Source organism: Actinomycetospora callitridis (assembly GCF_028737265.1).
Taxonomy (GTDB): Bacteria; Actinomycetota; Actinomycetes; order Mycobacteriales; family Pseudonocardiaceae; genus Actinomycetospora; species Actinomycetospora callitridis.
The window spans coordinates 112,497-168,423 of the sequence record NZ_JAQZAK010000010.1 but is presented as its reverse complement, the minus strand read 5'-3'; the positions used below and the strand labels follow the sequence as shown (position 1 = coordinate 168,423).

At 71.7% G+C, this 55,927-nt stretch carries 57 protein-coding genes and 1 riboswitch (2 of these 58 only partly in view); of the genes, 27 read left to right on the top strand and 30 right to left on the bottom strand.

The features are described 5' to 3' along the window. The 6 genes from PH191_RS25135 to PH191_RS25110 all read right to left on the bottom strand — a co-directional run. Positions 1-1,250, bottom strand: partial view of a replication initiator gene (locus tag PH191_RS25135; protein WP_274197358.1) — the 5' portion only. The gene continues 271 nt to the left of window position 1, outside the view; only the first 1,250 of its 1,521 coding nucleotides appear in the window; its start codon is at positions 1,248-1,250; the stop codon falls past the left edge of the window. Next, a complete protein-coding gene (locus PH191_RS25130; RefSeq protein WP_274197357.1) occupies positions 1,247-1,468 on the bottom strand; it encodes a hypothetical protein in 222 nt (73 codons plus the stop codon). The genes PH191_RS25135 and PH191_RS25130 overlap by 4 nt, the downstream gene beginning before the upstream one ends. Before the next feature lie 41 nt (positions 1,469-1,509). After that, a complete protein-coding gene (locus tag PH191_RS25125; protein ID WP_274197356.1) occupies positions 1,510-2,349 on the bottom strand; it encodes an FtsK/SpoIIIE domain-containing protein in 840 nt (279 codons plus the stop codon). Between the two features lie 43 nt (positions 2,350-2,392). Further along, a complete protein-coding gene (locus tag PH191_RS25120) occupies positions 2,393-3,232 on the bottom strand; it encodes a hypothetical protein (protein WP_274197355.1) in 840 nt (279 codons plus the stop codon). 115 nt (positions 3,233-3,347) lie between these two features. Beyond that, entirely contained in the window at positions 3,348-3,524 is a 177-nt protein-coding gene (locus PH191_RS25115) for a hypothetical protein (RefSeq protein ID WP_274197354.1), read from the bottom strand. 68 nt (positions 3,525-3,592) lie between these two features. Beyond that, positions 3,593-3,931 carry a hypothetical protein gene (locus PH191_RS25110; protein WP_274197353.1) on the bottom strand — a complete coding sequence of 113 codons (339 nt, stop codon included), beginning with the start codon at positions 3,929-3,931 and terminating at the stop codon, positions 3,593-3,595. A gap of 153 nt (positions 3,932-4,084) precedes the next feature. Here PH191_RS25110 and PH191_RS25105 point away from each other — a divergent pair, with 153 nt between their 5' ends. Both PH191_RS25105 and PH191_RS25100 read left to right on the top strand, forming a co-directional pair. Beyond that, entirely contained in the window at positions 4,085-4,828 is a 744-nt protein-coding gene (locus tag PH191_RS25105; RefSeq protein WP_274197352.1) for a DUF5919 domain-containing protein, read from the top strand. A 10-nt stretch (positions 4,829-4,838) separates the two neighbouring features. Continuing rightward, positions 4,839-5,306, top strand: a complete 468-nt coding sequence (locus PH191_RS25100; RefSeq protein WP_274197351.1) for an NUDIX hydrolase — start codon at positions 4,839-4,841, stop codon at positions 5,304-5,306. Here the strand turns inward: PH191_RS25100 and PH191_RS25095 are convergent. After that, a complete protein-coding gene (locus PH191_RS25095) occupies positions 5,294-5,851 on the bottom strand; it encodes an HD domain-containing protein (RefSeq protein WP_274197350.1) in 558 nt (185 codons plus the stop codon). The genes PH191_RS25100 and PH191_RS25095 overlap by 13 nt on opposite strands. 1,609 nt (positions 5,852-7,460) lie before the next feature. On the opposite strand from PH191_RS25095, the gene PH191_RS25090 reads away from it, so the two are divergent. After that, the gene (locus PH191_RS25090; protein WP_274197349.1) at positions 7,461-8,450 is read left to right on the top strand and encodes an HNH endonuclease; all 990 of its coding nucleotides are present in this window, start codon (positions 7,461-7,463) and stop codon (positions 8,448-8,450) included. Positions 8,451-8,584: 134 nt separating this feature from the next. Beyond that, positions 8,585-8,755 carry a hypothetical protein gene (locus PH191_RS25085; RefSeq protein WP_274197348.1) on the top strand — a complete coding sequence of 57 codons (171 nt, stop codon included), beginning with the start codon at positions 8,585-8,587 and terminating at the stop codon, positions 8,753-8,755. Positions 8,756-9,645: 890 nt separating this feature from the next. Here PH191_RS25085 and PH191_RS25080 read toward each other — a convergent pair. Then, positions 9,646-10,704 (bottom strand): DUF4238 domain-containing protein, encoded by a 1,059-nt coding sequence (locus PH191_RS25080; protein ID WP_274197347.1) that lies wholly within the window; start codon positions 10,702-10,704, stop codon positions 9,646-9,648. Positions 10,705-11,075: 371 nt separating this feature from the next. Here PH191_RS25080 and PH191_RS25075 point away from each other — a divergent pair, with 371 nt between their 5' ends. Further along, a complete protein-coding gene (locus PH191_RS25075) occupies positions 11,076-11,276 on the top strand; it encodes a hypothetical protein (RefSeq protein ID WP_274197346.1) in 201 nt (66 codons plus the stop codon). A 1,627-nt stretch (positions 11,277-12,903) separates the two neighbouring features. On the opposite strand, the gene PH191_RS25070 is transcribed toward PH191_RS25075, so the two are convergent. The 3 genes from PH191_RS25070 to PH191_RS25060 form a co-directional block, all read right to left on the bottom strand. Continuing rightward, entirely contained in the window at positions 12,904-13,848 is a 945-nt protein-coding gene (locus PH191_RS25070; protein WP_274197345.1) for a hypothetical protein, read from the bottom strand. Beyond that, the gene (locus tag PH191_RS25065) at positions 13,845-14,162 is read right to left on the bottom strand and encodes a nucleotide pyrophosphohydrolase (protein WP_274197344.1); all 318 of its coding nucleotides are present in this window, start codon (positions 14,160-14,162) and stop codon (positions 13,845-13,847) included. Before PH191_RS25065 ends, PH191_RS25070 begins: the two co-directional genes overlap by 4 nt. A 758-nt stretch (positions 14,163-14,920) precedes the next feature. Then, positions 14,921-16,954, bottom strand: coding sequence for a hypothetical protein (locus PH191_RS25060; protein ID WP_274197343.1), 2,034 nt, complete (start codon positions 16,952-16,954; stop codon positions 14,921-14,923). 1,047 nt (positions 16,955-18,001) lie between these two features. Between PH191_RS25060 and PH191_RS25055 the strand changes: the two genes are divergently transcribed. Both PH191_RS25055 and PH191_RS25050 read left to right on the top strand, forming a co-directional pair. Beyond that, complete coding sequence (locus PH191_RS25055) at positions 18,002-18,910, top strand: bile acid:sodium symporter family protein (RefSeq protein ID WP_274197342.1); 909 nt, start codon at positions 18,002-18,004, stop codon at positions 18,908-18,910. Positions 18,911-18,962: 52 nt separating this feature from the next. Next, complete coding sequence (locus tag PH191_RS25050; RefSeq protein ID WP_274197341.1) at positions 18,963-19,310, top strand: VOC family protein; 348 nt, start codon at positions 18,963-18,965, stop codon at positions 19,308-19,310. Between the two features lie 7 nt (positions 19,311-19,317). On the opposite strand, the gene PH191_RS25045 is transcribed toward PH191_RS25050, so the two are convergent. Beyond that, on the bottom strand, positions 19,318-19,653 hold the full coding sequence (locus PH191_RS25045) for a hypothetical protein (RefSeq protein ID WP_274197340.1): 336 nt from the start codon (positions 19,651-19,653) through the stop codon (positions 19,318-19,320). Between the two features lie 292 nt (positions 19,654-19,945). On the opposite strand from PH191_RS25045, the gene PH191_RS25040 reads away from it, so the two are divergent. Continuing rightward, positions 19,946-20,191, top strand: a complete 246-nt coding sequence (locus tag PH191_RS25040) for a hypothetical protein (RefSeq protein ID WP_274197339.1) — start codon at positions 19,946-19,948, stop codon at positions 20,189-20,191. Positions 20,192-20,276: 85 nt separating this feature from the next. Here the strand turns inward: PH191_RS25040 and PH191_RS25035 are convergent, their stop codons facing one another. Continuing rightward, positions 20,277-20,450, bottom strand: a complete 174-nt coding sequence (locus PH191_RS25035) for a CsbD family protein (RefSeq protein ID WP_274197338.1) — start codon at positions 20,448-20,450, stop codon at positions 20,277-20,279. A 30-nt stretch (positions 20,451-20,480) separates the two neighbouring features. Further along, the gene (locus PH191_RS25030) at positions 20,481-21,410 is read right to left on the bottom strand and encodes a DUF3048 domain-containing protein (protein ID WP_274197337.1); all 930 of its coding nucleotides are present in this window, start codon (positions 21,408-21,410) and stop codon (positions 20,481-20,483) included. A 79-nt stretch (positions 21,411-21,489) separates the two neighbouring features. Here PH191_RS25030 and PH191_RS25025 point away from each other — a divergent pair, with 79 nt between their 5' ends. The 5 genes from PH191_RS25025 (at position 21,490) to PH191_RS25005 (ending at position 26,300) form a co-directional block, all read left to right on the top strand. Next, complete coding sequence (locus PH191_RS25025; protein ID WP_274197336.1) at positions 21,490-22,140, top strand: DUF1707 SHOCT-like domain-containing protein; 651 nt, start codon at positions 21,490-21,492, stop codon at positions 22,138-22,140. Between the two features lie 83 nt (positions 22,141-22,223). Then, positions 22,224-24,014, top strand: a complete 1,791-nt coding sequence (locus PH191_RS25020) for a serine/threonine-protein kinase (RefSeq protein WP_274197335.1) — start codon at positions 22,224-22,226, stop codon at positions 24,012-24,014. A 122-nt stretch (positions 24,015-24,136) separates the two neighbouring features. Beyond that, the gene (locus tag PH191_RS25015; protein ID WP_274197334.1) at positions 24,137-24,505 is read left to right on the top strand and encodes a hypothetical protein; all 369 of its coding nucleotides are present in this window, start codon (positions 24,137-24,139) and stop codon (positions 24,503-24,505) included. Between the two features lie 16 nt (positions 24,506-24,521). Beyond that, the gene (locus PH191_RS25010) at positions 24,522-25,532 is read left to right on the top strand and encodes an acetamidase/formamidase family protein (protein WP_274197333.1); all 1,011 of its coding nucleotides are present in this window, start codon (positions 24,522-24,524) and stop codon (positions 25,530-25,532) included. 9 nt (positions 25,533-25,541) lie between these two features. Continuing rightward, complete coding sequence (locus PH191_RS25005; RefSeq protein ID WP_274197332.1) at positions 25,542-26,300, top strand: SDR family NAD(P)-dependent oxidoreductase; 759 nt, start codon at positions 25,542-25,544, stop codon at positions 26,298-26,300. Positions 26,301-26,316: 16 nt separating this feature from the next. Here the strand turns inward: PH191_RS25005 and PH191_RS25000 are convergent, their stop codons facing one another. Next, complete coding sequence (locus tag PH191_RS25000) at positions 26,317-26,628, bottom strand: hypothetical protein (protein ID WP_274197331.1); 312 nt, start codon at positions 26,626-26,628, stop codon at positions 26,317-26,319. A gap of 333 nt (positions 26,629-26,961) precedes the next feature. On the opposite strand from PH191_RS25000, the gene PH191_RS24995 reads away from it, so the two are divergent. Beyond that, a complete protein-coding gene (locus PH191_RS24995; RefSeq protein WP_274197330.1) occupies positions 26,962-30,510 on the top strand; it encodes a transglycosylase domain-containing protein in 3,549 nt (1,182 codons plus the stop codon). Here PH191_RS24995 and PH191_RS24990 read toward each other — a convergent pair. Genes PH191_RS24990 through PH191_RS24980 form a run of 3 tightly spaced genes read right to left on the bottom strand, consistent with a single transcriptional unit; the run spans position 30,507 to position 32,030 of the window. After that, positions 30,507-30,953 (bottom strand): cupin domain-containing protein, encoded by a 447-nt coding sequence (locus tag PH191_RS24990; RefSeq protein ID WP_274197329.1) that lies wholly within the window; start codon positions 30,951-30,953, stop codon positions 30,507-30,509. The two genes, PH191_RS24995 and PH191_RS24990, sit on opposite strands and share 4 nt — an antisense overlap. Continuing rightward, on the bottom strand, positions 30,950-31,375 hold the full coding sequence (locus tag PH191_RS24985; RefSeq protein WP_274197328.1) for a PPOX class F420-dependent oxidoreductase: 426 nt from the start codon (positions 31,373-31,375) through the stop codon (positions 30,950-30,952). The genes PH191_RS24990 and PH191_RS24985 overlap by 4 nt, the downstream gene beginning before the upstream one ends. A 10-nt stretch (positions 31,376-31,385) precedes the next feature. Beyond that, positions 31,386-32,030, bottom strand: a complete 645-nt coding sequence (locus PH191_RS24980; RefSeq protein ID WP_274197327.1) for a molybdenum cofactor guanylyltransferase — start codon at positions 32,028-32,030, stop codon at positions 31,386-31,388. Positions 32,031-32,128: 98 nt separating this feature from the next. Between PH191_RS24980 and PH191_RS24975 the strand changes: the two genes are divergently transcribed. Further along, the gene (locus PH191_RS24975) at positions 32,129-32,362 is read left to right on the top strand and encodes a hypothetical protein (protein WP_274197326.1); all 234 of its coding nucleotides are present in this window, start codon (positions 32,129-32,131) and stop codon (positions 32,360-32,362) included. A gap of 2 nt (positions 32,363-32,364) precedes the next feature. Here the strand turns inward: PH191_RS24975 and PH191_RS24970 are convergent, their stop codons facing one another. Both PH191_RS24970 and PH191_RS24965 read right to left on the bottom strand, forming a co-directional pair. Beyond that, positions 32,365-33,312, bottom strand: a complete 948-nt coding sequence (locus PH191_RS24970) for an AEC family transporter (protein WP_274197325.1) — start codon at positions 33,310-33,312, stop codon at positions 32,365-32,367. A 31-nt stretch (positions 33,313-33,343) separates the two neighbouring features. Then, positions 33,344-34,123: a cutinase family protein gene (locus PH191_RS24965; RefSeq protein WP_274197324.1), complete on the bottom strand. Its 780-nt coding sequence runs from the start codon at positions 34,121-34,123 to the stop codon at positions 33,344-33,346. Positions 34,124-34,338: 215 nt separating this feature from the next. Between PH191_RS24965 and PH191_RS24960 the strand changes: the two genes are divergently transcribed. From PH191_RS24960 to cobA, 8 genes are all read left to right on the top strand, one after another. After that, a complete protein-coding gene (locus PH191_RS24960; RefSeq protein ID WP_274197323.1) occupies positions 34,339-36,036 on the top strand; it encodes a formate--tetrahydrofolate ligase in 1,698 nt (565 codons plus the stop codon). A 61-nt stretch (positions 36,037-36,097) separates the two neighbouring features. Continuing rightward, positions 36,098-36,637 (top strand): cyclodeaminase/cyclohydrolase family protein, encoded by a 540-nt coding sequence (locus PH191_RS24955; RefSeq protein WP_274197322.1) that lies wholly within the window; start codon positions 36,098-36,100, stop codon positions 36,635-36,637. Further along, on the top strand, positions 36,634-37,587 hold the full coding sequence (locus PH191_RS24950) for an asparaginase (protein WP_274197321.1): 954 nt from the start codon (positions 36,634-36,636) through the stop codon (positions 37,585-37,587). Before PH191_RS24955 ends, PH191_RS24950 begins: the two co-directional genes overlap by 4 nt. Before the next feature lie 30 nt (positions 37,588-37,617). Next, positions 37,618-38,235: a helix-turn-helix transcriptional regulator gene (locus PH191_RS30000; RefSeq protein WP_337994097.1), complete on the top strand. Its 618-nt coding sequence runs from the start codon at positions 37,618-37,620 to the stop codon at positions 38,233-38,235. Positions 38,236-38,391: 156 nt separating this feature from the next. Continuing rightward, a riboswitch (cobalamin riboswitch) is annotated at positions 38,392-38,517 on the top strand. 140 nt (positions 38,518-38,657) lie between these two features. After that, a complete protein-coding gene (locus tag PH191_RS24940; RefSeq protein WP_274197320.1) occupies positions 38,658-38,906 on the top strand; it encodes a hypothetical protein in 249 nt (82 codons plus the stop codon). After that, entirely contained in the window at positions 38,903-39,961 is a 1,059-nt protein-coding gene (gene cobC, locus PH191_RS24935) for an Rv2231c family histidinol phosphate aminotransferase CobC (protein WP_274197319.1), read from the top strand. The genes PH191_RS24940 and cobC overlap by 4 nt, the downstream gene beginning before the upstream one ends. Beyond that, entirely contained in the window at positions 39,958-41,754 is a 1,797-nt protein-coding gene (gene cobT / locus PH191_RS24930) for a nicotinate-nucleotide--dimethylbenzimidazole phosphoribosyltransferase (protein ID WP_274197318.1), read from the top strand. The genes cobC and cobT overlap by 4 nt, the downstream gene beginning before the upstream one ends. Further along, entirely contained in the window at positions 41,751-42,968 is a 1,218-nt protein-coding gene (gene cobA / locus PH191_RS24925; RefSeq protein WP_274197317.1) for a uroporphyrinogen-III C-methyltransferase, read from the top strand. The genes cobT and cobA overlap by 4 nt, the downstream gene beginning before the upstream one ends. Here cobA and PH191_RS24920 read toward each other — a convergent pair. From PH191_RS24920 to PH191_RS24890, 7 genes are all read right to left on the bottom strand, one after another. Continuing rightward, positions 42,965-43,741 carry an endonuclease/exonuclease/phosphatase family protein gene (locus tag PH191_RS24920; protein WP_274197316.1) on the bottom strand — a complete coding sequence of 259 codons (777 nt, stop codon included), beginning with the start codon at positions 43,739-43,741 and terminating at the stop codon, positions 42,965-42,967. The two genes, cobA and PH191_RS24920, sit on opposite strands and share 4 nt — an antisense overlap. A 10-nt stretch (positions 43,742-43,751) precedes the next feature. Next, on the bottom strand, positions 43,752-44,198 hold the full coding sequence (locus PH191_RS24915; RefSeq protein ID WP_274197315.1) for a nitroreductase family deazaflavin-dependent oxidoreductase: 447 nt from the start codon (positions 44,196-44,198) through the stop codon (positions 43,752-43,754). A gap of 25 nt (positions 44,199-44,223) precedes the next feature. Then, positions 44,224-45,075 carry a DNA-formamidopyrimidine glycosylase family protein gene (locus tag PH191_RS24910; protein ID WP_274197314.1) on the bottom strand — a complete coding sequence of 284 codons (852 nt, stop codon included), beginning with the start codon at positions 45,073-45,075 and terminating at the stop codon, positions 44,224-44,226. A 10-nt stretch (positions 45,076-45,085) separates the two neighbouring features. Beyond that, positions 45,086-46,231, bottom strand: coding sequence for an Hsp70 family protein (locus PH191_RS24905; protein WP_274197313.1), 1,146 nt, complete (start codon positions 46,229-46,231; stop codon positions 45,086-45,088). A 61-nt stretch (positions 46,232-46,292) separates the two neighbouring features. Then, on the bottom strand, positions 46,293-47,513 hold the full coding sequence (locus tag PH191_RS24900; protein WP_274197312.1) for a cytochrome P450 family protein: 1,221 nt from the start codon (positions 47,511-47,513) through the stop codon (positions 46,293-46,295). Positions 47,514-47,613: 100 nt separating this feature from the next. Further along, positions 47,614-48,510 (bottom strand): SDR family oxidoreductase, encoded by an 897-nt coding sequence (locus PH191_RS24895; RefSeq protein ID WP_274197311.1) that lies wholly within the window; start codon positions 48,508-48,510, stop codon positions 47,614-47,616. 25 nt (positions 48,511-48,535) lie between these two features. Continuing rightward, positions 48,536-50,047, bottom strand: coding sequence for a flavin-containing monooxygenase (locus tag PH191_RS24890; RefSeq protein WP_274197310.1), 1,512 nt, complete (start codon positions 50,045-50,047; stop codon positions 48,536-48,538). Between the two features lie 99 nt (positions 50,048-50,146). Here PH191_RS24890 and PH191_RS24885 point away from each other — a divergent pair, with 99 nt between their 5' ends. Together PH191_RS24885 and PH191_RS24880 are read left to right on the top strand one after the other, a co-directional pair. After that, entirely contained in the window at positions 50,147-50,845 is a 699-nt protein-coding gene (locus PH191_RS24885) for a TetR/AcrR family transcriptional regulator (RefSeq protein ID WP_274197309.1), read from the top strand. Between the two features lie 400 nt (positions 50,846-51,245). Further along, positions 51,246-52,457 carry an LCP family protein gene (locus PH191_RS24880; protein ID WP_274197308.1) on the top strand — a complete coding sequence of 404 codons (1,212 nt, stop codon included), beginning with the start codon at positions 51,246-51,248 and terminating at the stop codon, positions 52,455-52,457. Between the two features lie 12 nt (positions 52,458-52,469). On the opposite strand, the gene PH191_RS24875 is transcribed toward PH191_RS24880, so the two are convergent. After that, positions 52,470-53,594 (bottom strand): YncE family protein, encoded by a 1,125-nt coding sequence (locus PH191_RS24875; protein ID WP_274197307.1) that lies wholly within the window; start codon positions 53,592-53,594, stop codon positions 52,470-52,472. Between the two features lie 103 nt (positions 53,595-53,697). Next, positions 53,698-54,285, bottom strand: a complete 588-nt coding sequence (locus PH191_RS24870; protein ID WP_274197306.1) for a type 1 glutamine amidotransferase domain-containing protein — start codon at positions 54,283-54,285, stop codon at positions 53,698-53,700. Between the two features lie 126 nt (positions 54,286-54,411). Here PH191_RS24870 and PH191_RS24865 point away from each other — a divergent pair, with 126 nt between their 5' ends. Further along, complete coding sequence (locus tag PH191_RS24865) at positions 54,412-54,636, top strand: cation transporter (RefSeq protein WP_274197305.1); 225 nt, start codon at positions 54,412-54,414, stop codon at positions 54,634-54,636. Positions 54,637-54,643: 7 nt separating this feature from the next. On the opposite strand, the gene ku is transcribed toward PH191_RS24865, so the two are convergent. Next, positions 54,644-55,729 (bottom strand): non-homologous end joining protein Ku, encoded by a 1,086-nt coding sequence (ku, locus tag PH191_RS24860; RefSeq protein ID WP_274197304.1) that lies wholly within the window; start codon positions 55,727-55,729, stop codon positions 54,644-54,646. A gap of 93 nt (positions 55,730-55,822) precedes the next feature. Here ku and PH191_RS24855 point away from each other — a divergent pair, with 93 nt between their 5' ends. Further along, positions 55,823-55,927, top strand: partial view of an ATP-dependent DNA ligase gene (locus PH191_RS24855; RefSeq protein ID WP_274197396.1) — the 5' end (the start) only. It continues 594 nt past the right edge of the window; 105 of the gene's 699 nt are visible here — the first part of the coding sequence; it begins with the start codon at positions 55,823-55,825; its stop codon lies off the right edge, out of view.

Here is a 55,927-nt window from a genome sequence, read left to right as displayed (position 1 = left end):
CCGCCGAACCCGAGCATGTGGGCCCAGCGCCTTAGCCGGCCCCAGCCGGCGGCCCACTCGTCGCTGGCGGCTTGCTCGGGACGAGTGCCGAGGTGCCAGCAGGCGTCGATCTGGCGGCCGGGGTGGGTGTCGAGGCGGGCATAGTCCCGGACGGTGTCGGGGCGCAGCCGCGTCGAGGTGTGGCCGGCGAGTTCGGTGGCTTTGGTGGCGTACTTCGCGAGGTAGCCGGCCACGGCGTTCGTGGTGATCTCGCCGTGGTCGTCGAGGTCCAAGCGGGAGAGCCGTACGGGCCGGGGGTCGACCTGCTCGCCCCACACGATGGGCCAGCCGGCTTCTCTGGCGGGGTGCGGCGCCGTGGCGAACCGGGTGTCCTCCACGACCCGCCGGAGGACGGTGGCGAGGTGGTGGGCGCCGACGCGGGCGTCGGGGACGAGGACGGCGTCGGGGTCTTTGGGGTCGCGGCCGTCGAGGCGGACCAGGGCGTGCAGGTGCACCGCTCCGCGGGCCTGGAACTCGGCGACCTTGGTGTAGCTCAGGCGCAGCTTGATGTGGTGGCGCTTCTCCAGGGCCGTGAGCGCACGTCGGGCGGCGATCATGGTGCGGCGCCACAGCTCCCCGGCGTGCAGGTTCCACACCGCCTGGGCGGGGTGGTCGTAGCAGTCGAGGCACAGCGGGCGGCCCAGCTCGGGGGCGTCGTCGCCGTGGCGGTCGAAACACGCCATAGGGACGCCGTGGGGGCAGTGCTCGGGATGGCGGCGGGGGCGGCAGGCAATGGTGCGTCCGGCGCGGTCGGTGCGGTGGGCGTGGACCGGGCCGAACGAGGGGGCGGTGACGGTCAGGAACACGCACGGGTGCTCCGCGACCGAGGTTGGGACGCCCTTGCCGCCGACGAGGCCGGCGGTGACGAGCTGGTAGGTGTCGGCGCGGTAGGTCTCCGCGCAGCCGGCGCACACGCTGGCGCGGCGGTTGCCGCAGGGGGTGTAGAGCACGCCGTCGGGCATCTCGGTGGTGTGGACGTCGTGGGTGATGCGGCCGGTGGAGGCCTCGACCCGGGTGAGGTTGCCGACCAGCCGGATCGGGTGCGAGCAGCTGGCGGCGCCGGCGATGTGGCTCATCCACTGGTCGTGGTCGTCGCGGACCGCAGCTGCGACCTCGGCGAGCGAGGCGGTGGCAGCGTCGCGAGCTCGTCGGCGAGCGCCGAGCTCCTCGACAGTCTCCGACCGTGCCACGCGCGTGCTGGTGGTGGTCATCGTCGGTCCCAGGTGCGGGTGTCGGTCGAGGGGTCACGACTGGCGAGGTAGCGGGCGTTGGCCCGGAGATCGCGCCCGAGCAGGTCGGCCTCCTCGGGCGAGAGGAGGACCTCGATGGTGCGGTTCGGCCCGATCGTCATGCGGACCACGAGCACGACCGCGGCGGCGTCCATCACCGGCGCGATGTTGGCTGCGCACAGCCGGGTCACTCGGTCCACCGGGATATCGCCGACCCCGACCTCACGGCGTGCGGGGGCGTTCATGCCGCGCTCCCGTGGTCGTGCCGCAGGGACGCGGCGCGGTCGGCGAGGGCATAGACCTGCTCGTCGGACAGGTAGGCGGACTTGATGCGGCGGGGTTCGCCGCCCTCAGCCAGGAGCAGCCCGACGCCCTTGTCTTCGGGGGCGATGGCGGCGGCGGTGTGTCCGCGGGTGGCCCAGCCGGCCCCGAGGACGATGTCGCTGCTGCTGTCGGTGGTGCAGCGGAACGCCCACCGGTAGCCGAACAGGTCCCGCAGGCTGGTCGGGATGATGTCCGAGGACGGTCGCTGGGTCGCGGCCACGACGATGATCCCGGCGGCCCGTCCTCGGGCGACGAGGTCGCGCACGGCGACGGAGAAGGCTTCGCGCTGGGGCTTGGTGCCGACGGTGGCTGAGTAGTAGGCGACCTCGTCGAATACGGCCACCAGGGGCGAGATGCCGTGTGCGGCGTCGTCGGGGGTGATCTTACGGCGGCGCTGGGCGTCGAGCAGGTCGTAGCGCCGATCCATCTCGGTCTGCAGGTCACCAAGGGCAACCAGGGCGTCGTCGAGGTCCGGGCCGACGAACCGCTGCGCGCACGAGCGCCACAGCCCGAGTTCGACCAGCTTGCCGTCGAACAGCCAGAGGTCGCAGTCGGGCGACAGGGCCGCGTGCCCGACCGGGAGGTTCAGCCCGACCGACTTGCCCGCGCCCGGCTCACCGGCCAGGAGCATGTTGCGGTAGGCCAGCGTCACCCGGACTGGGTGGCCGTGCTCGTCGACCCCAAGGTGGATCGGGTCCCAGATCGACAGCCCCAATGACGCGGGCGCCTCGTCGCACAGGACAACCGGTGCGCGCACGGCCGTGATCCAGTCGCGGATCAGAGCACGGAGGCGGGTCGGTTCAGACATAGTCCGACCAGTCCCCACCGCGGTCGGGCACTGCGGCCCGCTCGTCCTCGCCAGCGTGGGCGTCGCTGGAGTTGGGGTGATCGATGACCACGGGCACGTCGTCGTGCTCGTCGAGGGTCGCTCGAGGAGTGGGGACGGACGCGCCTGCCCGGTTGCCGGTGCCCGACCAGTGCCGGTTGGCGGGCGTCGGCGGAACGATGACGGTGCCGCGCGCGGGCGCCTGACCGGTGGTAGCGGTCCAGTCGTCCAGCTCGGAGGCGATGAGGTCCTTGGCGAGTGGGTCGCGACGGATGACTTCGACCTTGACCAGGGCGGTCATGCGGCGGGTGGGGGTGACGCGGGCGTCGCGGGCGAAGCACCCGGAGGCGATCCACTCGGTCTCGCCCTCGATGTCGGAGGGGCTAATCCCGGCGCGGAGCAGCAGCCAGACGCTCTCGCCGACCTCGGTGGGGTGGGACCAGAGGAAGAGCGGGGCGTGGCGGGAGAAATTCAGGCAGCGGCGTTCGACGAGGACCTGACGCATCCGGTGGCGCGTCATCACCGCGGCACCTCGTCGAGCGACGAAGCGCCGGAGTGCCGGCACCGCGAGCACGAGGGCGACGCTGAGGGCGATGACGGCTGAGGCGCCAGCGGGCGGGAGCCAGGAGTAGGCGACGGCGAGGACCGCGAACACCAGGACCACGACGGTCAGCTCGGCGCGCAGCCGGATCGTGAGCCCGGCGAGCCTGGCGGCGGGGTGGGTGACGGGGTTGCTGATGATCTCGAAGGAGTCGGTGCGGGCGCGGCGCACGATCGGGCGGGTGGCGGGACGGCCGGCGGTGTTGCGAGTCATGACAGATCACTCCGGAGCAGACAGGGCCGGGCACCGCCGACCGAGGGCGAGACAAGGGAAGGGGGTCGGGGCTGTGGGGAAGCCAGCCCCGACCCCGGAGCGGAGGAGCCGGCCGTCAGTCGGGCCAGGCGAGGGCGGCGCAGATGCCAGCGCAGGCGAAGACCTGCGATCCGGTCTCCGAGCGCCCGACCGGGACGGCGGGGATGCCAGCCGGACCGGAGCGCGTCCCGGGCGCCGGGGCGGGCCGGTAGGCGTCGGGCAGCTCGGGCCAGGTGAAGGACCGCTCGCACATGACGCACTCGGTGCCGGCGGATTGGGTGGCGTTGAGTCCCTGCCACAGGGTTTCGGCGGGCGCGGGGGTCACGAGCCCGAGCCCTTCGAGGTCGGTGCGGGTGCGGCCGTGGCGTGCTCGATGGCGTCGGCCTTGAAGGCCACCCCGGAGCGCTGGCCCTGCTGCCAGGGGATCGCGATCAGGTTGACCGGCCGGACTTCCGCGCCCTGCCCGACGTCAGGGGAGCCCGGCGTGGTGACCGGGATGATCTCGGCGCCCTCGTCGTCGAGCTTGATCAGCTGGGTCACGAACAGCCCCATGCCGGTGACCCGGTCGGTGCGCTGGCGGCCCTCCATGTCGTTCTTCGGCTTCGGGATGGCGCCCACGCTGTAGCGGGCTCCCGAGGTGTCCACCTTGATCGCTGGCATGTCGTCCTCCGAGGACTTTGAGGTGATGGCCCCGGCTGTGGGGCACCTCGAAGACTCCGGAAATCGATGGGACGTCCACACCACGCGGCTGGACATCTAAGGACGTCCCTGAGATCGTTGAACGTCCTAGACGTCCCTCAGAGGGGCTCCGACATGGCAAACGAGCGGCTGCGGGACGCACTGCATCGCGGCGGAACCACTCTGGAGGCCGTCGCCCGGTCCACCGGCGTTGACCCGAAGACGGTCGAGCGCTGGATCACCCAAGACCGCGTGCCCTACCCGCGGCACCGGCGGACTGTGGCGACCATGCTGGCCGAGGCCGAGACCTATCTCTGGCCGTCGGCCAACTCTGACCTGAAGGTCGAGAATGCGTCGAACTCCGAGGTCGTGAACGTCTACCCGAGCCGCAACGTTATTCCCCGGGAGCTGTGGGACCGGCTGCTCAACGACGCCACTGCACGCATCGACATCCTCGTCTACGTCGGGATGTTCCTCACGGAGAACCCGGCGCTGCTGCCTGCTTTGCGGGACAAGGGCGCCGCGGGCGGCCGTATGCGGCTGCTGTTCGGTGACCCGAACAGCCGCGAGGTGATGCGCCGCAGCGCTGACGAAGGCATTGGGCGTAACGCGATCTCGGCGAAGATTCGCAACGCTCTCGCGTTCTTCGGCCGCATCGCAGACGCGCCGGGCGTGGAGGTGCGCTGCCACGGCACCACGCTCTACAACTCGATCTACCGCTACGACGACGAGATGATCGTCAACCCCCATGTCTACGGCGCCCCAGCACCGCACGCACCCGCGATGCACCTGCGTCGACTGTCAGCCGGTCTGATGTTCGAGACCTATGCGCAGAGCTTCGACACCGTGTGGGAGGTCGCCAAGCCGCCGAAGTGGTAGGCCTTTGAGCATGGCCAAGACCGACTACTACGACGATCCGACGGCGCCGGCCCCTAACAGCCTCGTCGTCGCGGTCGCCGTGATGGTCCTCGACGACTACGGGCAGGTCCTGCTCATCCAGCGCAGCGACAACGGCCTATGGGCCCTACCCGGTGGCGGCCAGGAGCTTGGCGAAACAGTCCGCCAAGCTGGTGTCCGAGAGACGTACGAAGAGACCGGGCTCGAGGTGGAGGTCACCGGCATCGTCGGCATCTACTCCGACCCCCGCCACGTCATCGCCTACGACGACGGCGAGGTGCGCCAGGAGTACTCGGTGTGCCTCCGTGCTCGCGCCACGGGCGGCGAACTCGCGACCAGCGACGAGAGCCGACGGGTGTGCTGGATAGACCCCGGAGAGGTCGACCAGCTCAGCATGCACCCAAGCATGCGCCGCCGCGTCCAGCACGGGCTCGCCAACCAAGCCCCCTACCTCGACTGAGCCACACCTGCCGCGTCCATCCGTGTCCGCGTGCGCTCCACCGCGGCCCGAAGCGTCGGCTCCGCCACATCGAGGAAGCGGGTCACCACGTGGCCGACCCCGTAACGCTGTCTGATTTCAGCCCATCGCTGATCAGGGCTCAGCGGCTCGCCCCTTGGGCCAGTAACGGCGTCGCAATACCAGAGCGCGTCTCTGGTCGCGCTAGCTTCGTCCGGGAATAACTCTAGTCCGCTGACCTCACGCAAGTTAGCTTCGATCAGTGCGCCCGAGTGATGTGCGACTAACGCGGCGACTCGGTCATCGTAGCCGCGCGCGGCGACAAACCTAGCGCCATCAATCGGATGGAACCCGACGTGTGCAACCAAGGGCGAATATCCGATGTCGTGCAAGACCGCGGCTTGGATCAGCCTATCGCTATCAACATCGGCTATATCCGCGATACGCAGAGCTTCTCTCGATACCGACTGTACGTGCCGCCATCGGTCGGGCAGATGTTCAGCGAGCGTCAGCTCAGCGAGTGAGCGCGCGTCAGCAATCGAGGGCACGTCACTACCCTAGTACGCCAACCGTCACCCTGCGAAGGGAGACTTGCTCCGCCGTACGATGTGTGCTGGCGTGGAGGAGAATGTGCTACTTGCATGCCGTGTTCGTGGCCTGCGCCAATCGGGTCGAGGGCCCAGTGTAAGGGGAACATATTGGTATTGTGGACCGACGTTGGCGGCTTTGTCGTTGCAATTGCCACGGCGAGCCTGTCTGTTGTGGCTGCTGCCGTTAGCGGCCTCAGCTGGTACGCCTCAAAGCGGTCGGCGGACGCCGCAGAGCGGTCCGCTTCCGCCTCAGAGACATCGGCGACATCGGCGGGTAGGTCGGCAGATGTAGCCGAGAGCGCCGAACGCGACCGAGTGGAAGACCGGCACGAAGCAATGGGGCCAGTTTTCAAGCCTCTCGTGGCGAGGCTCAGCAAAGACCGCATGACCGTTCAGGTCAAGCTGAGAATGCAGTCACCTACAAGCCCACTTCGATTAACTCTTGACGGAGCAGGTATCCCTTACGTTGAAGGAGTTCGCGCGAGGGCTTCGGAGGTTCCAACCGGGCGAGAAACATCACTTACTGTTCCACCGATCGAGAGTGGCGATATCGTCGAGTTTGATGTCCGGTTGTCTGCGGCCCCGTCTACTTCGAGAGCTGAGACTGTAATTCCGGTCCGGATCACTGCCGAAGCCCTCAGTGATGATCACTTTTGGGATCGGCGGGTCCCAGTGACCGTGTCGCATCCGACTGCCAGGGTAAGTCGCGCGATTCTTGGGAGCTAGCGCCGTGAACAATGCTCGGCCAGGGTCCGTTGACCATGCACTCGCGGCCACATCACGTGATGGATAGGCAGGCTTCAGATTGGAGGCTAGTTCGAGCGTGACATGGTGGACTTAGCCTTCCCTTCTTCGACCGGAACCACCCACTCTCGAAGACCTTCGGCCAATTCCCGGTGCGGCTCTCCCCTAGTAACATGCTCGCGTTTGGCAATCGATTCGCGACGCCATGTATATGCGTCTTGAAGGTACTTCCACGCAACCTGTTCTCCGATGTGCGGTATCAAGAGGCACAGTTCGAGGTATTTTTCGTACGCTTCCGACCATGGCTCCTCTTTATCGAGACGCTTCGCCTCAGTCTCGTCGCGGCTGTCTGCTTTGGCCCGTCGAGTGGAGTCCACCGCTTGGTTGACGGCAACAATAAGCTTCGAGGCTGCAATTCTCCGCGCGTCCCATAGTGCCTTACTCATGTCCGCGCGCTGCCGGCTCCTCTCCTGGCGGGCGTTATAGGCTAACGTTAGGGCGACGCCCAACAGCGCGGCGACAGCAGGAAGGATTGCTGAGACTAGTGGCGTAGTTGGCCCCATCGGCATAACCTACTGGTAAACATGCGAGCGGGCCACGCCTGAAGCCCTGACTTAGGGAGATTTCGGAGCCGCTAGTTGAGGGTCTCTTCCGCAGTTAGGACCGACAGGCCCCTCCGGCTCAGGGACGCTCCGGACCGCAACTCCAACGCAAGCGCGGTGCGCGCCTTGGCCCTCATCGGTAGCGCCAGACGGCAGCCAAGAACCGACGATCACCTGGTCCCCGACCGCCCCTGCTGCCCTAGCAGATAGTCTCTCATCCCATGGCGCAGCCAGATGTGACCGCCTCGGACGTGACCTCCGCCCTCGACGAGTTTGACGCGATCGGTCGCGAGGAATTCCTTGCGAAGTACTCCTATGGAGAGGCGCGAGGCTACTTCGTCCTCCGCGATGGGAAGGAATACGACTCGAAGGCCATCGTCGGCGCTGCTCATGCCTTGCGCCACGGCGAGCAGCTGATGGCGAGCGAGTTCAACGGAGGAGAGGCGACCGTCAAGCGGCTCCTCGAAGAACTCGGCTTTCAAATGCGGGTTCGGCGGAACCCGGCGTGGCGCAGGGACGAGGTGATCCTCGCCTGCGAGCTCGTTCACAGTAACGGGTGGAACTACCTCAGCGAAGAAGACCGACGGGTCGTAGACCTGTCGTCGCTCCTCCAGCGTCTTCCGCTACATCCCCCGGAGGTCCGAACCGCAACCTTTCGGAATCCTGCGGGGGTTGCGCGGAAGACCGCAGACATCGCGACCCAGCATCCGGCCTATCGAGGCGCCCCTACCAAAGGGGGTCAGCATGACCGCGAGGTACTTATGGAGTTCCTCGCGCAGCCGGACCGCATGCAGGCTCTCGCAACACAGCTGCGGACCAATATCACCACCACCTCAAGCGCGGCCGCACTGCCTGAGATCGACTTGGGCGACGAGCCCGCAAGCGAGGGTGGGTTGCTCGAGCGCACACACCTCGCCCGAGACCGCGATCCGAAGGCGAAGCGCCGTAAGCTCGCGGCAGTGCTTAAGACCGGAGGCACCATCACCTGCGAAGCCTGCGGCTTCGACTTCGGCCGGACTTACGGGAAGCGGGGACACGAGTACATCGAATGCCACCACCGCGTCCCGCTCCATGTGTCCGGGCCCGTGACTACGCGGGTTGCAGACCTCGCGCTCCTCTGTTCCAACTGCCACCGCATGATCCACCGGGGGAAGCCTTGGCTGACCGTCGAGGAACTGACCCACCTCGTTCGTCAGCACGCCGGCGCCTAGCGATGCACGCTCAGGTCCGTCCGAGGTGTTCAAGTCTCAGGTTGGTCGTCCTTACCGACTGTCGGCGGTTGCATCGGCCGACGTCAACTTGCCGCCTCCACGTACTGGACTTTCTACTCTTGACTGGAGACCCAATGACGGAGCCAGACGAGGACCTCGAGGCAGAAGTCGACGCGGCGGTCGCGCCGGCTGTCGAGGACTGGTGGCACGAGGTCTTGGCTGTGGAACGGGCCTACGAGCCGGACCCTCCCGAGATCATCCGCCGCATGGAGCTCAACGGGCTGAAGGACCCCGAGAACTCGTGAGCCAAGTGCCCGGGAAGTCGGCCGACCCAATGGAAGGATTGTCGAACGAGGGAGTTCGGTAGTCGCCACCACTCTTGGCGGCCCCTTTTCATCGGAGCGCTGGTCACCGCGACGATGAGCGGGTCAGAGAACAGAGTAGGAGCGCCAAGGATGGTGATGAAGGCGAGCTTTGCGAAACAGCTTGAGCCACACCGAAGCAGAAGGTGCGTAGCGTGCTTCGCCCGGCTGCGATGGCGCCGGCCCGTCGCCTGTTGGCGCTACACACGATCGTGCCCTTGACGACCACTTCGACTGAAAGTCGACTTAGAGTCGATGGCAGGTCGCGGTCGGGGTCGCACTCGTCCACAGAAGTGAAGTCGGGATCAGGAGCGACGCATGCCGAAGCATGGTCAGGCGACCGAGCCCAACCTGCGGACGAAGTGGGCGCTACTAGCCGTCGGTTCTGTCCTGATCGTCGCAGCCGGCCTGTACCTCGGTCTACATATGCCCTGGTATGACGTCGGCGGCACCCGTCTACCGGTATGCCGTGCTCCGTGGCGACCTCCGGAAGAGCGGTTCTGGACGGTGATGCGCAGCTCCCCGTCCGTGGGACCGGAATTTGTAACGTCGTGCCAGAGTCGCAACGCTGTACTCGCCCCGCTAGCTGGCCTCATGGTGGCCGCTCCTCCGGTGACGCTGATGGTGCTCGCCTGGCGCCGCCGAACCGCTTCGCGCTCCATCAGCGTGTGAGAACTTTCTTTACGTCTTCAAGCCGGCCCTGACGGGCCGGACCGGGCGGCTCCGCAGCCGGCACGCCTCCTGCCTTCGGCCCGGCGGCCGGCGCGGCCCACGCCCGGCCACGTCCATAGCGCCACTTACATCGTCAACAGCTCCATCACGTCGAGCTTCCATCAGCGCCACCAGCGTTGGACTGGCCAGGGAGGGAGGGGCGCCTCAGTCCATCGGGTCGGGCTGTAGTTTCTATATACTTCTCGATTCGGCTCACTTAGGTGTGGAATCGGGCCTTCAGTGACGAACGGCGGCGGTGCTAGCGGCACCCGCATTCTCTCCGTGACATGCTTGCTGGGGCGCTCGAAGGCCCACCGTGAGGAAGCGGCGATGATTTCCCGATTAAGCTCGGCCGTTTCGGCTTCATCCAACCTCGGCGTTAGATCTGTTCGTATGCCGGGAAGAGCCATGGACAGCAACTTCCTGGGGGATAGGGGGAAAATGATAACGCCTGCCGAGGCGATTCCTGCTCGCTCCTCCCGAAGATTCCCAGGTCCACCGATACGAATCAGAGGTTCATCGCAGGTTACGAGAACTCCTGGCGTCTCGTGAACGAACCACTCTCTCTGTAGCAGATGACCGCCCAATTCGTCGGCCACTTCTGCGGCGCGCCCAACTAGCGCCGCACGCTGCGGAGCGAGGATGACGTCTCCCCGCAGGATCGCGTCGAGGCCCTTCCTGGCTCTCGCAACGCTCTTAGGATCATTCGGGTAACCCTGTTCCTCGAGGCGCCCACGAATGCCCTCATCCGTCATCCCCTCATGCTTGAGTCGAAAGATCTCGCTCTCCAGCAACTTGTTCTCTTCACGAAACGCGTTTCCTCGTGACAGTTGAAAACCTAAGAACCACGTGAACTTGGCCATCAACTTCGGGTCGACCTGGCTTGGCTGCTTGATGAGTAGCTCGTCGATCGCCGAGCGACCCCAGCCTTCTACCTCGCTCAACATCGTCTCGAAGAGGAGCGGCGGGACCTTCTCTGGATCGAGGTCGTCGGACTTCAGGCTATAGAAGTCAGTTTCGCGAGCCGCCTTCTCGGGTGATGTAATCCATGTACGAACCTCGTCAACTACAGTTACTCGAATCTGTCCTCGGTCGCTCCACCCGCGAAGGTAAGATGCCGGCACGAGGTGGTGTTTGCGCGCTGGTGAACCGAGTTCGTTTCTCTTGGCGCGCTCCATCATTGCGACGAATTCTGGCGGGAGTCGCTTGCGTCGGTCTCGTCGTCTGCTCATGCAGGTCCTTCTAGAAGCGCGGTATCTTGCATCGAGTATGGCTGTGGGGTCCGACAGAGCTTCCAGACACGAAAGAGGAGCAGGGCGCTCGCCGCCCCCGAACCCCAGGCGACCTCCGGGGAGGGGGGTAGGGCAGGTCTCCCCGCCGGCCACCGCGAGGGCGTAGCACCCCAGGGCCAGGGGGCCAGGTCGTTCAGCGCGTCGGGTGCTCCACCTGGCCCCCTGGCCCTGGCGCGCTTCGGGAGGACCTGGCCGACGGGGAGACCAACCGGCCGGCTCATGTCTGGACGACACCAAGCAGCTCGGGCACCGTGCCGGACATGACCGAGCAGGAGCAGGCCCAGGCCCAGGGCGAGCAGGACGCCTCGATCGCACTCGCCGAGGAGCACCACTGGCGGATCGTCGGCGGCGGCATGCTCACCGTCCACCCCGTCGAGGAGTGGGTCCCGCGAGCACACCGCCGCGCCTACCTCGACGGCGCCGCCTCCGTTCTCGGCTACCGGCCGCTGATCATGGCCTGACAGAGCAAGATCGTTCCCACACTTTTCCCCCACGGAATGATCGGGGAGAGGCCGCCCGAGCCGGTCACGCTCGGAACGGCGCCGCCGACGTCCGTTCAGCTCAGAGGCCGAATCAGCCACTGACCGCAACCGGCCGGAACAGGCCAACCAGGACGCGGCAAGTCAGGCGCGCCACGCTAGTTAACCTGTCGAGGGCTCTCAGATGTGGCAACGCGGCCTTCAGCACAAAGACGCAGCCTCCGGCCCCGGACTTTCGTGTCCCTGCCACAAGTTCGAACCCTGCTACCGAAAGGCCTGGGGGCCACCTCATCGTGATACTAGAGATATCCTCGGCGGGACCAGTCGCATTTCGGGCTGGCCGTGGTAACCGCGGGCGGAACCTGGGGTAGAGGGGAAGAAGAAGTCCCTCGGCGGTCCTGAACACGCCCGTGAAATCGCGGCTCTCGAGCTCGCCGCGGTATCTCCAGCGGCTTCAGGGTAGCCGTAGGCACGATGACCGACGGGTCGACGCTACCCGTAGCGGCACCAGCATAGCTGAACTCGAATTCCCATCGAGTCGTCACGGCATCGTCTGCACCCAACAGAAGAGTCATCGCGTATGTGCCTGCCTCCGGCAGGACTGACTGCATGTCATCAGGCGCGAAACTATATCCGACCTCAACCTCCAGCTGCCGCTCGTGAGTTGACGAAGAATGCCTGTAACGGAGGACGTCGACTCGCTGCCACATACCCGATATGATCGACTGCGGTTCCGAGCCCACGCTGGACCAGATGATCGGGCCAGCGGGCACAGGCAGCAGCCTCGGAAATTCTCGCTGTGAGTCTTGGCAAGAGTTGGCGCGGCTGCGTTGGACGACTCTTTCTAGACGCAGCTGCACACCGACTGCTGTTCTACGCCTGTGGGCCGCGACCACTCGCAACCGAATCCAGCTCGAGTTGGCTGTCGTAACGAAGTCCTCGTCTGATCCCTCGTCCTCAAGCTCCAGCCACAACACTGGACGACGTCTCTTGACCCAGTACACCTGAGCGAACAATGCGACAGTTACGGCCGCGATCGTGCCCAAGGCTTCGAGATAGGACGCAACGATCTCGGCAACATCAAAGCCACTCACTACAGCCCTCCGGATCGGCCTAGCCAAACACCCGTACTGATGATCCGAAGGTCTCCGCACCCACGCAGGAGGGTAGGGACGGCCGAGGTCGCTGCCGCGACCCGTGATGACGACGCGTTCCCCGGGGCGTACTCCCCTTCGCGTGTGATCGTGCAGACGATCTAGGGATCTGTCAACGATCTCTGAGATGTCGTGCGGAAAGCTCGCGCGCGCCCCTCCAGGCGGGTGTCGATCGACGGAGGGGCTCCGTGCGCCAGGCTCTACCGCTCGACGACCCGTCCAAATGAGGCTGCCCGGCGTCGTAACGGTGGCCCAGCTCAGGCCGCCGGAGGTCGACCGCGGCTGGGCTTGAGATCGACTGCTGAGGGCGGGATGGGGGCACCGGAGGCTCGAGAAGTTCACAGACAAGCCGAGTCAGCAGAAGCTAACGCCCGGTTAAGGGCCTAGGCGAGCCTTCATACCCTAGTCGCGTCGGCCCAGAAACACGGTCCGGCTCACAGCCGCTCCGGATTCCGCTATGGAACGGGCAACGCATGGTCTAAGTGATGCCATTTGAAGAAGGGCTCCTGGGAACTCTCGTACTCGGCGAGCGCCGAGCCCGCCAACGGGTTGATGATCTCGTCGAGATCTTGGGTCCAGTCTCCGATTGGGGCCTGGGCGACGATCGTGCCCGCCCTGGCGCCGATGTAGCCCCGCTCAAAAAGTTCGTCGCAGCCGATGGTGCAGGCGAGCATGGTGTTCGCGAGCTCGAGGCACTCGTCGGGCGTGCACACCGCCCGCCGCTTGATATGGGCTAGCCGCAGCAACCCAGCGGGTAGCCACCGACCACATAGAGAGCAGCCTGCGGTCTTGGCGCCCTTGAGTTTGGCCTTCCGCAGCTTGCTCTGCTCTCGGCGGATGAGGGCGAGCGCCTGGCCGCTAAGACCGTCAAGGCCGGTCAACAGCCTGTCGGGAACGAGGTCTTCGTCCTTCTCCACTGAGTCTTCCGCGGAGGGCTTGAGAGGCGCAGGGCCGACGATAGCGTTACCGCGTCTCATTGCCGACTCGCGGACCATCAGTAACGCGTCCCCGTCGAGGTCTGTGGCCGGCACGTCGGTTTCAACGATGAGGTTCGCGAGGTCGACCCGGTGGGGGTATATGGCGTCGGGCCACACAGGGCTCGTTGACTCGTACAGCGGACCCGCTATGCGCCCGATGGTCAACGACTGGAAGACGGCATGCTTCCATGGTTCGAGGTCGCCCTTTTTCGTTCGTGGCCACGGTCTCCCCACTGACTCGGGTTTGGCCACCTGGGCGAGGACGAGATAGGAGTCAGGGCCAGGGTCCTTCAGCAGCTGGGCCGCTTCCTTCGCTAGGTCGCCGTACCAAGGGTTCTTCCAGCCCCAGATGCGGTGCCCACGCCCAATCTCGAGATTCTGTTCAGCCTTCTCCCCGATGTAGACGTAGAAGTACCGGGTCATTGACCTTCCTCAAGAGGTAGTGCCGGGAAGCGCTGTTCGTTGCGGTCGATCTTTTCAGCGACTGCCGCCGCGACGTCTACGCCCGCGACCTCGGCGAACCGGAGCGCGTAGATCAGGACATCCGCAATCTCGTCCTGCACGCGGGCCTGGTCGGGCGGCTCGTCCGTCTGCCACTGATAGAGCTCGGCCAGCTCCCCGACCTCGCCAACCAGGGCGAGAAGCAAACTGCGCGGGTCGTGATAGCGGACCCAGTCCCGCGTTTCCGCGAACGCGCGAAGGCGCCGCTGGGTGGCTTCCGGCCAGTTCAGCGCCATACGCGGGGTCTATCACATTCGTCTGAGAGGGCGCTCGCCTCCACCCGCAGGATCGCCTGAAGTTAGCGCCACCGCGAAACTCGTCTCGATGGCACCCCGCGCCGGTTCCCAGCCTCCGCCGGAGTTGCTAGGCCGGCCACAGCTCTACGGTACGAGCGGCCCTCAGCTCAAGCTGACGGTAACCTCACCGAGAACCCAGTAGGCCGAAGCTTGCTCTATCGGTTTGCCGAAGCCGCCAAGAAGTGATCTATCTCGTCTGCAAGCGCCGCGGCGCGATTGCCAATATCGCGCAGGGCAGCCTCCGACAGACGAGCCCCGTCCGAGGCATCGCACGACACCTGCTCGAGACAAGACGCTACGCAGTCTCGGGCGGACCTCAGGCTTCTCGACGCGGTTCGCATGTTTCCCTCGAACCGCTGTCTAGCCAAGAATTCCTCACCAACCTCTGACATGTCGCTTAGACACGCCCAACAGACGAAATGGGCCCGTCCTTCGCAAGTTCCTGCATTCCTTGTCGAAGGTTCTCAGGTGAGAAAAGTTGACGGGCGTTCGAGCCCTCACTCGAACCACGATACAAGACCGCGTCTTCTGATTCCACCGCTAAGTGCATCCCGCTCGGGCCAGACTCGACATCTTTTGTGCCAGCGAAGAGCGTCATCGTCAGTGACCATAGCCGAGATTCAGAATTCTCACTCATCTCATCGACTCCCTGTGTCCGAGGTTGGTTTGCTTCGCATGGGCGGTACTTGTCGGTGGCATCACTTCAACGCACCTCGCAAGCGAATATCGGTCGTGTATTGCTCGTTAGATCGACGGGTGACGAGGTAGTACCGGGCCATCCGTCCAGCCCACGAGACGATCGACAAGAAGGTGTTGAGGAACATGGCCGAAACAAGACACACCCAAAGCCAATCATTTATGCCCAGCGTAGGCAACGAAGTAGAGGTGTCTATGACCTTTTGGGTGTCAAGGATGAAGATAGAAGCGGCCGCCAGGCTTAGGGCGAAGGTGCTCAGCGCTGAGGCTCGAGCAGATAACTCGGTGCCGAGGAGTGACTTGTCTGAGACTTTGTCGAGGCCGACCCACGCCGCAGAAGCTGCTGGAAAGGCCAGGATCAGCGCTGCGAACCCAACAAAACCAGTCGAATCTTGAGGGATGGGCAGGGTAAGCCCGATTACATATGTGAGGATGAGGGCAGAGATGGAGGCGATGCTTGCCTTGCCGATCGAACCAGGCGGAACCTCAAAGAATGTAAGAGTTACCGAAAGCTCATCGCTATGAGCTGTAGGCAAGAGCTCGAGATTTCGGTAGTAGCCGCGAAAGTAAGGCTGACCCAAGGGTCGGCGGAAACGCCCGGGAAGCTTGGCCTTCGGGTGGCCGGCCATCCCATAGTTCTCTGTTCCTCGTATTCGCTGATCCGCGAGGTACGAGTCCTCCGAGCCGTGAACCGTTATGTGGTATGACTGTGCCCACGACGCTCGACGCAGATCGATCTCTAGCTCTCCTGGCCGTCCCCCCAAGTAGGCGCTTATCCGTTCACTGAGCATCTTGAGACGCCCAGAAACAGAGTGCTGTCGGTGCCAACGAGGAGGAGCGTCGTGCTCCAGAGTCACAATGGCCCGGTTATTCTTTACGGCACCGATTGGGATAATTAAGATGACGGGATATTGTTCATAGAAGCGGGCGCCGAATGAAGCGATTTCGTCGATAAGGCCAGTGAATCGACCTGGTTCGGAAACAGCCTGCTCGATGTCTTGTATAAGGGTCTTCGCCTTATCGGTTAGGCGCTTGCTTTGTGCTTTTGCATCTTCGTAGTTGTCGCTATCCACCTTGCGCGTGCAGACGAGATTGAGCACCTTAAGTGAAAGTTTGTCGACTCTCTTATATAGGTTTGAAGGAAGACCTCTGCATGAGTAAGCCAGCGAACGGACAACGACAACCATCAGCTGACAATATTCTTCGTACGTAAGCGTGACAGTGGTGTCTTCGCCTTTTAGCCCAACGTGAAAGTTATCGTGCAGCTCGCCCTTCTTGATGAGCGTCAGCGGATAGAAAACGAAGTCGTCATCGTCTTTCGACGTCGGCTTATCGTAGAGAGCGCCCGCAAGTTCGGCTTCGCTGCGCCTCAGCTCTGCATCAAGGTCATGGTTTTCCGGCTCTGCCAAGCCGACCGTCGTGCTCCTATCCTCGCCATTACGGGCCGACGCGGCCGCGGTGGCGGGCGAAGGGCCAGTTCCAGATAGCGTGCCCGTTGACCCTGCGCTGGCAGCGAAGTGGTCTGCGACGGCTCCTGAGTCGATCGACCGAGATCGACATCCGATGGCAGCGGAGGCTGGGAAGTCGAGGACAAGACTCGTTCTAAGCTTCCGCCTGACTTGCCTCTGCATCGGCGTGATGTCTTCGACGATGCGACCCTGGTACCGCCGTGGTTCAGTGAGAAGAAGCATCAGGCGACTAACAGTAACCTCGTCAATCCGCTGGCCGGCCACGAGATAATAGCCTTGATACTTGTTTCGGCTAAGCTCTACCGCCGACGCGGCGACTTCGGCGCTGTGGATGAATTCGTCGCCAACACTGTCCTGACTGTCTCTAGCTTCGGCTGTACTTGAGTCACTAGGTTTGTAACGTTTGACGACATTGGTCAAGAAGAGTAGGAACCCGATGAGGACTGAGGCGATCGTCAGACCGAAACGCGCGGTGTACGAGAACGAAGTGTAAGTAAGCAGAATCGGCGCAGGCACCATTAGAAATCCGCCCAAGGCCAGGCGGATCGCCCACGCGAACCCGATCATGGACATGGACGCTAGCACCCAGCCCTAGAAGAAAGGCTGACCTGCGGTTTCAGGTCGCCGAGCGGCAAGGGGCGAGGGCTAGGCGACACGCCGTGTCTGCCAGCTCGGTGCGTCAAACGGTCGATGTACTCCGCTGTACGGTCGCCTCGAGTGCAGATGCGGATGCATGTGCAGGAGCACTTGCAAAAGGAAGCGCCCTCTGCAACTTCGCACGTACGTATCTTGTGAAAGATCTGATCCCCCCGGGTCAGTTGCGAGTCCAGTCGGCCGCCCGATGCGCGCCAACTGCTCGCTCTCTGGCCAGTCGCAATCATTCGGTAGCGCGTTACGCGGTCCGAGCCTGAGATCAGCGCAACACCCGGACGGCGCTGAGGTATCACCTGTTTGGTCCATGCGAAGGGTCGAGTCTGTTGCGCGGAGCGCTTACGTAGCACTCGACGGAACCAGCCAGGCTCCTAGTGCTTCCTATAACCGCACCAAGGCATCGGCAGGGAGTAGGAGGTGCGCCTTCGCAGTCGACCGCTTGGCCGATCCGATGGCGCGGTTGTGGCCCGACAATCAGAGTCGCTCACACGGACCTGCCGGTCGTCGGTCGCCTGGAGGAGCCTGCGCGGTCGGGAGCGACCGCGATCGAAGGGCCAAGGCCCGGAGCTCGGAAGTGGCCCTAAGGCCCTCCGCCGCGACGCGAGGGCCGCCATGGCAACGCTTGGAGACGTGCGCGGCAGCGCAGCCCATACATCGAACCTGCATCAACGCCACTGCACGGAGAGGGACGCACGGTTTCGTGCTCGGCCGCGCGGGCACCAGCGATGGCTTACCGCGTGGTCCGAAGGTCCTTTCAGCCACTACTACGGATCAGAAGGTTAGGGGTTCGAATCCCTTCGGGCGCGCGCCGGTCGAGGCAGTTCAGAGGGGTCGCAGCAGCGCTGCGGCCCCTTTGTTTTGCCCAGGGGTCGACCGCGGCCGTCCGGAACGACGCGTTCGACCGCTTCCTCGCGAGATGTCCCGAAGGCACGATGGGCACCCTGTTCACACTCAGGGGTGTTCATGGACTCCGCGCTGACGACCGTCGGTCTGCCTGCCGCTCTCGCGGTCGTGATGCTGGGGCTCGGGCTGTCGCTGACCGTCGGCGACTTCGGCCGCGTGGCGCGACGGCCGGTGGCGGTCGTGGCGGCCCTGGTGACCCAGCTCGTCGTGCTGCCGGTGATCTGCTTCGGGCTGGTGATCGCGGCGGGGCTCGACCCACTGCTCGCCGTCGGGACCATGCTGCTCGCCGCGTCGCCCGGGGGCACGACCGCCAACCTGTTCAGCCATCTCTTCCGCGGGGACGTCGCCCTCAACATCACGCTGACGGCGGTCAACTCGGTGATCGCCGTGATCACCCTGCCGGTCGTCGTGAACCTGTCTCTCGCGTATTTCCGGCCCGTGGTCGAGGGCGGCCTCGGGCTCGACCTGAGCAAGACCGCCCAGGTCTTCGCCGTGGTCCTGGTCCCCGTGGTGATCGGCATGCTGATCCGGCGCGCGTCGCCCACCTTCGCCGACCGCGCCGACAGGCCCGTGCGCATCCTCTCGGCCGTGGTGCTGGTCGTGGTGATCGTCGGCGCGCTCCTGGGCGAGCGGGAGAACCTCGGTGAGTACCTGGCCGCGATCGGCCTCGTCGCCGCGGCGTTCTGCCTGATCAGCCTGACGTTGGGGTACCTGGTGCCCCGGCTGCTGCGCGTCGGGCACCCGCAGGCCGTGGCCTCCGCGTTCGAGGTCGGGATCCACAACAGCACGCTCGCGATCGCCGTCGCGGTGAGCGTCCTGCAGACCGAGCGGCTCGCGGTGCCGGCTGCTGTCTACGGCGTCCTCATGTTCCCGCTGGCCGTCGGCGCGGGCGCCCTCCTGCGCCGGCTCGCTCCTCGGACGGCGAGCGTCCCCGATGACGAGGTCGGCTCGTCCCGCACCCTGTCGTGACCTCGCGTCGTCGCGCGCCCACCCGTCGCTCCGAGACCTCGTCGGGTGTCTCGTGAGTTCCGGCCGCCTCCTCTTCGCCGGGATCCTCGTGAGCGACTACGAGGCGTCGGGGCCGTGGTTCGAGCGCCTCCTCGGCCGGGAGCCGTCGTTCCTCGCCTCGGACACCGAGGCCGTGTGGGAGCTGTCGGAGCAAGCTTGGCTCTACGTCAAGCAGGACCCCGGGCGCGCCGGGCACGCGGAGCTCATGATCGTCCCGGAGGACCTGGACGACGCCGTGCGCGGCGCCGCCGAGCGGGGGATCGCACCGGTACGGCACGAGGACTACCCGGGTGGCGCTCGCAAGATCGTCTTCCGCGACCCGGACGGCAACGAGATCGGGTTCGGCGGCGGGATCGGCTGAGTGAGGGTCAGCCCGCGCGGGGGACGGGCGCTGCGCGCACGACGTTCAGGCGTGCGGCCGCGCTCTCGGCGAGCAGGGAGTTGCGGCGTCGGACGATGGCCGTCGCGAGGTCGCGGGCCTTCTCGGTGAGGCCGTCGGGGTCCTCCTCGACGGGCGAGTTCGCGGTGCAGTGGTCGACGACCTCGACGATCGTCATGAGGGCCCGGGCGAGCTCGTCGAGGGTCTCGCTGCACCGGTCGAAGCGGTCGCCGTCCGGCGGCTGGGTGCGTTCGTGCTCGAGGAGCCCGGCGAGCGCCTCTGACGCCTGCCGGGCGAGCTGCGCCGCCGCCTCGTCCTTCTCCACGTCCGCTCTCATCATCCGTCGGGGACGACATGAGGATGTCCGCTGGGGGACCGGCCCAACCTCCGTCGGCCGACCGACGGACGGTGACATCGGGCTCGTCCGATCAGTGTGGGAGGACCCGGCCGGCGGGGGGACACCGACCGGGTCCGTTGCCGATCACGGGGGGCATGACCGGCGGCGATCATCCTTGCATGTGCAAGTACATCCGCAAAGGGCGGGTCCGGACGATCCGCCGGGTCCCGGAGGGCGTGCCACCATGGTCGCCGTCTGCGACGAGACGAGGGGGTGACGGGTGCGTATCCGACTGGCCGACGGTCCCTGTCAGGGCGACCACGACCTGACGATCGCCGAGGGCGCGAGCCTTCCCGAGGAGTTCCTGGTGCTGGTGGAACAGGGTCCGCGCCAGAAGGTCAGCGAGATCCACGGCGGCTCGATCCCCGGGATCAACACCTTCGCGGTGCACCGCCTGGCCCGGCGCGAGGGCGACGGCACGCCGGTCTACTCCTTCGCCGGGCGACGCGAGTCGCGGGGCTACTAGGGACACCTACCAGGGACACGTAGCCCCGGACACACGAGAGCCCCGGGGACGAGGTCCCCGGGGCTCGTGTGAACGTGTGGCGGGATCAGGACTTGAAGGCGTCCTTGATCTTCTCGCCGGCCTGCTTGACGTCGCCCTTGGTCTGGTCCTTCTTGCCCTCGGCGCGGAGGTCCTCGTCACCCTGAGCGGTGCCGGCCGCCTCCTTGACCTTGCCCTTGAGCTTGTCGGACTTGTTATCGATCTTGTCGTCGGCTCCCATGCCCCCGGTGTACCCCCGCGGACGGGGTGGTCAACCGTCCTCGGGCGCCAGCAGGACCCACAGTGGTCCGGACGCGAACGGCACGGGGGCGCCGCCGGCGTCGAGGACCCGGGTCGGATCGGTCGGGGCAGGCCGCGACCACCGCGCGGGGAAGGCACGGCCGTCGCGCAGCACCTCCGCCTCGCCCTCGCCGGTGGTCACGGCGTAGGGCGAGACCGCTCCGGCGGCGTCGCGGATGGCCGACGGCCGCGTCGTGACCTTCTGGACGAGCACGGTGGCGGCGCCGACCGGGTCGCCGCCGCCGGCCGGGACGACCGGGTCGCCGCCGGGCTCGACCACCCACCGGCCGCGCACGGCGTCCCAGGTCAGGCCCACGATGGCGGACCCGAACGCCACCTCGCGGTGCCGGACGACCTCGCCGCCCGCGGGGGTCGCGCCGAACCGGAAGCCGACGTCACGGGGTGGGGAGACCTCGCCGGCCGCGGCGAGCAGGGCCTCGGGGTCGGCGTACAGGTTCACCGGCGCGCGGCGGTCGGGATCGCGGCGGAACGCCGAGGCGGCGGTCGCGGGCGTCACGGCGACAAGCGGGGCGTTGGCGAGCGTGCCGGCCAGCTCGGGGGCGGAGCCGGAGAACGCCAGCGCCGGACGGCCGTAGGCGCCGAGCACCGTGACGTCCGACTCACGGGCGCTGCGCACCGGACCGACCGAGGCCGGGAGGCGCGACGAGAACACCGCGAGCAGCCGGGTCGTGCCGCCCTCGACGGGCTCGACGTAGACGACGTCGGCGTCCTCGACACCGGTCCACGGGCGGCCGGCGGGGGAGTTGTCCACCTTCACCGCGAGCACGGGCGCGTTCGACGACGCGGGCATCCCCGTCAACGGGGACACCTGCCGGTTCGCACCCGCGCAGCCGGCGGCCAGGGCGAGCACCGCCAGGACGAGCACCAGGCCCCGCGGCACCGCCACCTCCGTCCCGACTGCCGTCTCATCCGGGTCGAGCGCTCCCGGGCGGGTGCTCGCGGCGACCTATCATTCCGGTGTGACGTCCGCGAGCCCGGAGCCGGTGGATCCCGCGGGCCTGCGCGTCTCGGACACCGAGCGCGAGCAGGTCCAGCAGTTCCTGTCGCGGGCCATGGTGGCCGGGCAGATCACCCCCGCCGAGTACAGCGACCGCTCCGCCGCCGCGCTCGCCGCGCGGGTCCGGGGGGACCTCGTCGGCCTGCTCGACGACCTGCCGGGGGCATCGCTGCACGTCGAGCGCTCGGTCGACGTCCTCGACCTGCGCGCGGGGGTCGGCGGCGCGATCTCCCGGCGCGGGTACTGGCGGGTGCCGCCCGTGGTGCGCGTCCACAGCTGGGTCGGCGGGGTGACGCTGGACTTCACGGGCGCCGAGTGCACCGCGCCGGTGATCGCGGTCGAGCTGGCGACGGGGCTGTGCTCCCCGGTGCTCGTGCTGCCCGAGGGCGCCACGGCCGACGTCGACGACCTGCTCATCTCCGCGGGCAAGGTCCGCGACGACACGACCCACCGGCGCGAGCGCGGCACGCCGCACCTCGCGATCCGGGGAAAGCACAGTCTCGGCGACGTCGTCCTGCGCCATCCCCGCAAGCCTCGGTGGCGCCCGGGACGGAAGAAGACCACCGTGACGCGTGAGGGTGACGGCGCGCCGGGTCGCCGCACCCGGAGCTGATCCGGTACCCCGGTAACCTCAGGGGACGGCGTCGGGAGGACGGACCGACCGCGGGAACGCGGACGGCGGGAGGGGAGGTCGGCGTGGGGCTGGCCGAGCTGGGCCCGGCGGTGCCCGTCCTCGTGGTGGTCGTCGCGGGCGTGCTGACCGCCCTCGCGATGGCCCCTCTGCACCGGCGCGCGGCCGCACAGCGGCGCACCGCGATGCTGGTCGACCGGGTGGTCACCGACCGCGTCGCGCGCCTGGCGGGGGCCGAGCGCCGACGCGCGCGCCGCCACCTGCACCGTGCCGCCGACCTGCCCGTGCCGCGCGCGATCGGCCTGACGGCGCTGACGGCCCTGGTCACGGTCGTGATCGGCGTGCTGACGGTGTCCCTCGTCGCCGACGAGCTCGCGGCCGGGCGCCGCCTCGCGATCCGGGGGCTCATCGCGCGCCTCGACGACGCGGGCCTGCCGGCCCCCACCACGAGCGGCCCGACCATCACGGTCGCCGGCCTCGTCGTCCTGGGCCTGCTCTCGCTCACGGTGGCCGGCCTCTACGTCGGCGGCCTGGACCTCGAGCGCCGGCGTGCGATGCCCGTGACGCGGCCGTGGCCCGCCAGCCGCGGGAAGGCGACGTTGGCGCTCGGCCTGCTGCTCGGCCTGGTCCTCGTCCTGGCAGTCGGCGCCGCGGCGGTCCCGGGCGTCGGGCTGGGCGCGGCGCTCTTCCTGCTCGCGCACCAGGTCACTGCCCGCGCGGGGCGTCCCCGCGCCTGCCGCGAGGCGCCCGTCGTCCCCGAAGCGTTGCGCGCCGCGCGGCTGCCCCCGGTGCGCGAGCGGCGGCTGCTGCGCGCCCGTCGCAACGGGCGGGAGCCCGACGTGAGCCGCGCGCAGATCGCCCCGCCGGCGCCGTCGGGCCTGGCTCGGTCGGTCCCGCCGCCCCCGTCGCGCCCCCTCCCACCCCCGCCGGTCGTCGGCCCGTCGACCCGCCTGGTCGACCTCGCCGCGCCCGAGCAGCCCCTCTCGCCGCACGACCCGCGCTCGGTCGGCGAGTACACGCTCACGGGGCGTCTCGGCTCCGGCGGGATGGGCACCGTCTACCTCGGCCACCGGGCCGGCACGCACGGCGTCGTGGCCATCAAGGTGCTGGCGCCGCACCTGCTCGACGACGTCGACGCCCGCACCCGCTTCCTGCGCGAGGGCCAGACGCTGCAGAAGGTCACCGGCGACTACACCGCGCGCGTGCACGGCGTCGGTTTCGACGGGTCGATGCCCTACATCGTGATGGAGCGCCTCGACGGGCCGTCGCTGCACGCGTTCGTCGCGGCGTCGGGGGCGGTCACCGACGGCGAGATGCTCACGCGCACCGCGATCGCGCTCGCCCGCGCGCTCGCGGCCCTGCACGCGGACGGCATCACCCACCGCGACCTCAAGCCCGGCAACGTCCTGCTGACCTCCGCCGGTCCGAAGGTGGTCGACTTCGGCATCGCCCGGGTCGTGGGCCAGACCCACCACACGCCGGCCGGGAACATGGTCGGCACGCCGGGCTACATGGCGCCCGAGCAGGTCACCGGCAACGGCGCCGTCCCCGCCACCGACGTGTGGGCCTGGGCGTGCTGCGTGGTGTTCGCCGCGCGTGGCGACCACCTCTTCGACGGCGACAACATCCTCGACATCGCGCGGCGCATCCTCGACGGCCCCGGGTCCGAGGCGTTCGGCGCCGTGCACCGGCTCTCCCCGCGGCTCGTCCCGGTGCTGCGCCGTGCGACGGCGCAGGACGCGTCCGACCGGCCGCGTGACGGCGCCGCACTGCTGCGCCTGCTCGACCGCAGCGGCGCCACCTCCGCGGTGGGTCACGCCGGCTGGGACCGTCTCGTCGGCGGAGGCGTCCGGTGAGCGACGACAGCGAACGATCACCACGCAGGCGCGCTGCTACGGTGCGCTCGCTCCGCCCGGCGCGCCGTCCGGGCACCCCTCGTGAGGACGGTGAGTGGTCGGTGGCCTCGTGGGACGACTTGGTGACCTGGGTGCGCCTGCGGTACGAGGTCATGGCGCAGAACAAGAGCAGCCTGACGTTCCGGCTCCCCACCACCGAGGACCGCACGCAGCTGGTCTACGTGCACCACCGGGGCGAGGTCGACGGGCACGACTGGCTGCAGATCGAGTCGCCGATCGCCCGCCTCGACGAGATCGACACGCGCCGCCTCCTGGAGCTCGCCGAGGAGGCCGTCGTCGGCGGTGCGGTGGCGGTCGGCGGTGTCGCGGTGTTCCGGCACGCCACCCCGCTCGAGGATCTCTCGTTCGCCGAGTTCGACGCTCCGTTCCGCCTGGTCACGCACATCGCCGACCAGCTCGAGCACGCCCTCACCGGCTCCGACAAGTACTAGGCCGCGGGAGGCCGTCGTGGACGTCGTCGAGTTCCGGCCCGAGCGGTCCCAGTACGCCTGGACCTTCGGCGGCGCCGCCCCGATCCGCGAGATCGAGCCCGGCACGGTGCTGCGGCTGTGGTGCGACGACGCGTTCGGCGGCGCCATCCGCACCGTCTCCGACGTCGCGAGCGCGACGCTCGACCCGCGGTTCCTCAACCCGCAGACCGGCCCGTTCGCGGTGCGCGGCGCCGAGCCCGGCGACACGCTCGTGCTGCACCTCGTCGACCTCACCCCGGCGCGGGACTGGGGCGCCTCCACGCTCGTCCCCTTCTTCGGCGGGCTGACCGGCACCGACCGCACCGCCCTGCTCGCCGACCCGCTGCCCGAGCGCACCTGGATCTACGAGCTCGACCGCGCCCGCGGCACCGTCACGTTCGTCGCGCACCAGGGCGAGTTCTCCCTCGACCTGCCGATCGACCCAATGCTCGGCACCGTCGGCGTGGCTCCCGCCAACCGCGAGGTCCGGTCGTCGCTGACCCCGGACGCCTTCGGCGGCAACATGGACACGCCCGAGATGCGGGCCGGCGCCACCTGCTACCTGCCGGTGAACGAGCCGGGCGCGATCTTCTCGGTCGGTGACGGCCACTACCGCCAGGGCGAGGGCGAGTCCTGCGGCACCGCGGTCGAGGGCGCCATGGACGTCACGCTCATCGTCGACCTGGTCAAGGCCTCGGCGGCGCGGGCGCCGCTGTGGCCGCGGATCGAGAACGACGGCGAGATCATCGTCGTCGGCTCGTCACGGCCGCTCGAGGACGCCTGGCGGATCAGCCAGGTCGAGATGATCGGCTGGCTCGGCGAGCTGCTCGGTCTCGACCGTCTCGACGCCTACCAGCTGCTCACCCAGGTGTCGCTGACGCCGCTGGCCAACGTCGTCGACACCAACTACAGCGCCGTGACGAAGGTGTCCAAGACGCTCGTGCCCGGCCTGCGCCCGCTCGACGGGCTGCACGCGGACCTGCGTGCCCGCGCCACCTCCCTGACGTAGAGGAGCCCCATGGACCTCCAGCTCAACGGCCGGATCGCGCTCGTCACCGGCGGCAGCCGGGGCATCGGGCGGGCGGTGGTCGAGGCGCTCGCCGCCGAGGGGGCCACGGTCGCGTTCTGCGCCCGGTCGGCCGACGGCGTGCGCAAGGCGGAGGAGGAGCTGCGCGGCGCGGGCTACGACGTGTACGGCGCGGAGGTCGACGTCGCCGACGGCGACGCGCTCGCCTCCTGGGTGCGGGAGTCCGCCGCGCAGCGCGGCGGCATCGACGCCGTCGTCGCCAACGTCTCGGCGCTGGCGATCCCGTCCACCGAGGAGAACTGGGCGGCGAGCTTCACCACCGACATGCTCGGCACCGTGCGCCTCGTCGAGGCGGCTCTGCCCTCGCTCGAGGCGAGCGACGCCGGCGCGATCGTCACGATCTCCAGCGTCTCGGGCCGCGAGATCGACTTCGCCGCCGGCCCGTACGGGACGTTCAAGGGCGCGCTCGTCCACTACACCCAGGGCCTCGCGTACCAGCTCGCCGGCCGCGTCCGGGCCAACACGGTCTCCCCGGGCAACGTCTATTTTGCGGGCGGGGTCTGGGAGTCGATCGAGCAGAACGACCCCGACCTCTACGGGCACGCCCTCGGGCTGAACCCGACCGGGCGGATGGCGACGCCGCAGGAGGTCGCGCGGGCGGTGACGTTCCTGGCGAGCCCGGCGGCCACGTTCATCAGTGGCACCAACCTCGTCGTCGACGGGGCGCTGACGCGCGGGGTGCAGCTGTAGGTCCGCGAGCCCGGTCTCAGCGCGGGGCCGGGGCGGGGACCAGCGCGTCGAGCAGCGAGCGGACGCCGCTGACCGCGGCGTGCACGGCGCGGGTGACGGCCCGTCCCCAGGCGCGGAGCAGCGCGGGCAGGCCGGCGTCGGGGACGACCGGCGCGGGCGCGAGCGCGGTGGACGGGGTCGGGAGCGGAGCCGTCACGGGCATCCGCTCGATCCACGGGGCGACGCGCGGGGCCGGGACGAAGGGCAGGAAGGGGTAGCCGCCGTCCTCCGCCGTCTCGCGGCCCCCGTCGCGGGGAGCCGGGACGCGGGGGTCCTGGTCGGGTTCCATGCCGTGGGTCCTCTCGCCGATCACCGTCGTCCCGCTCATCGGTCCGCGGCGCGCCGCTGTTAGCACTCGGTGACCGGGGTCGCCACTCAGCGCGCTCGGCCGAGACCAGCGGACCGGGTGCTCGACGGAGTGACACCGGACCACCACTCACCGCATCGTGCGGTCCGGTCACGGACGGCCCCCCGGACAGGGCGCGACGTCGTCGTCACCGACGCGTTGCCTTCGTGCGGGCCCGTACGTCTGCGTGCGGCCCGGAGGGGTCCGGTCGAGAACCGGCCGGGCTCTCTGACCAGGGCTTATCGGACGCGAGTGGTACGGGGAGGTGGTGGCTCGGTGGCGGGGACGCACTCTCGTCCGTCGGGACGGCGCCATGCCGTCGATCCCGACGAGGCCGCCGACGAGGGCGAGCGCAGCGCGCCCGGCGCCACCGGAGGTCGGCGCGCACGCCGCGAGGACCGCGAACGGCTCGACCGCGAGCGCGACAGCGACTACGGCGACTACGTGCGCGAACGCCTCCGGTCGGAGCCCGCGCCGTCCTCGCCGCCCGTCGGCTTCCCGTCGGCGCTGTCGACGGGGTCGTTCCGGCCCGGCCGTGCGACGACCGGCACCACGCCGGCCCCGGCTGCGCCGTCCGCGCCCGCCGCCGGCGCTCCCCGCTCCGCGACGGCCACCGCGGCCCGTCCGGCGGCTGCACCGACGGGCTCCCGACCCGCCGCCCCGGCCGGTCCCGCGCCCGCGCCGACGGGACGTCCGGTCCCGCCCGCGCCGGTCCCGCCCGCGCCGGTCCCCACCGTGCCGCCGCCCCCGGCCAGCCCGGCCGCCTCGGCGCCCCCGAAGCCCGCGGGACCGCCCCCGAAGCCCGCGGGACCGCCGCCCGGCCCGCCCGCCCGCCCGGGCCCCGTCCGACCCGGTCCTGCACGCCCCACCCCGCCGCCCGGCCCGGCCCAGCCCGCCGGTGCGCGCGGTCGTCCCGCTGCCCCGGCGTCCCGTCCGCCCCGCGCCCCCGAGGGCCGGCCCGGTGCCGGGCCCGGTGGGCGTGCCCCGGCCGGGCCCCCGCCGGCCGGCCCGATCCGCGGCCCCGTGCGCGGCGGGCCCGCTCCGGCAGGCCGCCCGAGCGCCCCGCCACCCGGCCGCCCGCCCGGCGGCAGCGCTCCGCCGCCGACCAACGGCACCGCCCCGCCGGCGACGCCCACGACGCCCCCGGCGACCGGCGCCACCGCGGCGACGCCGTCGGCACCCGCGACGAGCAGCACCACCGCCGCCGCCACCCGCAACCGTCCCGGCGGCACCGCGGCGATGCCCGCGATCGACGCCCCGTCGCCCCGCGGTCCCGGGTCCGGCCCCCTGCCGCGCGGGCGGCGCGGTCGTCGCGACGACGAGCCCGCCCCGGTCGACGACGACCTCGAGGACCTCCCGGAGACCCCGGACGACGACCAGCCCGACGAGGCCGCCGACGCGGGCACCACCCGCGCGGCGCGTCCGACCCGGACGGGCGCCGGGCACACGACCCGTCGCGCCACGGCCCGCTCGCGCACCTCGGGTCGCGCGGCGAACCGCACGGGCGCCCGCACCAGCGCGAACCGGAGCACCGGGCGCAGCACCCGCGCCGCCGAAGGTGACGGCCCCCGCGTCCCCCGCGGGCGCATCGCGCTGGCGGTCGCCGCGGTGCTGTCCGTCGTCGCCGCCCGGATCGTGCGCCTGCCCCACGGCGACAAGGTCGTGGCGTTCGGCCGCCGCGTGCGGTCCCGGGTCGTCCTCTACCTGGACGGACCGCACCCCGAGACGCTCGCACCTGCCGCCCTGCGGTGGCGCCGCATCCGTCGCAGCGCCTACGCGGGCGTGGCCGCGATGATCGCCGCCCCGGTGTTCTCGCTGCTCGTCGGCTGGCTGTTCATCCCGGTGCCCAACGCCGACGACGCGGTGGAGAGCCAGCTCAACACCGTCTCGTTCTCCGACGGCACGGTCCTCGCGCGGATCGCCCCGGGCGAGCAGGGCAACCGCCAGAAGGTCGGCCTCGAGCAGGTGCCGCCTCCGGTGCGCTTCGCCGTGCTCTCGGCCGAGGACCGCACGTTCTACTCGAACAGCGGCTTCGACGTCACCGGCTTCGGCCGCGCCGTGTGGAAGAACCTCACCGGCGGCTCCGGCGGCGGCTCGACGATCACCCAGCAGTACGTCAAGAACGCGATGGTGGGCGACGAGTACTCGCTGATGCGCAAGTACAAGGAGCTCATCATCTCCTTGAAGATCTCCCAGGAGCGCTCGAAGGACGAGATCCTCGGCGACTACCTGAACAGCATCTACTTCGGGCGCGGCGCGTACGGCATCCAGGCGGCGTCGCAGGCGTACTTCGGCCGGCCGGTCGAGACGCTCACCCCGGCCGAGGGCGCCCTGCTCGCCGGCGTCATCCAGGCGCCGTCGAAGTGGGACCCCGCGCAGAACCCCGACGACGCGCTGCGTCGCTGGAACTACGTCATGGACGGCATGGTCGCCCAGGGGTGGCTGCCCGCCCCGGAGCGCGCCGCCGCGCAGTTCCCCGTCACGGCGCCGCCCCGTCGCGTCACCGGCGGCGTCCCCGACGACGACCGCGGCCACATCTACAGCGCGGTGCGCGACGAGCTCCGGACCCTCGGCATCGACCAGGACGCGCTCGTCACCGAGGGGCTGCAGATCCAGACGACGATCACGCCCGAGGCGCAGCGCGAGGCCGTCGAGGCGGTGCGTTCGAAGATGGGCGGCCAGCCGGACAACCTCCGCACGTCGACCGTGTCGATCGACCCGGAGACGGGCGGCATCCTCGCCTACTACGGCGGCGACAACGGCTCGGGCCTGGACTACGCCCGGGTCGAGAAGCAGGCGGGCTCCACGTTCAAGCCGTTCGTGCTGCTCGCCGCGCTGCAGCAGGACCCGCCGATCGGCATCTCGACGGAGTTCGACGGGCGGTCGATCCCCGGGCAGACGGTGCGCAACGTCGACGGCGCCGACTGCGCGAACTGCAGCCTCAAGCGCGCGATGACGCTGTCGAACAACGTCGTGTTCACCGCGCTCGGCAACCGCGTCGGCCCGCAGGCCGTGGCGGCGGCCGCGCGCCAGGCCGGGATCAGCCAGCCGATGAACGACCCGAACTCGGGCATCTCGCTGGGCAACCAGGAGACGACCGCGGTCGACCTGGCCTCGGCCTACGCGACCTTCTCCAACGAGGGCATGTACCACCGGCCGCATCTCGTCCAGCGCGTCACGACGGCCAGCGGCGAGGTCCTCTACGACCAGTCGACCACGCCCGGCGAGCAGCGCATCGACCCGCGCGTGGCGCGCAACGTCACCGAGGCGATGCGCGACGTGCCGGACTACGACGGGGTGGGGCTCGAGGGCGGCCGGCAGGCCGCGGCCAAGACCGGCACCGTCCAGTCGCACGTCGAGAGCCAGAACAACGACGCGTGGTTCGCGGGCTACACCCCGAACGCGTCCACGGTCGTCTGGGTGGGCACGGACGACAACACCCCGATCCGCACCGCCGACGGACGTCCCGTCTACGGCCACGGGCTGCCCAGCGAGATCTGGAAGACGTTCATGGACGACGCGCTGGAGGACACCCCGCGCCAGACGTTCGGGACGTTCACCCCGGTCGCGGGCACCGACCCGGGCGACACCGCGGACAGCGCGGAGGGGCCGGCGGAGTCCACGCCGTCGAGCACGTCGTCGTCGAGCTCCACGTCGGCGCCCACGTCGACCACCGCGGCACCCGACACCGGCGCCGCCCAGCCGGCCGAGGAGGTCCCGCCCGCGGGCGGCGACCCTGCGGCGGCGGAGGACCCGGCGGCCGCGGGCGGTGCCCCGGCCGAGGGTGCCGAGGGCGAGGGCGGCGCCGACCCGCCGGCGAACTAGCGGGCTCGGGCGAGCGTGAAGTCGTCCTCGTCGAAGCCCGGACTGACGACGCAGGTCACCAGCACCTCGGCGTCGGCCCCGGGCTCCGGCGCGGCCCGCTGCCACACGCCGCCGGGCACGAGGGCGTGCGGCGCCTGACCGTCCTCGACCCGGGCGCCCAGGACGATCGCGTCTGCTTCGACGGGGTGCTCGCCGTCGCCGCCGAGCCACAGCGACAGCGCCGGACCCCGGTGCCAGCACCACAGCTCGTCGGAGCGCACGCGGTGCCAGCGCGACTCCTCGCCGGGCGCGAGCACGTAGTGGATCGCCGTGGCGCTCACGCGCGGGCCGGGGTACCCCGCGGGCTGCAGCGTGGGGCCGGTGGCCCAGGTCCGGCGGAACCAGCCGCCCTCGGGGTGCGGCGCGAGGTCCAGCGCGCGGGCCAGGGGTGGCGGTGCGCTCACGCCGTCATGTCCAGCGCGGCGATCACCTTCGACGGGTGCAGGCGCACCACCAGCTCGCCCGGGACGCCGTTGCGCCGGCCGAACTCCTCGGCGCGGTCGGCACCCATGTAGCGCGCGCCCAGGTCGGTGGCCGTGTGACGCAGCTGGTCGGGGTCCTCCGAGAGCGTCACCGAGCCCTGGACCTGCACGAACGCGTACGGCGGCTCCTGGAGGTCGACGCAGAGGACCGCGCGGGGGTCGCGGGCGAGCGCACGGCCCTTGGCCGTGTCCTTGCCGGTGGTGAAGACGATCGTGCCGTCCTCGACGAGGAACCAGATCGGCGTGACCAGGGGACGGCCGTCCTTCGCGGTCCAGCCGATCTTGCCGGTGCGGGTGCCCTCGGCGAGGAAGGCGTGGATCGCGGGGTCGGTGAGGTCGGCCATGGTCGCCAGCCTAGGTGGGCCGCTCGGGGGTCTGGTCCCGCGCGCGCGCCCACTCCTCGGGGGTGTTCACGCCGCGGGCCGCCCGGAGCTCGGGGTCGCGGGCGGCGAGCGCCGGGTCGGTGAGCAGGGTGGCGGCGTCGAGCTCGCGGACCCGGCTCACGGCGAACAGCGCGCCGGGGCGGAGCTCGCCCTGCGCGAGGAGGTCGGTCGCGCGGGCGCCGAGGGCCGTGGCGTAGGCGGCGAGCAGCGGCTGGCGGTGCCCGTCGAGCACGGGCAGGGCGACCTCCACCGGCGGCACCCGGTACGCCAGCACCGCCCGGACGAACGCGGCGTGCAGGTGGGGGAGGTCGACGGCCGCGACGAAGGCGGTCTCCGCACCGTCCGCGGCGGCGCCGGACAGGCCGGTGGCGAGGCCCTGCAGGGGGCCGCGGCCCGGCACCGGGTCGTGCACCACCCGGCACCGCGCGCGCCACGTCCCGTCGGGGAGCGCCCGGTCGGTGTCGGCCGCGCCGACCACCAGCAGCGGACCGTCGACGGCGGCGGCGAGGGCGTCCAGGACGTGGCCGAGCAGGGTCGTGGCGCCGTGGGGCAGGGACGCCTTGTCGGTGCCCATCCGCCGCGAGCGGCCACCCGCCAGCACGACGCCGGCGCTCATCGTTCCCCGCCCCCCGGTGATGTATGCAACCGGTTGGCCACCACGGACCGGGGGAAGCCCTGAACAGGCACATCAGCGTGCCGATGGAGGTGTGCATCATGATCAGGAGCACCGAGAAGCGGCGTCCGAGCGAGCCGGAGGACGCCCACCGCGGGTGGGTCGCCCCCACCCCCGCGGATGCTCTGGAGGCCGCCGCCGACCGCGCCATGGCCGCCGCCGAGCGGGCGGTGGCCGCAGGCACGGCCACCGACGACCAGCGGGCGGGTGTGCGCCGCATGGACGATGCCCGCACCCACGAGCAGCGCCGCGTGGCCTTCCGCGCCGAGAACTGACCTCACGGCAGGACCAGCAGGGTCAACGGCAGCGTCACCAGCGAGAGCACCGTCGTCAGCACCACGGCGGCGGTGCTCTCGCGGTACCAGGTCCGGTACTGCGCGGTGAGCACGAACACCGTCGCGGCGTCCGGCAGCGCGCACATGACGACGAGCACGGCGGCCCACGGCGCCGGCACGCCGAGCAGTGCCACCGCGCCGAGGGCGAGCGCCGGCATCACCACGAGCTTGACGAGGACCGCGGTGGCGATCGGGATCCACTGGTCCGTCGCGCCGCGCAGCGACCGGACGGCGCCGCGCAGCAGGATGCCCAGCGCGAACAGGCCGCCCGGCGCGGCCAGGTCGCCGAGGAGCCCGATCGTGTTCGCCACGGGGGGCGGCAGCGGGATGCCGAGGGCGGCGACGGCCACACCGGCGGCGATGCCGATGACGACGGGATTGCCGAGCACCCGGCGGGCGAGCAGCACCGGCAGGGGTGTGGCGGCCTCCTCGCCCCGGCCGCGACCGTCCAGCGTGGCCGCCACGAGGAAGATCGAGATGGCGAGGGCCGTGTGCAGCGTCGAGGTCAGCGACGCGGCGAAGGCCGTGGCCGGGCCGAGCACCGAGACGGTCAACGGGATGCCGAGGTAGCCGACGTTGCCCCACCCGGCGACCAGCCCGACGGCGTTGGCCTCGCCCGCCGGCCGTCCCGCCAGCCGCGCCACCACCGCACCCAGCGCGTAGGCGACGACCACCACCGCGACCGAGGCGACGAGCGCGGACCACGGGACGCCCGCGGACAGGTCGGCGTCCGCCACCGAGATGAAGATCAGGGCGGGCAGCGCGACCCAGTAGACCAGGTCGTTGAGCACCGCCGCGGTGCGCTCGTCGAAGCGCGCGAAGCGTCCGGCGATCGCCCCGACGGCGATCACCGCGAACACGGGCAGGACGCGGCCGAGCAGCTCAAGCACGTCGCATCACCGCGCGAGCGTACGGGCGCGCTCAGCTCACCGGGCCCGTCGTGGCGCGCACCACGACGGCGTCCAGCGCCCGTTCGAGCACGGTGAACAGGGGCACACCGTCGATCTCGACCGTCGGGTAGGAGCGGTGCGCGCCGGAGGCCCAGCCCTCGCGGAAGACGGTGACGTCGAGGTTCTCGGTGGCGCAGATCGGGTCGCCCGGGGCGCACACCTCGTAGACGCGTCCGTCGTAGACGTCGAGCTCGCGGGTGGGGCGCGGCCCGAGGACACCGCGTCCCGGGGTGTCGAGGAGGTTGGGCGCGCGCGGGTCGCGTCGCGGGCTGCCGAGCATGATCGCGCCGGCGACGCGGTCGGCGGGCAGCGCGATCGTGCCGTTGGCCGCCCGGTGGACGACGTCGGAGACCACGTCGGCGCCCTGGCTGAAGCCGACGAGGGTGATCGTGGTGTCGGGGCAGCGTGCGGCGAGGTCGCCGGCGTCGCGGGCGAGGCGCTCGGCCCCGCGGCCCTCGCTGAACGGGTAGAACACCGGCCGGTCGAGCGAGGCCGGGTACGGGACGTAGCGCACCGACAGGTCGTCGCCCCAGCGCCGCGCGAGCGGATCGGTGAGGCCGGCGAGCAGCCCGACCGAGCGCGCCGGGTCGGCGGCCTCGGACGTCTCGTTGGTGCCGGCGACGGCGAAGAGGGCCACCGCGGGGCACGCCGGCGCCGCCGTGGCCAGGGGCGCGGTGAGGAACCCGGCGCCGAGCAGGAGCACGAATCCGAGCAGCAGTCGTCGCCCCGCCCCGCCCGCCACATCGGACATCTTCGCCGATGGCGGACGCCGCCGGGGAGCACTCGAGGATGTGGATTTCCTGGCGTTGGGTGCAAGCGTGGACGCAGGGCTTGCACGCGCCGTGCACGCACCGAGCGTGACCGGCCGTACTGACAAGTCGTCCCGGTTCTGCCAGCGTTCCCCTCCAAGGAGTCCCCCGGCGGCGGTGCCGGAGCCGGGGAGGCGTGGACTGCAGGAGGACTCGAGTGAGCATTCCGTCGGACCTCGACATCGCGCAGGCGGCGACGCTGAAGCCCTTGGACGACGTGGCCCGGCAGATGGACCTGCCTCTCGAGCTGCTGGAGATGCACGGCCACGACGTCGCGAAGATCGAGCTGGACGCCATCGAGGCGATGGCCGACCGTCCACGGGCGAAGTACGTCGTCGTGACCGCGATCACCCCGACCCCGCTGGGGGAGGGCAAGACGACCACCACGGTCGGCCTCGGCCAGGCGTTCTCCCACATCGGCAAGCGCGGGGTCGTCGCCATCCGCCAGCCGTCGATGGGCCCGACGTTCGGCATCAAGGGCGGTGCGGCGGGCGGCGGCTACTCGCAGGTCGTGCCGATGGAGAAGTTCAACCTCCACCTCACCGGCGACTTCCACGCGGTCACGAGCGCCCACAACATGCTCTCCGCGGTGCTCGACAACCACCTCTACCAGGGCAACGCGGCGGGCCTGGACCCGTACCGCGTCACCTGGCGCCGGGTGCTCGACGTCAACGAGCGCGCGCTGCGCAACATCGTCACGGGCCTCGGCGGACGGATGGACGGCGTGCCGCGCGAGTCCGGCTTCGACATCACCTCGGCGTCCGAGGTCATGGCGGTGCTCGCGCTGTCGAACGACCTCGCCGACATGCGCGCCCGCCTCGGGCGCATCGTCGTCGGGTACACCCGCGACGGCGACGCGGTGACCGCCGAGGACATCCACGGCGCCGGGTCGATGGCGGCGCTCATGCGCGACGCGCTCAAGCCCAACCTCATGCAGACACTGGAGAACACGCCGGTCCTCGTGCACGCCGGCCCGTTCGGCAACATCGCGACCGGCAACTCGTCGATCGTCGCCGACCGCGTCGGCATCCACTGCGGCGACTACCTCGTCACCGAGGCCGGCTTCGGCGCCGACATGGGCGCCGAGCGCTTCTTCAACATCAAGTGCCGCACCTCGGGCATGACCCCCGACGCCGCGGTCGTCGTGGCCACGGTGCGTGCGCTCAAGGTGCACTCGGGCAACCACAAGGTGGTCGCCGGCAAGGACCTGCCGCCCGCCCTGCTCGAGGAGAACCCCGACGAGGTGCACGCCGGCGCGGCCAACCTGCGCAAGCAGATCGAGAACATGCGCCTGCACGGCGTCTCGCCGGTGGTGTGCATCAACGCGTTCCCCACCGACCACGACTCCGAGCACGCCGCCATCCGCGAGATCGCCGAGTCGATGGGCGCGCGGGCCGCGGTCTCGACCCACTTCAGCGACGGCGGGCGCGGCGCCGCCGAGCTCGCCGAGGCCGTCGCCGAGGCCGCGAACGAGGAGAGCCACTTCCAGCTGCTCTACCCCGACGACGCGTCGCTGCGCGAGAAGATCGAGACCATCGCCTCGAAGGTCTACGGCGCCGACGGCGTCGACTACGCCCCGGCCGCGAACACCTCGATCGACCTCTACGAGCGCAACGGCTTCGGCGGGCTGCCGATCTGCGTCGCCAAGACCCACCTGTCGATCTCGTCGGACCCGAAGCTGCTCGGTGCGCCGACGGGCTGGCGGATGCCGGTGCGCGAGGTCCGCGCCTCGGTCGGCGCCGGGTTCATCTACCCGATCTGCGGCGACATGCGGACCATGCCGGGCCTGGGCAAGAACCCGGCCGCGCACCACATCGACGTCAAGCCCGACGGGACGATCGTGGGGCTGTTCTGAGCCCCTCCGTGAGCGATGTCCACGGCTGTGGCCGGGAACATCGCTCACAGGGGGTGCACCCGTGAGCCGGCCGATCGGCGACCTGGGGGTCGCGCGGTTCGGCGAGGTCCTCGCGGCCGCCGGGCCCGGCCCGGCGGCGGGGTCGACCGCGGCCGTGACCGCCTCGTTCGCCGCGGGGCTCGCCACCAAGGTCGCGAAGGCCGCCGCCGACCGGGAGGCCGTGACGGAGCTCGACGCCCTGCGGGCGAAGGCCCTGCGCCTGGCCGACGACGACGTCGAGGCCTTCACGGACTTCCTCGAGGCCCGGCGCAAGCCCGGCGGAGGCCCCGCCGCGACCGAGGCGATCGTCCAGGTGCCCTCGGACGTGGTCGCCCTCGCCGTGCGCGTGGCCGAGCTGGCGGCGCTCCTGGCCGAGAGCGGGCCCGACCACCTCACCGGCGACGCGGTGACCGCCGCGTTCCTGGCCGCCGCGGCCGCCGAGAGCGCGGCGGCGCTGGTCGGGGCGAACATCGCCGATGCCGGCGAGCTCGCCGACCCCCGCCTCGAGCACGTCGAGGAACGTGCCGGGCACGCCCGGGCGCTGGCCGAGCGGCTGGTGTGAGTTCCACCGAGCCCTGGGTGGTCGAGGTGACCCGCGGCGAGATCGTCGAGTCCGAGCACCGGGTCGCGCTGGTGGTGCTCGAGCCCGACGGGACGACGGCGCTGCGGGCCGGGGCCGTGGACGTCCCGATGCTGCCGCGCTCGGCGCTCAAGCCGGCCCAGGCGGTGGCGGTGCTGGAGGCCCTCGCCGGGACCACCGCCGATCTCGACGACCGGGAGCTGGCGCTGGCTGCCGGCTCGCACTCCGGCGAGCCCGAGCACCTCGCCCTCGCCGCCGGGCTGCTCGCGCGCCACGGCCTCGACGCCGACGCGCTGGGCTGCCCGCCCGCGCGCCCGCTCGGGGTCGCCGCCGACCACGCGTGGGGCGAGCGGGCGCCCGAGCGGCTCGCGATGAACTGCTCGGGCAAGCACGCCGCGATGCTCGCCGCCTGCGTGGCGCGGGGGTGGCCGATCGAGGGGTACCTCGACCCCGAGCACCCGCTGCAGCGCGGGGTGCGGGCGACCCTCGAGCGCCTCGCGGGCCCCGTCCACGCCGTCACCGTCGACGGCTGCGGAGCACCGGCGTTCGCCACCGACCTCGTCGCCGTGGCGCGCCTCGGGCGGGCGCTGGACGTCGCGCCGGCCGACACGCCCGAGGGTCGCGTCGCCGCCGCGATGCGCGCCCACCCCGGGCTCGTCGCGGGCCCCGACCGCCTCGACACCGTCCTCATGACCGTCCAGCCCGGCGCGCTGTCGAAGGTCGGGGCCGAGGGGGTCCTGCTCGCCGTGCTGCCCGACGGCGCGTCGCTCGCGCTCGCCGTCGTGGACGGTGCGGGCCGGGCGGTGGGCCCGGTGCTCCTCGAGGTGCTGCGCCGTCGCGGCCTCGACCGCACGGCCGAACTGACCAGCCTCGCCGCGCCACTCGTCCGAGGAGGGGGTCACCCGATCGGCGTTCACCGTGTGCGATCGTGAGAGCACTCATCGGGGTGAGGAGAGCGTGAAATGGGATCGTGCCTGGTCTTCGCCGGAGCGACGCCCGCGCGGGAACGCCTCGTCGGCCATCTCTCCTCGGTGTTCGACGACCTCCCGTGCGTCGACAACGTCTCCGACCTCGTCGTCGGCCTCGGCCACCTCGTCGACGGACACGGGCCCGACGTCGTGCTCGTCGGTGCCGACGACGGCAGCGCCTGGATGGAGGCCGTCCGCCAGGTGCGTCGCCACGCCCCGGAGACGCCGGTCCTCGTCGTCGGCGAGGCGCCGTCGACCGAGCTCGACCCCCTGCCCGAGCGCCCGGCGCCCGAGCGGGGTGCCGCCACGGCCGAGGACGAGCGCGCCGCCTGGGCCCTGCGCCTCGGCGCCCGCGGGTTCCTCCGCGCCGGCGACCTCGCCGACCCCTCCGCCCTGCCCGGCGCCCGCCCCGCCACCACCGAGCTCTCCGACCGCGAGATGGACGTGCTGCTCGGGATGACCGAGGGCCTGTCGAACGCCGAGATCGCCGCCGAGCTCGTGCTCGCCGAGGACACGGTGAAGACCCACGCCCGGCGCCTGTTCCGCAAGCTCGGCGCGGGCGACCGCGCCGACGCCGTCGCCCGCGGCTTCCGCCAGGGCCTGCTGCGCTGAGCCGTTCGGTGGAGCACTCGGGTCAGCGGCGGACCCTATCGGCGTGCTCAGTGGGATGCAGACGATTCAGTGTCCGTAACGCCACGCACTCGAACCTCGCCACGGCGTTGACGCACTCGTGACCTGCGTGGTCGTCTGAGCCGTCGACGGACGCGGAGGAAGCCGGTGTGATTCCGGCGCGGTCCCGCCACTGTCACCGGGGAGCAGACCCCACGGGAGGCCACGGCCGGCACCTGCCGGCGGGAAGGCCGGGGCGAGCAGCGATCCGGGAGCCAGGAGACTCCGGCCGTCGCGAGGCAAGGCTTCAGGCAGACATCGGGCGAGGACCCCGAGGAAGGCCGGCGACGATGCACGCACCCGTGACCCCGCACGCTCGATCCCACCCCCCGGTGACACGCACCCGAGGACGTGAGGAACGGCTGTTGCTCGACCTGCGCCGCGTGCTCGCCGGCGCGGGCCACCTCCCGCTCGACCTGCTCGGCGACGGCCCGGTCCGCGACCGCGCCGAGGCCGCCGCCCGGGTCGACACCCTCGCGCGCGAGCTGGTCGCCCGGATGCGCGACGCCGACTGGGACGAGGGCGCCGCGCCGTCGGCCGTGACGTCGGTGCTCGCCGCGTCGGTGCCCGAGGCCGAGACGGTGCTCCTGCGGGCCGCGCGCGCCCGCCGGTGACGCGGACCCGGGAGGCGGACCCGACCCTGTACGACCTCCACCACCACGGCGACGCCGAGGTCGGGCCGGGTCTCGTCGACCTCGCGGTCAACGTGCGCGCCGGGACCCCGCCGACGTGGCTGCGCGAGCGTCTCACCGCGAGCCTCGAGGACCTCGCCGCCTACCCGGACCCGGCGGCGGCCACCGCCGCGGTCGCCGCGCGCCACGGACGGCCGGAGAGCGAGGTCGTGCCGACCGCCGGCGGTGCGGAGGGGTTCGTGCTGCTCGCGCGGGCCCTGCGCCCGCGCCACGCCGTCGTCGTGCACCCCCAGTTCACCGAGCCGGAGGCGGCGCTGCGGGCGGCGGGGCACGCGGTCGACCGGGTGGTGCTGAGCCGAGGAGATCCACACGGCGACCTGACCCTCGACCCCGACGCGGTCCCGGTGAGCGCGGACCTCGTGGTCGTCGGCAACCCCACCAACCCCAGCTCGGTGCGCCACCCCGCCGCGGTCCTCGCGACGCTGGCGCGGCCCGGCCGGACGCTGGTGGTCGACGAGGCCTTCATCGACACCGCGCCCGGCGAACCGGACAGCCTCGCCGGGCGCCGCGATCTCCCCGGCCTGGTGGTACTGCGCAGCCTGACCAAGACCTGGGGCCTCGCAGGCCTCCGCGTCGGCTACGCCCTCGCCCCCGCGGAGCTCGCCCGGGACCTGCGCGCCGCCGCCCCGCGGTGGTCGGTGTCGTCGCCGGCGCTGGTGGCACTCGAGGCCTGCAGCACCGAGGGGGCGCGCGCGGAGGCCGACCACGCTGCCCGCATCGTCACCGCCGACCGCGACCACCTCGTCGCCGCCCTGGAGAGACTCGACGGCCTCGAGGTCCGCGGCACCCCGGCGGCCAGCTTCGTCCTCGTGCGCACGCCGGGGCGCACCGACGTCCGCGAACGGCTCCGGGAGCGCGGCCTCGCGGTGCGCCGCGGCGACACGTTCCCCGGTCTCGATCCCGAGCACATGCGGATCGCGGTGCGGTCGCGGGACGTCACCGACCACCTCGTCACCACGCTCGCGGAGATTCTGTGAACGCCCTGGAACCCGGCGACCGCGACGCCCTGCACCGCGTCCTGCGCGCCCGCCGCGACGTGCGCACCGGCTTCGTCGACACCCCGGTGGACGACGAGCGCCTCCACCGCGTGCTCGCGGCCGCCCACGCCGCGCCCAGCGTCGGGTTCTCGCAGCCCTGGGACTTCCTCGTCCTGCGCTCGCCCGCGCTGCGCGACGAGCTCGCGACGCTCGCCCAGCAGCAGCGCCGGGAGTTCGCGGCGTCCCTGCCCGCCGCCCGCGCCCGGCAGTTCGCCGGCCTGCGCGTCGAGGCGATCCGCGAGGCCCCGCTGGGCGTCGTCGTCACCTGCGACCCGACCCGTGGCGGGCGCCACGTCCTCGGGCGCCTCACCCAGCCCCGCATGGCCGCGCACTCCGTGGCCGGCGCGGTCCAGAACCTGTGGCTCGCCGCCCGCGCCGAGGACCTCGGCGTCGGCTGGGTGAGCTTCTTCGACGAGCGGGTGCTGGCCCGCACGCTGCACGAGCGCGTCGGGATGCCGCTGCACCTCGAGGTCGTCGCCTACCTGTGCGTCGGGCACGTCGAGGGCTTCGCCGACCAGCCCGAGCTCGCCACCGCCGGATGGGCCCGACGCCGACCCCTGGCGTGGGCCGTGCACACCGACACCTGGGGGAACCACGCGATGGATCCGCTGGACGAGACGCTCGCGGCGCTCGCCGACCTCGACACCACCGAGGGCGAGGCCGCGGCGCGCGAGCACCTGACCCGCATGACCGTGCCGCCCGGCGCGCTCGGCGAGGTCGGCGAGCTCGGCGTGCGCCTGTCCGGGCTCGCGGGGAGCTGCCCGCCGCCGCTCCCGGAGCCGGCCGTCGTCGCGATCTTCGCGGGCGACCACGGGGTGCACGCCCGCGGGGTGACGCCGTGGCCGCAGGAGGTCACGGCGCAGATGGTCGCGAACTTCCTCGCCGGCGGCGCCGCGGTGAACGCCTTCGCCGCGACGGTGGGCGCCGAGGTGCAGGTGGTCGACGTGGGGGTCGCCGCCGACCTCGACCCCGCGCCCGGCCTGCTGCCGCGCAAGGTCCGCCACGGCACCCGGGACATGACCGCGGGCCCCGCGATGACCCGCGACGAGGCCCGCGCCGCGATGCGGGCCGGCGTCGAGACCGCCCGCGACCTCGTCACGGCCGGCAGCCGGCTGCTGGTCACCGGCGACATGGGCATCGCCAACACCACCGCCTCGGCGGCGCTCGTGGCCGCGTTCACGGGCGCGTCCGCCGAGCAGGTCACCGGGCGCGGCACCGGCATCGACGACGCCACGCACAGGCGCAAGACCGCCGTGGTGGCGGAGACGCTCGAGAAGCACCACCCCGACCCCGCCGACCCCCTGGGCGTGCTCGCCGCCGTCGGGGGGCTGGAGCACGCGGGGATCGCCGGGTTCCTGCTCGGCGCCGCGGCGCTGCGCACGCCCGTCGTCCTCGACGGCGTGGTGTCCGGCGCGGCGGCGCTCGTGGCGGCCGCGCTGGCCCCGACTGCGTCACACGCCTGGATCGCGGGGCACCGCTCGGTCGAACCGGCCCATACCCTGGCCCTCGAGCACCTGGGCCTGGCGCCCGCGCTGGACCTGGCACTGCGGGTCGGCGAGGGCACCGGGGCGCTGCTCGCGGTGCCGGTGGTGACCGCCGCGGCCCGCGCGCTCGCCGACGTCGCGACGTTCGACGCGGCCGGGGTGACCGAGAAGGACCGTGCCGAGCAGGACCGTGCCGAGCAGGACCTGGCCACGGAGGATCTGACGGAGAGCAGGGGAGACGCACCGTGAGCCCGAGCGAGCCGCCCGCCCGCGTGTACCCGGTCGGCCTGCACCTGCAGGACCGGCGGGTCGTCGTGGTCGGCGGCGGGTCCGTCGCCCAGCGTCGGGTGGCCGGGCTGCACGAGGTCGGCGCGGACACGCTCGTCGTGAGCCCGACGCTCACCACCGCCCTCGAGGCCCTCGCGGACTCCGGCGAGATCACGTGGCACGCCCGGCCCTACGCCCACGGCGACCTCGCCGACGCCTGGTACGCGGTCGCGGCCACCGACGACGCGGAGGTCAACGCGGAGGTCGCCGCCGAGGCCGAGCTGCTGCGCGTGTTCTGCGTGCGCGCCGACATCGCGGACGCCGGCACGGCCGTCACGCCCGCAGTGGGCCGCTACGACGACATCACCGTGGCCGTGCACGGCGGCGGCGACCCGCGGCGCGCCACGGGCGTGCGCGACGGGGCCGTCGAGGCCCTGCGCAGCGGCACGCTCGCCGACCGCCGCCACCGCGTCGTGCGGCCCGGCGTCACCCTCGTCGGGGGCGGGCCGGGCGACCCGGGCCTCATCACCGTCCGCGGGCGCCAGGCGCTGGCGTCGGCCGACGTCGTCGTCACCGACCGGCTCGCGCCGCAGCCGCTGCTCGACGAGCTGCCGCCCGACGTCACCGTCATCGACGCCTCGAAGCTGCCCCGCGGGCGCTACATGAGCCAGGACACGATCAACCAGGTGCTCGTCGAGGAGGCCCTGGCCGGCCGGAGGGTGGTGCGGCTCAAGGGCGGCGACCCGTTCGTCTTCGGCCGGGGCGTCGAGGAGATCCAGGCCTGCGTCGCCGCGGGCGTCGAGGTCGAGGTCGTCCCCGGCATCACCAGCGCGATCGCGGTGCCGGCGCTCGCCGGCGTGCCGGTGACCCACCGCGGCGTCACGCACGAGTTCACGGTCGTCTCCGGCCACCTGCCGCCCGGGCACGCGCAGTCGCTGGTGAACTGGGACGCGCTCGGGCGCCTGCGCGGCACGATCGTGCTGCTCATGGCCGTCGAGAACATCGGCGCCATCACCGAGGCGCTCGTCGCGGCGGGCCGCGACCCGGAGACCCCGGCGCTGGCCGTCCAGGAGGGCGGGCTGCCCGGCGAGGTGACGACCCGGGCGACGCTCGCGAAGCTGCCCGGCGCCATCACCGACGCCGGACTGCGCCCGCCCGCCGTCATCGTGATCGGTGCGGTCGCGGACCTCGGCTAGGGAACCGGCCAGGGAGCCAGGTCCACCACCAGCGCCCGGTGGTCCGACACCGGCGTGGCCACGGCCCGCGCGTCGGAGACCGGCAGCGGGGTCGACGCCAGGACGTGGTCGAACTGGATGCGGGGCTCCTCGGTGGGGAACGTCAGCGCGCGCGCCAGCGGGTGCCAGGACCCCAGTGCGGCGCCCGCCACCGGCCCCGGCACGTTGAGGTCCCCGAGGATCACGATCGGCCCGGGGAGGTCCTGCAGCGCGCGTGCCAGCCGCCGGAGCTGCACGACGTTGTAGCCCGGCGTGAACGCCAGGTGGGTCGCGACGACGGTGCCCACCGGCGCCGGCGGCGCGAGGACGGCGGCGAGCCCCAGCCGGGGCTCGTCGCGCACCAGGGCGGGGCGCCGGGCGTCGACCAGCAGCGGCAGCGTCAACCACGAGGTCCCCAGCGGGATCCGGTGCCAGGCGGCCACGGGGTGCCGGCTCACCAACCCGATCCCGTACGTCGGCTCGGCACCCGGGACCTCGTCCGGGCCCGCCTCCCGCCACGACCCGCCCGGCGTGCCGACCAGGGCGGGCAGGAAGCGGCTGTCCCGCGCGCCGACGGCCTCGGCCACCAGGGCGGTCTGGTCGACCAGCGCCGAGCGCGGCTGGGTGTGGTCGACCTCCTGGATCGACAGCACGTCGGCGTCCAGCGCCTTCACCGCGTCCCGCAGACGGCCCGGGCAGACCACGCCGTCGTGCGGTGAGCGGCCGTGCAGCAGGTTGAACGTCGCCAGCCTCATCGCGACGTTCTCAGGCCTCCGGCGTGAGCAGGACGACGGGGATCTCGCGGTCGGTCCTGCGTGCGTAGTCCTCGTACTTCGGGAAGATGCGCGCCATCTGCTCCCAGAGCGGACCACGCTCCTCGGGGCCTGCGGTGCGGGCGCGGACGGTCAGCTTCCGGGTGCCGACGAGGACGCCGGCCTGCGGCTCGGCCAGCAGGTTCCGGTACCACTGCGGGTCCTCCGGAGCGCCGCCCACCGAGGCGACGACGACGAGGTCGTCCCCGCTCGTGCCGTAGATGAGCCCGGTGCGCCGCGGCTCGCCGGTGCGGGCGCCGGTCGTGGCCAGCACCAGCGTCGGCACGCCGCGCCAGTCGTGGCCCTCGGTACCGCCGGAGGCCACGTACTGCTGGACGTGCTCGGCGACCCAGTCGGTCGTCGAGTCGGTGGCGCGCTCGATGTCGGCCGCGACGGCCATGGTGGTTCTCCTCAGCTGGCGATCTCTAGGGCCCGTGTGCCCCGGCCGGGGCCGGTTGACACGACGGACACCACCACACCTCGCGGGTGAACGGCGCGCCGGACCCGGCGGCGGGCCGGAAGCGCACGAGCGTGCCGCAGCGCCGGCACGGCCGGTTCGACCGCCCGGTGACCCAGTGGTTCTCGCCGCGGCGCTTCACGCCCGTGGTGGTCATGCCCGTCCGGTGCTCCAGGCTGTGGCGGATCATGCGACGGGCCAGCGCGAGCAGGGGCTCGAGGTCGACGACGCCCACCGGCGTCCACGGCCACAGCCCGCGCAGGAAGCAGAGCTCGACGGCCCAGAGGTTGCCGAGACCGGCGACCCCGCGCTGGTCGAGCAGCGCCTCGACGACCGGCCGGGCCGGGTCGCGGGTCAGCCGGGCGAGCGCCTCGCCGAGGTCGAACTCCTCCTGCGTCGCGGTCGGCTGCCCGGCCAGCACGTCGGGGCCGAGGTGGCCGACGACCCGGAGCTCGTCGCGGGTGCGCAGCAGCTCGAGCACCGGGACGTCGACGCCGACGAGCGACACCCCGGGGTCGAGGGTCAGCACCGCGCGCACCGCGAGGTGCCGCGGGAGCAGGGGGCGGCCGTGGGTCCCGTGCTTGCGCACCACCGTCCAGGAGCCGCTCATCCGGAGGTGGCTGTGCAACGTCAGGTCGTCGGTCCCGTCACGACGGAGCCGGGTCAGCAGGTGCTTGCCGTGCGCGCGGGTGGCGACGAGGGTCCGCCCGGCGAGGTCGGCGGTGGCGAGCGACGGCGTCCGGAAGTCGCTGCGGACGACGGTCGCGCCGGAGAGCGCGTCGAGGCGGGCGGCGCAGCGGTGGACGGCGTCACCCTCCACGCGATCCCTCCTAGCGCCGCCCCAGGTTCAGTCTCTCGGCGGCCCACGCGGCCGCGCCCGACGCGGGGCCGGTCGCCGAGACCGCGCCCGGGTCCCCGCCGTGCGCCAGGCCGAACCCGGTCCGCTCGGCGAGCCACTCCCGCACGCGCGGCATGTCGGTCAGGCCGCCGCGCACGAGCATCGCCGGCCGGGGACCGGAGAGGGATCCGACGAGCGCGGAGATCCCCTGGGCGATCTCCTCGAGGCCCGGCGCGAGCATGGCGCCGAGGTCGGCGTGCGTCAGCGACACGACGCCCGGCACCGGGTTCTCCGGGGGCAGCACGGGCAGCGCGACCGCGACGGTGCCCTGCACGGCCAGCGCCTCCTTGGCGTCCCGGACGCTCGTGCGCAGCCGGTACCAGGCGCGGTGGGCCTCGAGGTCGCCGCCGAAGCGCACGCGCGCGGCGAGGTGCGGCGGCGAGCGGTCGAGGATCAGCTGGGCGAGGGCGTCGTCGAGCACCTCGGCCCCCACGTTCACCGACCGCATCGCGGTGACCGAGCCGGTGCCGTCGCCCCCGCGGTCGACGACGGCCAGCTCGGTGGCGGCGCCGCCGACGTCGACGACGAGAAGCCGGCCCTGGCCGCCCAGCCGGTGCGCGGCGGCGCGCGGACCGTCGAGCAGGTCGAGCTGCTCGGGCGAGGTGTAGGGGATCGCCGCGAGCGCGGCGAGGCCGGCCTGGCGCAGCGCCTCCCGCGCCGGCGCCGACCACGACGCCGGGTGCAGCAGGACCACCGACGACGGCAGCGTGCCCCGGCGCCCGGCCTCCGCCCGGATCACCTTCGCGATGAGCGCCGTGGCGACGTCGACCGCGGTCGTGGGCCGGGGCCACTGCGTCAGGAGCTCCGGCGGGCCGCCGGTGCTCGCCGCGAGGTGCGGCCGGGTGCGCAGCAGCGCGGCGGCCGGGTCGAGCGTGCCGGCCTCGAGCGCGGGCCGGCCGGCGAGGACCGCGCCGTCGGGGCGCGAGAGCACCGCCGAGGGCATCCCGGGCGCGCCGTCGACGGTCACGGCGCCCACGCGCACCCAGCCGTCCCGCGGGTCCACGTCGGCCCAGGCCCCGACGGTCGTGGAGGTCCCGTGGTCGATCGCGAGGGTCCAGCGCGCGTCCGGTGCCGTCATGACGCCGTCGCCCCTCCGCTCACCCGCCGCAGGGTGTCACAGGGCAGGTCCCGCCGTGCGGTCAGGCGGACCCGTCGACCGCGTCGGGGTCGAGCACCACGGGCAGCCGCTGCCAGGCGTTGACGAGCACGCTGCGGCGACGCTCGAGCGGTACGTCGGACCCGGCGACGAACCCCGGGAAGCGGTCGAGCAGCGTCCGCAGCGCGACCTCGGCCTCCAGCCGGGCCAGCGACGCGCCGAGGCAGAAGTGCAGGCCGTGCCCGAAGGCGAGGTGCCCGGTGGTGTCGCGCAGCTCCTCGTAGTCGTCGGGCCGCTCGAAGCGCGCGGGGTCGTGGTTGGCCGCGGCCAGCGACACCATCACCATCGCGCCGCGGGGCACGACGACACCGTCGAACTCGACGTCCTCGGCGGCGAAGCGCAGCGGGGCCTGGGCGATCGGCGAGCCCCACCGCAGGAACTCCTCGATCGCGGCCCGTAGCTCGTCGGACTCCGCGGCGGCGAGCCGGTCGCGCAGCGCGTGGTCGCCCAGCATGGCCTCGACCGCCGTCGTGATCAGCGTCGCCGTGGTCTCGTGACCGGCGATGAGCAGCAGCATCCCCATCGCGACGATCTCGGAGGTGGAGAGCTGCTCGCCCTCCTCGGAGACCTCGATCAGCGCGGAGATCAGCGCCTCGTCGGGCTGGGCGCGCTTGCGCTCGACGAGCTCGGAGAGGTACGCGGCCAGGCTCGCGTTGGCCTGGTGGGTGGCGGCCTCGCCGGAGTCGTCGATCATCGTCCGCGACCACGCGCCGAACGCGTCCTGGTCCTCCACCGGCACGCCGAGCAGCTCGCAGATGACGGCCGTCGGCAGCCGCACCGCGTAGGCGTCGACGAGGTCGACGGGCTCGCCGGCGGGCAGCCCCGCGAGCAGCGCGCCCGCGATCGTCTCGATGCGCGGGCGCAGGGCCGCGACCCGGCGCACGGTGAACGCCTTGACCACGAGCTTGCGCAGGCGGGTGTGCACCGGCGGGTCGTTGAGCAGCATCATGTCGCCGACCGGCGAGGGGAGGCCCGGGATGTCCGCCCGCTGGTCCTCGGGCAGGGAGTTGCGGAAGTCCTTGACGAAGCGCGGGTCGGCCATCACCGACCGGGCGTCCGCGTAGCGCGTGACCAGCCACGTCGTGCCGCCCTCGGGCAGCTCGACCTCGCGGACCGGGGCCTGGTCGCGGACCTCCCCGAGCACGGCGAAGGGCTCGCGCCAGTAGTCGTCGGTGAAGACCGGGCCGGTGGCGAGGTCGGTCACGGGCAGGACCCCTTTCGGGCACGCTCAAGATTCACTGAGTGGTGGTTCAGCGATGACGCTACCCGCGGCGCAGGGGTCCTGCCGTGCCTGACGGGACGGCTCAGGTGCCCCGCTTCCCCATGCCCGCGCTCGACGCCCCGAAGGTGCGTCCGGTCTTCCGGAACTGCTCCTCCAGACGGGGCACCATCTGCTTCGCCTGCGCGAGCACGGGCAGGTCGCCGAGCCAGGAGAACGTGATCGGGCGGGCGGCGGCGACCAGCGCGACCGCCTTCGGGACGAAGATCCGGCGCTTGCGCTTGAGGATGCCCTCGAGGAAGGCGTCCGCGCAGTCCTCCACCGACGTCAGCGCGCCCAGCGGGTAGGGCAGCTTCTTGAGCGTGTCCTCGAAGGTCGACGAGTCGGCCTTGACGTCGCGCACGAGGTCGGTGTCGATCCACCCCATGTGCGCGGTGCCGACGCCGATCCCGCGGTGCGCCAGCTCGAAGCGCAGCGCGTTGCCGTAGTTCTCCACGCCCGCCTTGGCGCCGCAGTAGGCGGCCATCCCCGGCAGCGCGGTGAAGGCGGCGAGCGACGAGACGAGCAGCATGTAGCCCTGCCGCTTCTCGACCTCCGGGATCGTGGCCGAGACCGTCCGCGAGACGCCGATGAGGTTGACCTCCATGACGCGGGCGATGACGTCGGCGGGGCTCTCGGCGACGGTGCCGTGGTTGGCGATCCCGGCGTTGGCGATCACGACGTCGATCCCGCCGAGCGCGGCGACCGTCGTCGCGACCGCCGACTCGAGCGAGGACTGGTCGGTGACGTCGCACTCGGCCCAGCAGTGGCCGGGGCCCAGCTCGGCCACGAGCTTCTCCAGTCGCTCGGGCTCCATGCCCACCGCGGCGACGTGCGCGCCGCGGGCGGCGGCGCGCCGCGCGGTCTCCTCGCCGATGCCGCGGGCGGCGCCGGTGATGAACAGGACCTTGCCGGCCAGATCAGTGGCCTCACGGGATGGCACGGGGTGGTCTCCTCGGATCGGGGCGTCAGGAACGGGAGGTCGGCGTGAGGACGTACTCCTCCGGCCGGAAGTGCTTGAGGCGACGGCGGAACGGCATCGTGAACGTGGGCCAGAGCGCCGAGTTCTGGCCGTGCTTGTCGAGGTACCAGCTCGAGCAGCCGCCATCGACCCAGACGGTGCCCGCCGTCCGCCGCTGCATCTCCTCGACGAAGGCGGTCTGCGCGGCGACGGTCGGCTCGACCGCGCCCACGCCGTGCTCGCGCATGTGGCGGATCGTGTCGAGCACGAGGTTGATCTGCGATTCGATCATGAACACGACCGAGTTGTGGCCGAGGCCGGTGTTGGGCCCGAGCAGGGTGAAGGCGTTCGGGAAGCCCGCGATCATGGTGCCGTTGTGGGCGAACGGCGATCCCGCCCAGTCCTCGGCGAGGCTGCGTCCGCCGCGCCCGTGGACGCGGTGGCTGATCGGCAGGTCGCCGATGGCGAACCCGGTGCCGGCGATGATCGTGTCGACCTCGTGGGCGACCCCGTCGGCGGTGACGACGGCGTGCGGCCGCACCTCGACGATCTTCTCGGTGACCACCTCGACGTTGTCGCGGTCGAGCGCGGGCAGGTAGTCGTTGGACAGCAGGATGCGCTTGCAGCCCATCGAGTAGCTCGGCGTGATCTTCTCGCGCAGCTCGGGGTCGGTGACCTGCCGCCGCATGTGGCGCTCGGCGATCTTCGCGGCCTTCCCCATGCGCTTCGGGTCCTTGAACCCGAACACGAAGGTCTCGCGCGCCCAGTAGATGGCCTCGCGCACGATCCGCTGGGCCGGCGGGAACCACCGGAACAGCAGCTTCTCGACGCCGGTGATGGCGCGGTCGCCGCGCGGCATGATCCAGGGCGGCGTGCGCTGGAAGACCTTCAGCGTGTCGACGACGGGGGCGATCTCCGGCACGAACTGGATCGCGGACGCGCCGGTGCCGATGACGGCGACGCGACGGCCGCGCAGGTCGAGGTCGTGGCGCCAGGTCGCGGAGTGGAACACCGGGCCCTCGAAGTCCTCGAGGCCCGGGACGTCGGGGAACGACGGGTCGGACAGCGCGCCCGAGCCCAGGACCAGCACGTCCGCGGTCCAGACGCCCTGGCTCGTCGTCACCACCCAGTGCTGCGCGTCGTCGTCCCACGACGCGTCGAGCACCTCGTGGCGGTTGCGGGTGAAGCGGTCGATGTCGTACTCGGCCGACACGCGCTGCAGGTAGGCGTGGATCTCCGGCTGGGCCGAGAAGGAGCGGCTCCAGTCCGGGTTCGGGGCGAACGAGAACGAGTAGAGGTGGCTCGGGACGTCGCAGGCGCAGCCGGGGTAGGAGTTGTCCCGCCAGGTGCCGCCGACGTCGTCGTGGCGCTCGAAGATCAGGAAGTTGTCCTCGCCCCCCTGGCGCAGGCGGATCGCCGTGCCGAGCCCGGAGAAGCCGTTGCCGACGATGGCCACCGCGAGGTGGGCGACGGGCTCGTGGCTCGTGGTCTCCGGAGATGCCTCTGTCGGCGTGGTCATGGGTCCTCCTCGTGGCGTCGGCGGCCGTGTCCCCGATGCGTTGGTACACGACCGTACCGCAGCGCCGGTCAGTGTGGTACGCGGTGGTACCGTTGTCCAGTGTCCGTTCGCGCACCCTCGAGCGCCCCGGCGTCGTCGGGGGGCTCCGGGAGTCCCGCCCACCGCGACCGCCTGGTCCAGGCGATGATCGTCCTGGTCGCCGACCGCGGGTACGCCGCCGTGACGGTGGCGGACGTCGTCGCCACCGCCCGCGTGTCGAAGCGGACCTTCTACCAGCACTTCGCCGACCGCGAGGACTGCTTCCTCGCCGCCTACGTCGCGGCCGCCGAGGGCCCGCTCACGCGCATCGCGGAGGCCGTCGCGCCCGCGGTCGAGGCCGGCGACGGCGCGCCCGCGCCGGACCTCGCCGCCGAGGTCGACACCGCGACCCGCGCCTACCTGGACGCCCTCGCCGAGCAGCCGGCCCTGACCCGCACGCTGCTCACCGAGATCAGCGGGCTCGGGCAGCGCGGCTGGCGGGTGCGGCGCGAGGTGCTCAACCGGTTCGCCGACCAGCTCTCCGCGCTGGTCGGCCTCGGCGCCGCCCGGTGGGCCGCGGGCGGGTCCGGGAGCGTGCCGGAGCTCGAGGGTCTGCAGGGGATCCCGCGGCCCACCGCGGTCGCCCTCGTCGGCGGCATCAACGAGCTGGTCCTCGACGCCGTCGAGGACGGGCGCGGCGACCGCCTCGGCGAGCTCGCCCCGACCGTCACGGAGCTCGTCCTCGCGGTGCTCGACCGCGCCGCTCGTCCGGACGTGTGACGCCCGGGCGGCTCCGGGAGGACGCCCGGCGGAGCGCCGTCAGCACGCCGTGCCGGTGCTCGGCCGTCCGGGGGCGGTCGGCCACCGTCGTGGCCTGCGTATCGTCTCCGACCACGACGGCCCGCGGCCGGCACCCGAGAGCCGGTCGGCGCCCCCGGCGCTCCGTCACCGCGAGGCACGAGGTGAGGCGGCGATGAACCGACCCGGCGGACCCCCCGGTCGGGGGCGACCCCCCTCGGGCCCCGGCGGCCCACCCGGCGGACCTCCCCCCGGTGGCGGCCCGCCCCCCGGCGGTCGTCCGCCCGGCCGCCCCGCGGGCCCGCCCCCCGGGCAGGCGCCCGGACAGCCGCCACGGCCGGCCCCGGGCGGCCCACCCCCCGAGCGACCCGGCGGGTTCTCGATGCCCGGCCGCGGCCGGAAGGCCCCGCGCGGGGCCCCGGCCGCAGGGGCCGGTGCCGCCGGTGGCGCCGCCTCGCCGCCCCGGGCGCAACCGACCCGCGTCGGCGGGCCGGACTGGAACCGCGACCCGCAGGTCGGCTTCGACCCGGACGTCGCCCGCGAGGCCCGACAGCAGCGCCCGTCCTGGCGCGAACGGATCCCCGAGCGCCCGGCGTGGTCGCGCAGCGGCGCCGGTTCGGGCGGCCGCGGTCGCGGGAGTGGCCCCTTCTCCCGCTGGAGCTGGCCCAAGCGCATCGGCGCGGTGCTCGCGGTCATCGTGCTGCTCTTCGTCGGCTTCGGGATCTACCTCGACACGCAGATGACGCGCATCCAGGCGCTGCCCGAGTACGAGGGCTCCTCGAGCTCCGGGACGAACTGGCTGATCATCGGCTCGGACAGCCGCGCCGGCCTCAGCGACACCGCCGCGCAGCAGCTGTCCACCGGCGAGGTCGACGGCAGCCGCACCGACACGATGATGCTCGTGCACGTCGGCGGGTTCGGCGGCCAGACCTCGCTCACCAGCCTGCCGCGCGACTCGATCCTGCCCATCCCCGGTCACGGCCGGGGCCGGCTGAACTCGGCCTACTCGATCGGCGGGCCGGAGCTGCTGACGCAGACCGTCGAGACCGCCGCCGACATCGAGATCGACCACTACGCGGAGATCGGCTTCGAGGGCTTCGCCGGCATGGTCGACGCGATCGGCGGGGTCGACATGTGTCTCGACGACGCGATCGACGACCCGAAGGCCGGCATCGACCTGCCCGCCGGGTGCCAGACGCTCGACGGCCCCCAGGCGCTGGGCTTCGTGCGCACCCGCGCGTTCCCGAACGCCGACCTGCAGCGCATCCAGAACCAGCGCAAGTTCCTGTCCGCGCTGGTCAGCGAGGCGGCGAGCCCGGTGACGCTGCTCAACCCGTTCCGGATCGTGCCGTTCGCGAACTCGGCGATCGGCACCCTGACCGTCGACGACTCGACGCACATCTGGAACCTGGCGAGCCTGGGCTTCGCGATGCGCTCGCTGTCGGGCGAGGGCGGGGTGACCACGACGGTCCCGATCGACCTGTCGTCGAGCGTCTCCGGCGGCGTGGTCTGGAACAAGCAGAAGTCCGCGCAGTTCTTCGACGCCATCCGTGAGGACGAGGAGATCCCGCCGAGCCTCCTCACCGGCGGCTGAGCCGGCAGGGCTCTAGGCGGGCGGGTCGACGATCTGGATCGCGCCGGTGGAGACGCCGGCGACGTAGAGCCGGCCCGTCTGCGGGTCGACGCCGAGGGTGTACGGGTTCTGCACGGTGGCGACCCGTCCGACCTCGCGCGGCTGCGGCGCGGTCATGTCGTAGGCGATGACCTCGTTGGTGCCCGAGGACGCCACGTAGACGCGGTCGCGCGCGGGGTCGTAGGTGATCCCGTAGGGCCCGCCGGGCTGGGCGACGCGGGCGACCTCGCGCGGCCCCCCGTTCGGACCGGACGTCGGCTCGAAGACGATCACCGCGTCGCCGCGCGTGTCGGTGGCGATCATGCGCCCGTGCCGGTCGGCCACCATGTGCGTCGGGCCGGCGCCGGACGGCACCTCCCCGACGATGCGCAGGGTGTCGGCGTCGTAGGTCGTCAGGGTGTTCTTGCGGACGTCGACCATGCCGACGATGTTGCCGACCGGCACGATCCCGGCGGGCTGGACGGCGTCGGTGAAGACCTTGACCACCCGGTCGCCGCGCACGGCGGAGACGGTGCCGCCGAGCTCGTCGGCGGCCATGACCGTCCCGTTGGGGGCCTGGGTGACGTCGTGGGGCACGGTGCCGACGACGATCGGCGCCTGCGCGCTGCCCCCGGGCAGGTCGACGCGGACGACGGTGTTGGCGCTCTCGACGGGCACCAGCACCGGCCCGCCGGGGCCGGCGAGCTGGAGGTGCCGCACGAACCCGGGCAACGGCGTGCGCCCGCGGACCTCGCCGGTGTCGGCGTCGAGCAGGACGAGCTCGTTCGGGTTGCGCTTGGCGACGGCCACGGTGCGGGTCACCGGGTCGACGACGACGCCCTCGGGGGCGTCGCCGACGCGGACCTGCCGTCCGGGCGGCGCCGACGTCGGTACGGGGGCCGACCGCGGCTCGGCGGCCAGCGGCAGGTTCTCCGTCGGCGGGCGCGTGCCCTCGGTGGGCACGCCGGGCGGCAGGAACCCGGTGGTCGTCGGCACCGGCGGGGCGGGGCTCGCGGGCGCGGCGGCCGGTGGGGTCGGCGCCTCGTTGCTGCAGCCGGCGGCTGCGAGGCCCGCGATCAGACCGACGGCGACCACGGCACGGGCGGTGCGTCTGCGCATGGGGCGGGAGTATGTCCCGCCCGAGGTGTGCTCCGCGCGACGACGCCGACCGGCCCCGTTCGGGTGCCGGTCGGCGTCCGGGTGGTGCAGTCGTCGCGTCGGCTCAGGCCTGGTCGGCGCTCAGCGCGTGCGCGGGCGTCGGGGCCTGGGCGAACTCCTGGACGAGCGTGCGGCAGAAGGCCGGCAGGTCGTCGGGGGACCGGCTGGTGATCAGGCCCTCGTCGACGACGACCTCCTCGTCGACCCACTCCGCGCCGGCGTTGCGCAGGTCGGTCGCGATGCTGGGGAACGACGTCAGGCGGCGCCCGCGCAGGACGTCGGCCTCGACGAGCGTCCACGGCGCGTGGCAGATCGCGGCGACCGGCTTGCGGTTCGCGAAGAACTGCCCGACCACCTGGACGACGTCCGGGATGGTGCGCAGCAGGTCGGGGTTGGCCACACCGCCCGGCAGCACCAGGGCGTCGTAGTTCTCGATCTTGACCTGGGTGATGACCGCGTCGACGTCGAAGCGGTCGCCCTTGTCGAGGTGGTGGAAGGCCTGGATGGACCCGGGCGTCTCGGAGACCAGCACCGGGGTGCCGCCTGCTTCCTCGACCGCCTTCCAGGGCTCGGTGAGCTCGACCTGCTCGGTGCCCTCCTTGGCGCAGAGGAACATGACGGTCCTGCCCTGCAACGTCGCGTTCTCGGCCATCGTCGTCCAGCGCTCCCTCGCGTCGTGGTTACCCTCGGGGGGTATCGCACCGTGTCCCTGTACGGGACGGTGCCGTGGACGCGAAGGGCTCCCCCGGCCCCGACGCGACGAAACGGAGGCACGTCGATGACCAGCACCACCCTGTCGGTCCCGGAGATCCACTGCGGGCACTGCAAGTCGGCGATCGAGGGTGCCGTGGGTCCGCTCGAGGGCGTGCGGACCGTCGAGGTCGACGTCGACGGCCGCCTCGTGCGCGTGGAGCACGACGACATCGTCACCGTCCGGGCCCTCGTCGACGTGATCGAGGACCAGGGCTACGACGTCCCCGAGCAGGAGGCGCTCGCGAACTGAGCGGCGCTCAGGCGGTCTTGCTGCGCCCGCCCTTGGCCGTCGCGGTCTCGTCGTCGTCCTCGTCGGACTTCTTCTTCGACGACTTGCGGGTCGAGGACTTCTTCGGCGCCTCCTCGGCGGGCGCCTCGTCCGTCTTCTCCGCCGTCTTCTTCGAGCGCGAGCGCTTCGGCTTCTCCTCGGCCGGTGCGTCCTCGGTCTCGTCCGACGCGTCCGACGCGTCCGACGATGCCGCCGCGGGCTCCTCGGCCGGAGCCTTGCCCCCGGCCGCCTCGACGCTGCGCCGCAGCGCGGTGAGGAGGTCGGTCATGTCGTCGCCCTCCTCGGCGGGCGCGGCCTCCGGGGTGGGACGCCCACCGCCGTGCTCGATCTTGTAGTCGATGAGGTCGACCATCGCCTGGCGGTAGTCGTCCTCGAACTGGTCGGACTGGAAGTCGCCCGAGAGGCTCTCGACCAGCGAGGACGCCATCTGCATCTCCTGCGGACGCAGCTCGACCTCGGTGCGCAGGGTCTCGAACTCGGGCTCGCGCACCTCGTCGGGCCAGAGCATCGTCTGCAGCACGATCGCGTTGTCGCGCACCCGCAGCAGCGCCAGCGTCTCCCGTTGCCGCAGCGCCACCTTGACCACGGCCATGCGGTCGGTCTCGCGCAGCGCCTCGCGCAGCAGCGCGTAGGGCTTGACCGCCTTGCTCTCGGGCTCGAGGTAGTAGCTCTTGTCGAGCAGCAGGGCGTCGATCTGGTCCGAGGGGACGAACTGCACGACGTCGATCTCGTGCCCGCTCGCCACCGGCAGGGTCGAGAGGTCGTCGTCGTCCAGCATGATCAGCTGGCCGTCGTCGGTCTCGTAGCCCTTGGCGATCTCGGAGTACTGGACCTCCTCGCCGCAGACCGAGCACGTGCGCTTCTGGCGGATGCGTCCGCCGTCGCGCTCGTGCACCTGGTGGAAACGGATGTCGTGGTTGCTGGTGGCGGCGTAGAGCCGCACCGGCACGTTCACGAGCCCGAACGACACGGCGCCGTTCCAGATCGCGCGCATCATCGGCCCCTCTCGGCGGGCACGGTGCGTGGTCTCCTCACCGTGCGAAGCCACCAGCATGCCCCACCGGCACCACTCGTCCCAGTCAATGACGCGCCGACCCCGGTCCGCGCCGTTGTCGGTGGGCGGGGGCACGATGGCTCCGTGCTCCCGATGCTCCCCGTTCCCGGCGACCTGCCGGTCGAGGGCGCGTGGAGCTACGAGGTCGACTGGGCGGGGGTCCGCCTGCTCGCCGACGTCGACCAGGGCGAGCTGACG

What these genes read in the sequence shown, in the direction of transcription:
- PH191_RS24870 (WP_274197306.1), bottom strand. Translation starts at nt 54,285, where the DNA reads ATGGCCGAGAACGCGACGTTGCAGGGCAGGACCGTCATGTTCCTCTGC.
- PH191_RS25060 (WP_274197343.1), bottom strand. Translation starts at nt 16,954, where the DNA reads ATGATCGGGTTCGCGTGGGCGATCCGCCTGGCCTTGGGCGGATTTCTA.
- PH191_RS24915 (WP_274197315.1), bottom strand. Translation starts at nt 44,198, where the DNA reads ATGGCCGTCGCGGCCGACATCGAGCGCGCCACCGACTCGACGACCGAC.
- PH191_RS25105 (WP_274197352.1), top strand. Translation starts at nt 4,085, where the DNA reads ATGGCAAACGAGCGGCTGCGGGACGCACTGCATCGCGGCGGAACCACT.
- PH191_RS24985 (WP_274197328.1), bottom strand. Translation starts at nt 31,375, where the DNA reads ATGGCCGACCTCACCGACCCCGCGATCCACGCCTTCCTCGCCGAGGGC.
- PH191_RS24905 (WP_274197313.1), bottom strand. Translation starts at nt 46,231, where the DNA reads ATGACGGCACCGGACGCGCGCTGGACCCTCGCGATCGACCACGGGACC.
- PH191_RS25070 (WP_274197345.1), bottom strand. Translation starts at nt 13,848, where the DNA reads ATGACCCGGTACTTCTACGTCTACATCGGGGAGAAGGCTGAACAGAAT.
- PH191_RS24875 (WP_274197307.1), bottom strand. Translation starts at nt 53,594, where the DNA reads ATGCGCAGACGCACCGCCCGTGCCGTGGTCGCCGTCGGTCTGATCGCG.
- ku (WP_274197304.1), bottom strand. Translation starts at nt 55,729, where the DNA reads ATGCTGGTGGCTTCGCACGGTGAGGAGACCACGCACCGTGCCCGCCGA.
- PH191_RS25080 (WP_274197347.1), bottom strand. Translation starts at nt 10,704, where the DNA reads ATGATGGAGCGCGCCAAGAGAAACGAACTCGGTTCACCAGCGCGCAAA.
- PH191_RS24980 (WP_274197327.1), bottom strand. Translation starts at nt 32,030, where the DNA reads ATGAGCGCCGGCGTCGTGCTGGCGGGTGGCCGCTCGCGGCGGATGGGC.
- PH191_RS25085 (WP_274197348.1), top strand. Translation starts at nt 8,585, where the DNA reads ATGACGGAGCCAGACGAGGACCTCGAGGCAGAAGTCGACGCGGCGGTC.
- PH191_RS25000 (WP_274197331.1), bottom strand. Translation starts at nt 26,628, where the DNA reads ATGGAACCCGACCAGGACCCCCGCGTCCCGGCTCCCCGCGACGGGGGC.
- PH191_RS24975 (WP_274197326.1), top strand. Translation starts at nt 32,129, where the DNA reads ATGATCAGGAGCACCGAGAAGCGGCGTCCGAGCGAGCCGGAGGACGCC.
- PH191_RS25090 (WP_274197349.1), top strand. Translation starts at nt 7,461, where the DNA reads ATGGCGCAGCCAGATGTGACCGCCTCGGACGTGACCTCCGCCCTCGAC.
- PH191_RS25110 (WP_274197353.1), bottom strand. Translation starts at nt 3,931, where the DNA reads ATGCCAGCGATCAAGGTGGACACCTCGGGAGCCCGCTACAGCGTGGGC.
- PH191_RS25035 (WP_274197338.1), bottom strand. Translation starts at nt 20,450, where the DNA reads ATGGGAGCCGACGACAAGATCGATAACAAGTCCGACAAGCTCAAGGGC.
- PH191_RS24920 (WP_274197316.1), bottom strand. Translation starts at nt 43,741, where the DNA reads ATGAGGCTGGCGACGTTCAACCTGCTGCACGGCCGCTCACCGCACGAC.
- PH191_RS24880 (WP_274197308.1), top strand. Translation starts at nt 51,246, where the DNA reads ATGCCCGGCCGCGGCCGGAAGGCCCCGCGCGGGGCCCCGGCCGCAGGG.
- PH191_RS30000 (WP_337994097.1), top strand. Translation starts at nt 37,618, where the DNA reads ATGGGATCGTGCCTGGTCTTCGCCGGAGCGACGCCCGCGCGGGAACGC.
- PH191_RS24965 (WP_274197324.1), bottom strand. Translation starts at nt 34,123, where the DNA reads ATGTCCGATGTGGCGGGCGGGGCGGGGCGACGACTGCTGCTCGGATTC.
- PH191_RS25005 (WP_274197332.1), top strand. Translation starts at nt 25,542, where the DNA reads ATGGACCTCCAGCTCAACGGCCGGATCGCGCTCGTCACCGGCGGCAGC.
- PH191_RS25055 (WP_274197342.1), top strand. Translation starts at nt 18,002, where the DNA reads ATGGACTCCGCGCTGACGACCGTCGGTCTGCCTGCCGCTCTCGCGGTC.
- PH191_RS24865 (WP_274197305.1), top strand. Translation starts at nt 54,412, where the DNA reads ATGACCAGCACCACCCTGTCGGTCCCGGAGATCCACTGCGGGCACTGC.
- PH191_RS25100 (WP_274197351.1), top strand. Translation starts at nt 4,839, where the DNA reads ATGGCCAAGACCGACTACTACGACGATCCGACGGCGCCGGCCCCTAAC.
- PH191_RS24890 (WP_274197310.1), bottom strand. Translation starts at nt 50,047, where the DNA reads ATGACCACGCCGACAGAGGCATCTCCGGAGACCACGAGCCACGAGCCC.
- PH191_RS25115 (WP_274197354.1), bottom strand. Translation starts at nt 3,524, where the DNA reads ATGTGCGAGCGGTCCTTCACCTGGCCCGAGCTGCCCGACGCCTACCGG.
- PH191_RS25120 (WP_274197355.1), bottom strand. Translation starts at nt 3,232, where the DNA reads ATGACTCGCAACACCGCCGGCCGTCCCGCCACCCGCCCGATCGTGCGC.
- PH191_RS25075 (WP_274197346.1), top strand. Translation starts at nt 11,076, where the DNA reads ATGACCGAGCAGGAGCAGGCCCAGGCCCAGGGCGAGCAGGACGCCTCG.
- PH191_RS25065 (WP_274197344.1), bottom strand. Translation starts at nt 14,162, where the DNA reads ATGGCGCTGAACTGGCCGGAAGCCACCCAGCGGCGCCTTCGCGCGTTC.